Raw genomic sequence first — 57,671 nt, forward strand, 5'->3', positions numbered from 1 at the left:
AAGACCAATGGCTTTTCTTTTTCCACTTCGCGAAGATAAAAACTTCCTAAAGGTGCTTCGAGTAAAATTGTATCCCCAACTTTTGCTCGATCTCGCAGATAGTCACTCATGAGACCTTGCGGGAGTAAGCGAATTAAAAACTGTAATTGATTACCTTCATTGGGTAAATTGGCAAAGGAATAAGAACGCCAATCATTTGCACCAGGAATTTTTAATCGAGCATATTGACCCGGTAAATAATCAATTTTCTGCGTATGTTGACTGGCATCTACATGAATGATTGCCGTAGTTTCAGAGACTAATTCTACGTGAGTCACTTTGGTTTCGAGTTGAAGTGTTTCACCAGCATTACAGAAACTTGAGTCATGATCGAAATAGAATGCAGCATTCGATTGCACTCGTGTTTGACAAGCTAAAATTTTACGCTCTGCCAGATCACGTTCGGTTAATGCTTCTTCATCGACATAATCTTGAGTGTAATTGCCACTTTCACATTGCCCTTGACAGGTTGCGCAAACGCCTTCACGGCAGTCTAAAGGTAGTGTGATACCTTGACGGAACGCAGCATCAAGTAAAAGCTCATCATTATTCACAGAGATAAAGAACGTTTTACCGTCTGCAAAGTTGAGTGCAACAGAATGACTCATTCTTTTACTCCTTAAACGTGATAGAAGTCGAGCACAGAATCAATTTTGTCATTCAACAAAATGGTGTGCTGTTTACGAATGCGGAAAGTGTCTTCATGTTGACGAAGGATATAAGTGACATGCCCGTAAAAATAGCCTTCTAAACCTTGGCGGTTATAGAATGTCGACCAACCCGCTTTAACTTCTAATAATCCGTCTTCAAGTGTTTTTACACGGATGTTGTGAATCGCATGCATGAGACGCGGAAGGGGCGTAGCTGATGCAGCTTTACCAGTTCCAATACGGAATACGCGATCTTCAAGGCCAGCACGGTTTTCATAATAGATATACGAAAGTCCTTGGTTTGGATCAGTGACGTATTCATGGTCACTAATCCATTGTGGAATGTGGTATTCGCTGTCTTCATCATAGAGTTCTAAATATGCGTCCCATTCATAGTTGTCACAAAGCGCAGATTTTTCATATAAAAATTGAGAAACTTGATGTACAAGAGCTTGTGTCATGATTAAGCCTCCTCAGTTGTCGCTTGTGATGCAGGGCATTCGTGTGGTTCAGAAGTATCTTCAGTGAGTTTAAGTGCTTTATTTTTTAAGCCTTTTAACATGAGATCGCGCCAAACTTGGTGTTGATTGACATATAAACCTTCTTGAGTGATTTCAGTACCCGTGATGACTGGTTTGATCCCTAATGTTTGAGCATTCGGGCTGTCGCCATAATTCCACTTGTGATAACCGCGCGAAATGTCACTCCAGCGTTCTAAACGAGCTTGAAAACCACGCTGTTGTTCACGGAATTCGACTAAATCGTCAGGTGTGCCTAAGCCCGATACGTTGAAGAAATCTTCGAATTGACGAATACGGTTACGACGTGCTTCAGCCGACTCACCTTTAACACCAATACACTGGCTAATGACTTCAGTTTTATTCCACGCAACTGGACGAATAATACGAAGTTGCGAACTGATTTGATCCATAAAGAAAAGGCTTGGATATAGGTTTAAGTTTCTGAGACGGTGCATTGCCCATTCAGCACGTTTTTGACCATATTTCTCAACCAGATATGGCATCACAGTTGCGTAACCAGGACGTACAGTTGGGTTAGGCATGTCACTAAACAAAACGTTATGACCATTTTTAAATGAGAACCAACCATCATCAGTTGTGTCATCACCAGCACCTAATTTACTGTAATCAAGTGTGTCTTTTGGTCCTGTCCCTTTTTGAGCATTCAGTTGCTGACGATATTGAACTGTAGATACATAGTTATAGTGAACAGTACTTACGTGGTAGCCATCTACACCATTTTCATTTTGTAGCTTCCAGTTTCCTGCAAAGGTATATGCTGATTTACCTGGTAAAACTTCTAATTCACCTGTAGGTGATTGTTCAACCATAAGATCAAGGAAAACACGTGTATCACCTAAATAATCTTCTAAAGTGTCTGTAGCTGTTGTATCTAAGCTAACGAAGACAAATCCTTTATAACTTGCAATACGTGCTTTTTTTAGACCTCGTGATGATTTATCAAAGTCATCACAATACTCACCAGGAGCTTTAACTTTTACGAGGCGACCATCAGATTTGTAACACCAAGCGTGGAACGGGCAGGTAAATGTGGATTGATTACCTTTAGCAACTCGGGTCAATGTAGCACCACGGTGCTCGCAGGCATTGACCATTGCATTTAAATTACCTTGACTATCACGGTTAATGATGAGCGGTTGGCGACCAATTTGAACAGTGACAAAGTCATTTGGTTTTGGAATTTCACTTTCATGACACGCGTAGATCCATACCTTTTCAAAGATCATTTCCATTTCTAGATCAAAAAGTTCTGGTTCAGTAAACATGTCACGTGCGATACGATAGACGCCATCCTCTGGTCGAAAATCGATACATCCTTCAATAAAATCATGCCATTCGATGCTGCTACGAGATCCCATGGTCTAACTCCTTATATCACTTGATTTCATTTATCTTTGAATCTATTGAACAGTGATTAAGGGAGTCAGGCTATCCAGTTTGTTCTAATCGTTATCCATTTTTTCTCAAATATTTTATGGAGAAGGTAATTAAAAATATGAGTGGGATTCAAAAGTCGTCATTTGGGACTATAAAAACAAAAAGCCGATGCATCTTTGATACATCGGCCGATAAAAGCTAAAGGAAATCGTTATTTGGCAATTCCAAGCTCTGTCAAATGAAGTCTGAGGATTCGTCTTAATTCCAACACAGCTTCAGGCGTTTCCTGAATTGAGTGACCACCTTTGATAATAATCTCAGATTGTGCCCCTTTAAGATGCGCACTCTGATAAGGCACGATCCCATCTGACATAACAGTAGGATCTTTACTCTCAGTCACATTCCCCATGATGGAGTGAAATTTAAATCCTTTAATTGGCGTCACAGGTGAGGTTAATTTGGTGAAAGGAGAGTTGTGACTCAGATCACTCGGACCATTTTGAATCAATCCATGACCTAAGTCTTTGACAAAATGTTTAATATTAATATCTTTATCTGAGAGCGATTCAGCAAATGCACCCAAAAATGCACCTGGCAACTTGATCACTTTACGCGCAGCTCGTGTAAACCAACGATCAGCATAATCTGTACCTCTATGCGGTGCTGCTAAGAAAATAGCACGATTAAACTGTGGCACAGGTTTGATTTGTAAACGAGCTTTAAATAAAGGTTCATTCTTAAAGCGGCTAATTTGAGAATTTTTTAATTGAGACAATGCAGGTTGTGTTAAATCAGCTTGGCTCACCAATAATCTTGAAATAATACCACCCATACTATGTCCAATCAGAACTGCATCTTTAGCTGACGCCGTAGATTGATCAAGTGAATTAAATGCTTGTTGAATGATCGCATTCACCTGAAAGCGACTTTCTAAAATTGGCATATTGGTTGAGTAAAATACTTGCCAAACTTGATAATGCTCTCTTAGAACATTATCTCCCATAATGTCATTGGTTAATGCAATCCAAGCTTCTGGACTGCTTGCAAGTCCATGCACCAAAACAATAATTTTTTTGTTTGGATTATAGGGTTCGAGCATAAAGAGATGGGGCATTGTGATTGTATTGTCACGATCAATCAAACTCAAATATGCAGCAGCACCTAAGTTATTTTCGGCAAGCCACAAACCATAAGGTGCAGAGTAATTCGCAGCTAAGGGATAAACTTTTCCACTTACTTTTAATTGATCTAATCCATAAGGATCATAAATATTCAGGGTGAAATGCGGGTCATTCAGAATATCCTCTACATTACTTTGACGCGCAGGCTCAGCGGTCATCGTGACTGAAAGATAACGTGGTGGATGAATGTTAGGATTACGACCATTTTTATAAGCGTGATTTAATGGATCTACAATATATTTACCTGAATCGCTATTTCGCTCTGGCGCTGGAAGCGTTGCGACAAATTCCGCACCGAAACCATCCCGACGGTTAATCGAACGCAAGCCACTAAAATTGAGATTGTAGCTTGAAAGCAGGCTATCTAATTTTTGATTAGCAATCTGAGGGTAATGGTCATAGTTGATGGTATAAATGCTTTCACCAATTTTTATTTGTTTGGGTACTTTTTCACCCGTATAGCGCATACCATAGGTCATCACCATTTTCGCCAAGGCTTGATTGTAGAAATCTCGTATTTGAACTTGTCTATTATCGAAAATACGGTCGCTTGGTTGGCGTTTTGTCTTGAATAGATAGGCATAACTATAACGAATACTTTTATCAAGCATTGCTAACTGTTGGTCAAGACATTGACTATAGTTTTCTTGATGAATTTTTTTCTTTTCTTCTGACTGATATTTATTAATTAAACTGGTATTACAAGCAGAAGAATTACTGAGGGCTAATGCCCGTGTCAAATATGCTTCACTTGCAGTTGAATAAAGTTGTTCATCTTGAATTTGTTTTATTTTTTTTAGATCAGATACACATTTATCGGGATCATTAGAACAACTTTCAGCCTCACTGCCTGTCATTGAGAGGACATTCAGACTCGCTTCACTCATTTTTTTACGCGTTAATATGCTATCTCGTTCATTCGCGATCGAGACATTAAGCGCTTGATTTTTTACACTGACGACTTGGCAACCTGTCATAAATAGTGGTGTTGCGATCAGTAGGGCGCCAATGTATTTATTGTTCATCATAAACATATTTTCAACTGTCAGCATGAATCATTAACGCTGAGCATACGTTATTTTTAGGGAGATAAAAATAAGTGCTAAAAAAAATAGACTGAATAATCAGTCTATTTTTTGTGAAATAAGATTATGATTTCGCTGGATTGTTTAAAATTTGCCAAACATTGTAACGACCTTGTTTCTCAATTTCTTGAATCAAGCGGTCAGCAACTTCAGTTTCTTCAGGATATTTCACTTTGTAATTTTTTAAAGTTGTGATTGCATTTTTCTTTTGGCTCAATGCGAGGTAGTTATTAACAGCTACGAGATAAGCTTCTTGAACACCCGCTTTGATGGCCTTATCGATATATGGAATAGCTTCTTTTTGACCACCACCTTCAGACAAAGAGAAACCAAACCAGAAGTTCGCTTCAGCGTCTTCTTTGTTGATCTTCAGGATTTGTTGTGCATATTTTAATGATTTAGTGGTGTAAGCAGAACCAAGATCAAGGTTACGACCCAATATACTTGCTTTAAATGCACGAATTAAGATATCGAATGACGCGTTATCTTTCGCTGCTAAAGTATCTAGTTGAGCTGAAACTTCACGTAATTTAGCTTCAAAACCGCGACGTTCTTGACGATCTGTAAAGCGAGGAGGATAGTGACGTGCTTTACCTTCAACCATCTGGAGGAAGTCATCAATTTCTGTAATGTCGATTTCATTTTGACCCGCTAAAACCGTGTATTTCATCGCACGTTGTGAACTATTCACAGTCGGTACGATTAATTTGTTTTGTTCGAGGATCATCTTTCTGTTTGGATTATTTGGATCAGTCACCTCAAGTTTTTGAAGTGGTGCAGCAGCAGCTTTTTTTAGTTCAAGCTCGAATACTGGTGGTTGGCTATAATTAAAAGGATTTAATGCATAAAATGGTGCACTTAAATCAGGCTCAGAAAAGACGATCGGATCGTTTGTTTTAGATTGTTTTTTTACTGCTGGAGAGCTACAAGCACTCAATAATGAAACAGCGATCATGGTGGCAATGAGGGGCTTAATCGTCATATTTTCTTCCAATATTATGTTTTTAAATTCTAGTTCAGGTTGTATCTGAGTCTATGAAAAGTCGAAACAACATGCAACTCAGATTCACCTAACTTAGTCAAACTTATACATTAAGCTTTTGATTGTGCAGTTTGAGCTTCGCACTCACGACGAACTTCGTCAATGATTTTTAACTCTTCAGCACTAAATGGTTGTCCATTACTTTGAGCGTTATTAAATGTTGGATCAAGTAATGAAAGTCGCTGACATAGAGTGTTCATGCGCTTTTCATTGTGCTGTATACGATCCAATAATACTCGCATACCTTCTAACATAGGATCTGATTGATCTTGGGTTGTCGCATAAGGCTGAAAACCGATGCTTTCTGCATAATTGCGTCGTTCAGATTCTTTGTCCAAATCTTTTTGCTGATTTTTGATAATAAATCGCGCTGGGTTGCCTACGGCAGTAGCACCTTCAGGGACTTCTTTAGTGACCACAGCATTTGAACCTACTTTCGCATTCTTATGCACGGTAAATGGTCCCAAAATTTTCGCACCTGCGCCAACGACTACACCATCTTCTAAAGTTGGGTGACGTTTGCCTTTATTCCAAGTGGTGCCACCTAATGTCACGCCATGATAGAGCGTCACATCATCACCAATTTCAGCTGTTTCCCCAATGACCACACCCATACCGTGATCTATAAAAAAACGTTTGCCAATTTTGGCACCTGGGTGAATTTCGATACCAGTTGCGAAACGACTAAAAGAAGACAGCATGCGGGCAGAAGTTTTACACTCTTTTTTCCAAAGCTCATGCGCAACACGATGCATAATCAGTGCGTGAATTCCAGGATAAGTGGTTAAAACTTCAAATGTGTTGCGCGCCGCAGGATCGCGGGCAAACACAGCTTGAATATCTTCTTTAAGCTGTTTAAGCATCTTTTGATTTCTCTTTAGAATCTGACTTTTTCCATGTGCCATTGTTCAATGCCTGAACACGACTGAAAATACCTCTAAGAAGATGGTACTCCATACGATCTAATTGTATACGTCCGAATAAGCGACGCAAGCGTAAAGGCAATAATCGTGGGTTTTCTGGGTCTAAAAACTCGATTTCGTGCAACATTTTTTCGAAATGAGGATAAAATTGTTCCATCTGTTGATGTGTTACCAACGGCTCATCCCAATGCATAGAATCTTCATCAGTCACTCTCATAACAGCTTGAGGATCTTCAACTTGTTCCATGAGAGCCGTGGTCGCCATTCGCATTTCATAGCAAATAATTTGAATGGCTTGAGCGACATTGAGTACGCCATAGTCTGTATTCACAGGGATGGTCACATGGTAATTCGCCATAGCCAATTCTTCATTGGTTAATCCGCGATCTTCACGCCCAAATATTACGGCAATTTCTTGTTGTTCTTTGATCACCGCTTGCATAGATTTATCAGCAGCAGGTCGAGCATCTAATAAAGGCCATGGAATAGTTCGGCTACGAGCACTTGTACCAAAGACTAAATGACAATCTGCGATGGCTTCTTCAAGCGTTTCTACAATCTGAATCTGATCAATTAAATCGGTTGCACCCGCTGCAAGTGCATCAATATCAGGATGAGGATAAGTTTTAGGTGCAACTAAAACCAATTTTGAAAGCCCCATGGTTTTCATTGCTCTAAGTGCGCTACCGATATTCGCAGGCAGGGTAGTATTCACCATGACAATACGCACATGAGACAAATGCGCTGAGACAGCAGCATTATCAATTAAATTCATAAATCTTCCAAAATTAAGAGTATTGACTGACTTCCGTCATGTATTGATCCATTGCTTCATCCATACTGATCTGGTCAGGTGGAGAGGCATGTGATGTGATGACTGGTTCTGATTTTGGTTCTGCGGCGTGGGAACGTGCAGCTTTTGACTTGACATGATACTCCACATGTAAGGCCTCTTTACCAAAATAGTCGCGCAGTTTGAACAATAAGTCATCGAGTGGTGCAACATTCCATTGTGGTGGTAAATGAAAATCAGCCGTTGCATATGGAAAGTCGAGTTGTACTTGTAATGGCACATGCTGACACATATCTACATCACAAAATGGTTGAATGATCTGTGAAAGCTCTTGACCAAGATTTGGCTGAATATGCTCAGGTTGTAATTTGATGAGGATGTGATTCGCACGTTTTTGACGAATTTCGTTTAATGTAAACGCCTTAGTAAGGCGTCCCATCGGACGATCGAAGCCTTCACGTTCATAAATTTCACCTTCAATCACGATCACTCTTTCATTCACAATAATATCTTTAAAACGTTGGAAGCGTTCATGATTTGCTGAGACTTCAATTCGAGCAGTACCATCATCGAGTGTGATCATCATGCGGTTAGGGAAATTTGCGACATCCACAACCAAGCCGGCAAATACTGTAGTCACACCACGACGTGTTGGAGTCAGCTCATTAATTTTGTTAGAAATAAATGCTTTTAACTCGGGGCGATACACATCAATCGGGTGTCCCGTTAAGTATAAACCTAAGGTGTCTTTTTCACCTTTTAAACGGACTTCATCAGACCAAGGTTTTACAGGTTTAGTAGGTTTACGTTGAACTTCTTCAACTTCACCAAATAAATCCATAATGCCAGTTTCGCGATTTGAACGAGCTTGTTCGGCAGCTTGTACAGCTTCAGGCAATTGAGCCATTAAAGTCGCGCGTTCAAGTCCGAGACAATCTAATGCACCTGAGCGAATCAAAGCTTCAAGTGTACGTTTATTGATTTTCTTCAGATCAATGCGATGGCAGAAATCAAATAAATCTTTATAAGGTCCAAGTTGCTTACGTGAATCAATGACGGATTGCATAGCTGCTTCACCAACACCCTTGATTGCACCTAGACCATATACAATGGTTTTTTCATCAATTGCATGGAATTGATAAATCGACATATTGACGGAAGGTGGTAACACGTCGAGACCATTGTTACGACAGTCATCAATCAAGAATACGATACTATCCGTGTTTTGCATTTCCGAAGTCAGTACAGCGGACATAAACTCAGAAGGATAGTGTGCTTTTAACCAAGCCGTCTGATACGCCACTAATGCATAGGCTGCAGCATGTGATTTGTTGAAACCATAGCCTGCAAATTTTTCCATATAGTCGAAGATATGGTTCGCCGTTTGCTCATCGATATCTTTTTTTGCAGCACCTTCAATAAAGATTTGGCGTTGTTTAACCATCTCTTCAGGTTTCTTTTTACCCATCGCACGACGAAGTAAGTCCGCACCACCTAGACTATATCCAGCACAATACTGAGCTGCTTGCATAACCTGTTCTTGATATACCATAATCCCATAGGTAGGTTCTAAGACACCTTCTAATAGGGGATGTAAGTATTCGAACTCTCCACCATGCATACGATGAATAAAGTCTGGAATTAGATCCATTGGGCCCGGGCGGTACAATGACACGAAGGCAATAATTTCTTCAAATTTACTTGGGCGTGCTTCCTTGAGCATTTTTTTCATGCCCACGGATTCAAATTGGAATACCGCAGTGGTATTTGCTTCGGCAAATATCGAATATGCAGCTTTGTCATTTAGCGGAATATTCTCAATCTTTAGAGGTATATCAAACTTTAATCGTTGGTTAATGTGCTGAATAGCATCTTCAATTACAGTAAGATTTCGCAACCCCAAGAAGTCAAATTTAACAAGTCCTGCCGCCTCAACATCGTCTTTATCAAATTGAGCGACACGACCGGTACCATCTTCGTCACACAGTACAGCTGAGAAGTCCGTAATCTTGGTCGGTGCGATTACAACACCACCTGCGTGCTTACCAGTGTTACGCGTTATTCCTTCAAGTTTAAGCGCCATTTCCCAGATTTCTGATGCATCTTCATAATCTGGGTTGGATGGGTTGGTTACAATATCTTTAAGTTGTGGTTCTGCTTCTAAAGATTCTTCTAAACTTAAACCCAAAGGTTTAGTCGGGATCATTTTAGAAATACGATCTGCTAAGCCGTAAGACTTACCTAAAACTCGTGCAACATCTCGAATTGCACCTTTCGCTGCCATCGTACCAAATGTTGCAATTTGAGATACAGCGTCACGCCCATAAGTTCGTGCTACATAATCAATTACACGATCACGACCTGCGATACAAAAATCCACGTCAAAGTCTGGCATCGAAACACGTTCAGGGTTTAAGAAACGTTCGAAAAGAAGTCCGTATGGTAGTGGATCTAAATCTGTAATTTTTAAACTGTATGCAACTAATGAGCCTGCACCTGAACCACGGCCCGGGCCTACAGGTACGCCATTGTTCTTGGACCACTGAATGAAGTCCATGACAATCAAGAAGTAACCTGGGAATCCCATCGAGTTAATGATCTTGATTTCGAAATCTAATCGATCGTCATATTCTTTGCGAATTTCAGGCCAGTCTTCTCCACGTTTCTCCACAGGATAGAGGTGATTAAGACGTTCTTCTAATCCTTCTTTAGACAAATGGGCAAAGAAGGTATCAATCGTATGACCTTCAGGAATTGGATAGTCAGGTAAAAAGTATTTACCTAAGCGAAGTGTCACATTACAGCGTTTAGCAATTTCAACTGTATTTTGAATAGCACTGGGGATATCAGCAAATAACTCCACCATTTGCGCTGTTGTTTTGAAATATTGCTCAGGGCTGTAAGTACGTGGACGACGATTATCACCTAAAACATAGCCATCTGCGATGCAGACGCGCGCTTCATGGGCTTCAAAGTCTTCTTCTCTAATAAAATGAACATCATTATGAGCGACAACACCGATTTGATATTTTGCGGCTAATTTAACAGCTTCAATAATAAAATCTTCTTCTTGTGGGCGATTGGTGCGCGTGAGTGCTAAATAGACACGATTGCCAAATTTTTCGATCCAAGCTTCAAGTAAGGGTTCAGCTTTTTCTGGGCTACTTGAACACAGCATTTCTCCAACATCACTTTTAATCCCTAAAAGTGCAATCATGCCCGGCGCTTGTTCTAACACCCATTCTTTTTTTACACACGGGATACTGAGTTGTTGTCCTTCAATAAAGCCGCGTGATACTACTTCAGTTAAACTACGCCAACCCTCATTATTCATCGCCAGTAAAGTCATACGATGTGATTCATCATTCAAACGAATCACACTTCCTAAAATAGGTTTAATCCCTTTTTTAAGACACGAGGTATAAAACTTCACTGCTGCATGTAAGTTCGATAAATCTGTCATCGCGAGTGCAGGCATAGAATCCTGTACAGCAGACTTCATTAGATCAGGTATACGTACGATTGATTCAGTAATAGAAAATTCTGTATGAACACCGAGATGAACAAACTGCATAGATGAGTCCTTTACAAGAGCAGAGCGTATTTTATCATGCAAAGTGATTTAGAGCTGAGAATCCACGATATTTTATATGATTCGCACAAATTATCTTCGATTTGAATAAAGGCGATTTTATATCAATCAAAAAAAGTGCCATTCGGCACTTTTTTATAACATGAAAATTGGGCTTAATATTCCCAGAACATGCGTTGTATTTCTTTTGCATCTTTGGTTTTGGTTAAAGCAAGTGCGGTTAATATTTTAGCTTTTTGAGGGTTGAAGTCATGTGCAACCACCCAACCATATTTGTCATCTGGCTGTTCGGCATTGCGGAGAACAAATCCTTGTGGCACTCGTGAAGAACGTACGATTTGCACACCACTTTGCTGAAGTTGATTCAGCGTGGGAACAATATTTTTCGCGACTGAGCCGTTTCCTGTACCTGCGTGGACAATGGCTTTAACCCCAGCCTTGGCATACGCTTGATAAGCATCAGGAATCATGTTGCCAGAACCATATACAATTTGAACTAATGGGAGTGCATCACCCTTAATATTCTCAATATTGAATTCTGACCGTTGATTAAATCGCTTAACAGAACTTCGGAACCAATAAGGTTTAGATTCTACCAACGTCCCTAAAGCTCCCCATTGGCTTACAAATGCATTGGTATGAATATTAATGCCTTTAGTCACATCTCGAGCTGCAAAAATACTATCGTTCATAAGGACGAACACCCCCTTATTTTTTGCACTCGGGTCTGCTGCCAGAGCAACTGCACTATATAAATTTAGTGGGCCATCCGCAGATAAAGCCGTGGATGGGCGCATTGAGCCGACAACAACAATAGGCTTTTCCGTTTGTACGACTAGATTAAGAAAGAAAGCGGTTTCTTCTAAGGTATCTGTGCCATGTGTAATCACAACGCCATTTACATCTGACTTTTTAACCAAATCATTGACTTGGCGGGCAAGGGAAAGTAATTCTTTGTCCGTAATACTTTCAGAAGCAACTTGCATTGCTTGTACGCCGCTCACATTGGCTAAATCTTTAATTTGAGGGACGGCATTCAGTAAGTCATCCACTGGAACTTTTGCGGCAGTGTAAGTGGCGCTGTTGGTTGAACTAGCACCAGCACCAGCAATCGTTCCCCCAGTTGCAACGACGACAACGTTATTTTTAGCAAAGCTCGTTAGGGGTAATAACAAGCCAATCGATAGAGTCAGTGCGGTTAGCGTCTTTTTCATCTTTTTTCCTAAATGTTTTTTATAGTATTGTGCATGGATAATGCTTAATCACGATAAAGGAAAAGAAGGGTGCTTGTATATAATCAAAATAAAATTAATATCATGAAATAATCAAAATATTAAATATAAAACCCCCAGATTGAAATCTGGGGGGGTAAATACATCATTCACATAAAACGACCGAATTAACGCATTTTTGCTAAGAATCTTCCTAAACGATTGATTGCTTCACGTAATTCATTTTCAGCAGGCAAGAACACCACACGGAAATGATCAGGGGTAGGCCAGTTGAATCCTGTACCTTGAACCAATAACACTTTTTCTGCTTTGAGGAAGTCAAGCATAAACTGTTCATCATCCTGAATCGGATAAATTTCAGGATCAAGTTTAGGGAAACAATACATTGCACCTTCAGGTTTAACACAGCTTACACCTGGGATTTCATTCAACATTTGCCAAGCAATATTGCGTTGCTCATACAAACGACCACCTGGACGAATTAAATCGTTGATAGACTGGTAGCCACCCAATGCAGTTTGAATAGCGTATTGAGCTTGATGGTTAGCACACAGGCGCATTGACGCTAGCATGTCTAAACCTTCAATATAATCTGCTGCACGTGTCTTATCACCTGTAATTGCCATCCAGCCTGAACGGTATCCAGCGATTCGGTAAGATTTAGATAATCCGTTAAATGAAATACACAGTTGATTACCCGCAAGGGCTGCGACCGATACATGTTCGATTCCATCGTAAACGATCTTATCGTAGATCTCATCAGCAAATAAAATCAGGTCATATTTTTTTGCAAGAGCGACAATTTTTTCTAAGACATGGCGTGGATAGACAGCACCCGTTGGATTGTTCGGATTGATAATCACGATCCCACGAGTATTAGGCGTAATTTTGTTTTCCATATCCTGAATATCAGGATACCAATTGTCTTCCTCATCACATTTATAATGAATTGCTGTACCACCAGAAAGATTAACGGCGGCAGTCCATAATGGATAATCTGGCATTGGCACCAGCATTTCATCGCCGTCATCTAACAGGCCTTGCATAGCCATTACAATCAGCTCAGAAACACCATTCCCAATATACACATCATTGACATGCATATTGAAAATACCTTTTTGTTGATAATACTGACAAACCGCTTTGCGGGCAGGGAAAATCCCTTTTGAGTCTGTATAGCCGATTGCATTTGGTAAGTTCAACGCAACATCATTGATAATTTCTTGAGGTGCTTCAAAACCGAAGGGCGCTGGGTTGCCGATATTGAGTTTAATTATCTTATGTCCGGCTTCTTCCATTTCGTTGGCGGCGCGTAACACAGGTCCACGAATGTCATAGCATACATGCTCGAGCTTAGACGATTTCTTAATTTCGCGTGGAGTAGTGTTACCTAAAACGGACATATTCCCATCCAATTATTTTTGAGTGAATAAAAATAGATTACTAAATATCACAATCTATGTAGAAATTTAGCTAGAAATTTTTCAAGCTCTAGCGTAAATATGAAGGTACTGAAGCATGACATTGAATGTCAAAGATTTAAAGGAGTTAATCATGGGAAAACTCAATAAAACAGACCGAGAATGGCAAAGAGAGTTATCACCAGAGGAGTATCGCATTACCCGTCAAAAGGGAACTGAGCCTGCTTTCACAGGGCGATATTGGAATACCAAACAAGAAGGAACTTATGTTTGTCGTTGCTGTGGCGAACCTTTATTTACTTCAGAAACCAAATATGACAGTGGTTGTGGATGGCCTAGTTTTTATCGTCCAATCAACCAAACAGTCATTGAAGAACATGACGATCACTCACATGGCATGATTCGTACTGAGATTGTTTGTCATCATTGTGACGCACATCTAGGTCATGTTTTTGAGGATGGACCTGAACCTACAGGTCTTCGTTATTGTGTAAACTCAGCTTCATTAGAATTAAAAACCCAAGAAAAAAATGATGAGGAAACCTATCCATGACCAATATTTATCAATTTGAGGCAGAATTGCTAGAAGGGGAAAATAAGCAATTTTCGGACTATGAAGGTAAAGTGCTATTGATAGTCAACACAGCCAGCAAATGTGGATTTACGCCACAATTTGCAGGGTTGGAAGCGCTGTATGAAAAGTATAAAGATCAAGGTTTTGAGGTGTTAGGATTTCCGTGTAATCAATTTGGTGGGCAAGATCCGGGTACGCATGAAGAAATTGGTAGTTTTTGCCAGAGAAATTACGGTGTATCCTTTCCGATGTTCGCTAAAGTGGATGTAAAAGGTCCTGAAGCCCATGTGATTTTTCGGTATCTCACCAACAACAGCAAAGGCATTTTAGGAAGTGGAATTAAGTGGAACTTTACCAAATTTTTGATTGGAAAAGATGGCAAAGTGCTTAATCGATATGCACCTACAACTAAACCAGAAAGCATTGAAGATGATATTCAAAAAGCGCTGGCTCAGTAAAAAAAATCAGCTCAATTGAGCTGATTTTTTTATTCATTTAATTTAAGAAACGATAATCGGCTAGATTTGCATTTTTGGTTTCTAGCCAATACTTCCATGTATAACTCGGCCAAAGTGAAAAATTCTTTCCGCCTTCTTGCTGATACCAACTCACACAGCCAGATTGCCAAACTGTGCCTGCAAATTTTTCTTGGATTTTACGGTTGAATTCTTCTTGGACTACATCTTTGACCACGATTGCTTTGGTTTTGGATTTTTCTACAGCTTCAATCAGTTGTAGAATGTAATTCACTTGAGATTCGATCATAAAAATTACAGAGTTATGACCTAAAACAGTATTCGGGCCTAAAAGTTGAAAGAGATTTGGAAATCCTTTGGTAGAAATTCCATAGTAGCTTTCAGCACCCTCTTTCCATGCTTCTTTCAACTCAATACCATTTTCACCATAACATTTAAAATCTTTTAAATAAATTCGTGGATCAGTAATAAAACCAGTACCGTAAATTAAGCAATCTATTTCTCGTACTTGACCATCTTTGGTAACAATCGCATTTTCAGTAATTTCTTGAATGCTGTCCGTCACGAGCTCTACATTCTTGCGATTAAATGTTGGAAAATATCGATTTGATACCAAAATTCTTTTACACCCCATGGTGTAATCTGGTGTCAATTTTTTTGCTATTTCTTTATCTTTGATTTGGAAGCGAATAAAAGCTTCTGCAAGTTTTTGACCCAGTCGCATCATTTGAGGTTTTACAATCGGAACTACGCGTGATTCATTTGACCAATACAAGCGCGCTCGATGCAATTTTCTAAACCAGTCGTATTGGGCAAATAGTTTTTTGTCTAAAGCATTATAAGCACGTTCATCGCGTGGTATTACCCATGCAGCAGTTCTTTGAAACACGTATAACTGTTTGGTTTTTGGTGCAATCTCAGGAATATATTGAATTGCACTTCCACCTGTACCGATACTGGCTACACGTTTACCATTCAGGTCATAAGCATGATTCCAAGATGAGGAGTGGAATACTTCGCCTTTAAATTTTTCGATTCCTTTAATCTTTGGAATTTGAGGAATATGCAATGGACCAGAGGCAAAAATAAGGAATTGACAGTGTAGAGCACTTTGATTCTTGATGGAGATTTCCCACCCATGAGCTTGCTCATCGAAGCGTGTCGAAATGACTTCGGTATCAAATTGAATAAATTTTTTTAAATCATATTCTTGAATAAGATCTTGAATATATTGGAAAATTTCAGGTGCTTCAGCATATCGTTTTGTCCAATCAGATTTGGGTGCAAAAGATAATGAATACATATGAGACTGCACATCACATGCAGCACCCGGATATTGATTTTCGCGCCAAGTACCACCTACATCTGTAGCTTTTTCAAGAATAACAAAATCTTTGATACCGCGTTTAAGAAGTTGAATCGCTGTGGCTAATCCTCCAAATCCGGCGCCGATAATCGCAATTTTAGTATTTTTCTTGATGAATTGCGTTTCAGTTAAGTCGACTGAATTTGTATCTAGCTGATTTGATGTAACTTCCATTTTAATACTCGTTTATATTATTTGAAGCTATCATAATCAGTCTGGACTGAAACTGACATGATTTCATTGACATTTAATATTGATATTTTCGGCAATATTCTTTCCCTTTTTTTTAGGGTAAAACATATGCAACTTTAATTTTAAAATTCTGATTTATGAAAAGGTCGATTCTCGGTTTGTTGTATCTCATACAGGGTATGCGACAAGTCGGAATAAATGTGGACGAAAGATTGGAAGCTGTCGGTTTAAAGGCGGATGCCTTAGATCCGAGTTCAACGATTCAACCTGAATTAGAACAAATCATTCAAAGAGTTATTGCTAAAGGGATCAACCCGCTGCTTGGTTTAGATGTTGGTCAACATTATGCGCTCGCAGGCTATGGTCCGCTTCTTATGCTGTTGGTCACAAGCCCGAATGTTGGTGCGGCTCTCACAAATGGAATACGCTATCAAGCGCTTACACATTTGTCGGGTAGACTTACTTTAGAGCAGACGAGTGTCTATGCGGCTTTATGTTATGAACCTCTCAATTTACAAAGTGAAGTTGATGAGTTCAGGGCACAATGTGAAATTTCAGGTACGGTTAAATTCGTGCAAGATATCTACAAAATGATAGGATTGCCTTTTCCTGAAGTGCAGATTGAATTGCCGTTTTCACGACCGAAAGAATCCATTTTTTTGAACAAGTATTTGAATTATTTCGGTGAACAAGTTCGGTTTGAACAAGACAAATTTCGACTGATTTTTGATGCAGAAATTTTAGAATTGAAGTTGCCTTCAGCTGATCAAATCACATTTAATGTCCATCAACAAAGATGTAATGCTGAAATCGAAAGATTAAATGCACAACAATTGAATCAACACCAGTTAATTCAAAGAATTCACGATTATTTGGATTTACAAACGGGTCAGATTCCAACAATGGCAGAAACAGCTCAAGCATTGAATATTCCAGAGCGTACTTTGCGACATCAGCTTAACCAACTGGATACAAGCTATAAGCAAATACGGGAGCAACTCATTCGAGAGAAAGCGCTTCGATTGATTGAGTACAAAGAGTATTCGATCGAAGTAATAGCTGAAATGCTTGGATATTCAGAACCTGCAGCATTTAACCATGCTTTTAAAAGATGGTTTGGACAAAGTCCACGACAGTATGGGAAATAACCTCAGCATGTATGCTCAAATGGTATATGCCAAAGTGTTATTTATCATTTTTTTAAATATTCGTTATACTTCCGACGGCCTAAAAAAGTAATCAATATCTATGTTCCATTCTCATTCTTCGCAAAATAGTTTAAGTCACACTCCGCAATCACCTGCAGAACGTTATGCTCACGCAATTTCGTCAGGACAATTTATGCCTGATGATGCTCAAGCTCAAGCAGTACATGAACTTAATCGTGTTTGGGAAGAACTGATCTTACGATATAAAGCTTCTAAAAAAGCGTTTCGACGTTTTCGCCGTCAAACAGCCCCTAAGGGTGTTTATATGTGGGGTGGTGTTGGGCGTGGAAAAACTTGGTTGATGGACCAGTTTTATGATGCGATACCATTCCGTCGTAAGACGCGTATGCATTTCCATCATTTTATGCAATATGTGCATAAAGAATTAAATAAAAACTCAGGACAACAAAATCCACTCGACATCGTTGCTGATCAAATTTACAAAGATGCGGTTGTGATTTGTTTTGATGAATTCTTTGTATCAAATGTCACTGATGCGATGATTTTAAGTGATTTATTCCAAAAGCTATTTGTTCGTGGAATTACACTTGTTGCGACATCAAACATTGCACCAGATGGTTTATACAAGAACGGCATTCATCGCGACCGCTTTATTCCAACGATTGAAATGGTAAAAAAGAATTGTGTTATTTTGAATGTGGATGCAGGTGTTGACTATCGTTTGCGTGTACTGAAACAAGCGCAATTGTTCAAGTCACCTTTAAGCCATGATAATCAGGTATGGATGGCACAACGTTTTTCAGCATTAACCAGTGCTCAAAATGTCAGTGAAGAACCGATCATCATTAATGGACGTAATGTCGATACGATTGGTCATACTGAAGATGTATTGTGGTGTGAGTTTTCTGAACTCTGTATGAAGCCACGAAGTCCTGCGGACTTTATCGAAATTGCGAATACTTATAACACTGTCCTAGTCAGTAATGTTCCCGATCTGAATGATTATTTATCAGAAGGAACACGCCGATTCATTTATTTAGTCGATGAGTTCTATGATCGTGGTGTTAAATTATTACTAACTTCACATGCCAGTATCATTGATATATATAGTGGCGAAAAATTAGCGTTTGAAATCGAACGCACACGTTCACGCTTACTCGAAATGCAATCAGATGACTATTTACAATCTGCACATCGACAAATTGATATGCCTGCTGAATAAATGTGAGAATTCAAAAATGAACCCAAACAGATGATGTTTGGGTTTTTTTATTTGGAGTGGAATAAATTTGAAATCGTCGCTTAAAAGCGTAGAGAAAATAGACATATTGGTTTAAATTAAATCAGATTTGATGGAAATTGGCACTTAAGTCTAATTTCTACCTTTATAAAACTTTATACACTGTAATTAGATTGTTGAATTAAAACGACTCAATAAGTAATAGATCAAAAGTCTCATCTGATTGGTGTCTATAATAAATGATCACTATTTAGCAATGTGATATTACTATTCAGCAATTTATAAATGGGTATACTAGATTCTCTTGTATAAAAAGTAGCAATATCAGGAAAGACAATGACTGCACGTATTCAGAAAGGCAAGTTAGCGATTGCTAAAGAACTCTACGATTTCATCGAAAATGAAGCACTACCAGGTTCTGGTTTAGACAGTGAAACTTACTGGAAAAACTTTGAACAAGTCGTTGTTGATCTTAGCCCAAAAAATAAAGCACTCTTGGCTAAGCGTGATGACATTCAAGCGAAAATTGATGAATGGCACCGCAATAATAAATTTGAATTAGGAGCTTACAAAGCTTTCCTGACAGAAATTGGCTACTTATTACCAGAAGTAGAAGATTTTCAAATTACAACTGAAAATGTAGATGAAGAAATCGCACTATTGGCGGGTGCACAATTGGTTGTGCCTGTACGTAATGCACGTTACTGCTTGAACGCGGCAAATGCTCGTTGGGGCTCTTTATATGACGCATTGTATGGTTTCGATGTTATCTCGGAAGAAGGCGGTGCGGAAAAAGGTAAGGGGTATAACCCTGTTCGTGGCGAAAAAGTTATCGCTTTTGCTAAAAATTTCTTAAATGAAACTTTCCCTTTAGCAAATGGATCACATGCGGATGCTACGAAATACGCTGTTGAAGCAAAAAAATTAGTGGTAACGCTTAAAGATGGCAGCACAACGAATTTGGCTAAAGAAGCTCAATTTGTAGGTTTTAATGGTGAAGAGTCTGCGCCGACAGAAATCGTTTTATTAAATAATGGTTTGCATGTCATCATTGAAATCGATGCGACAAGCCCAATTGGTCAAACGGATGCTGCTGGCGTAAAAGATCTTGTTTTAGAATCTGCGGTAACAACGATCCAAGATTTGGAAGACTCAATTGCTGCGGTTGATGCTGAAGAAAAAGTTGAAGGCTACCGTAACTGGTTAGGTTTGATGAAGGGTACTTTGGAAGAGAAAATCGAGAAAAATGGTAAAACCATTACTCGTGCTTTAAACAAAGACCGTACTCACAAGAATCTGATCGGTGGCGAAACAACTTTACACGGTCGTTCATTGATGCTTCTTCGTAACGTTGGTCATTTGATGACGAACCCGGCGATCCTAGTGGATGGTCAAGAAATCTATGAAGGTATCATGGATGCATTGATCACACCGTTATTAACGTTTGCTGACATCAAAGGTCAAAATGAAATCAAGAACTCTCGTAAAGGTTCTATGTATATCGTTAAACCTAAGATGCATGGCCCTGAAGAGGTTGCATTTGCAGTTGAACTATTTGAGCGTGCAGAACAAGCTCTAGGTTTGCCAGCAAAAACGCTTAAAATCGGGATCATGGATGAAGAGCGCCGTACTTCTGTAAACTTGAAAAACTGTATTGCTCAAGCGAAAGATCGTACCATCTTCATTAACACAGGATTCATGGACCGTACAGGTGACGAAATCCATACATTTATGGAAGCAGGTCCATTCGTTCGTAAGGGTGAAGTTAAATCTCAAATTTGGTTCCCTGCATATGAAAACCGTAACGTGATGGTTGGTTTACAAGCAGGCTTACGTGGCAAAGCACAAATTGGTAAAGGTATGTGGCCTAAACCAGATATGCTTTTAGATATGTATAAAACTAAAATTGAGCATCCTGAAGCTGGTGCGAGCTGTGCTTGGGTTCCATCACCATCTGGTGCTGTAATTCATGCGATTCACTATCACCAATGTAATGTTTCAGCGCGTCAACAAGAGTTGTTAAAAACTGAAGCATTACCTTTAGATGATTTATTAACTCCACCATTAGCGACTGATACGAATTGGACTGATGAAGAGAAAACCAAAGAGTTAGAAAATAACCTTCAGGGTATTCTTGGTTATGTTGTTCGTTGGGTTGATTTGGGTGTTGGTTGTTCTAAAGTTCCAGACATCAACAACGTTGGTTTGATGGAAGACCGTGCAACTTTACGTATTTCATCTCAACACGTTGCTAACTGGTTACGTCACGGTATCGTGACTAAAGAGCAAGTTGAAGAAGTAATGCAACGTATGGCTAAAATTGTAGATGAGCAAAATGCGAACGATCCAGCGTACACACCAATGGCGCCTGGGTTTGACGGTTATGCTTACCAAGCAGCATATGATTTAGTGTTTAAAGGTGCTGAACAACCATCAGGTTATACAGAACCATTACTTCATGCTTACCGCTTGAAGCTTAAAGGTTACACTGGTGACTAATTAAAATAAAAAAGCCTCTCCGGAGGCTTTTTTTACGATTGTGTAAAATAGTTGACCATTGGGTAAAAAGTGGCATGTAGAGGGACATAAAATGACGCAATATTCAAATTTAAATCAACAGTTTATTAACGGTTCTTGGTTAAAAGGCTCTTCAAAGCGTGTCATACAAAATTTAAATCCATTTGATTTAAAAGAAATACACCAAATTCAAGCGGCGAATCAGTCTGATGTTGATCTCGCTTTTTCTGCAGCACAACAAGCATTTGATCTTGGCTTAATTACCTCTGCTGTAGATCGCAAGAAAATCATTCAGAAGCTGCATGACATCATACAATTACGTAAAGACGAAATTATAGATTGGCTGATTACCGAGTCTGGAAGTACGCGTCTCAAAGCAAATATTGAAGTGGGTGCTGCGCTTGGTATTATCTCAGAATCACTCGCTTTTCCTGATCAAATCCAAACTGTTCAGCTAGAAAGTAAAGATCCTGTGAGAAAAAGTTTTTATCAACGCAAAGCGTTGGGTGTTATTGCTGTTATTAGCCCTTGGAATTTTCCATTTCATTTGTCAATGCGATCGGTTGTTTGCGCAATCGCATGTGGAAATACAGTGGTACTTAAACCTGCGAGTGATACACCTGTTACAGGTGGAACATTATTAGGGAAATTGTTTGAAGAGGCGGGTGTGCCCGCTGGTGTATTGAATGTCATTGTGGGTAGTGGTAGTGAAATAGGGGATTATTTTGTCGAGCATCCTATTCCGAAGATGATTTCATTCACTGGTTCTACAGAAGTAGGACAAAATGTTGGTGCTAAAGCGATGGCGAGCTCTAGAATCAAACGACTTGCTTTAGAGCTTGGGGGGAATGCGCCATTATTAATTCTTAAAGATGCAGATTTAGATTTGGCAGTCGATTTGACGATCAAGGGGCGCTTCCTTCACCAAGGCCAAATCTGTATGAGCACTAATCGTGTCATCGTAGATCAATCGATTCACAATGAATATGTTGAAAAGCTTTTAAACAAAGTAAAAGATATTCCTGTGGGTGATCCTAATCTTGATGAGACGCTCATAGGGCCTATTATCAATAATACACAAGTGAAGCAGCATCAACGAATCATTGATCAGGCTCAAATAGAAGGTGCTAAGTTGGTCTATGCTGGGGGTATTGAAAATAATTTGGTTTCACCTCATGTGTTTATCGATGTGTTGCCGACATATGCAATTGCTCAAGAGGAAAGCTTCGGACCAATTCTGCCGATCATCAGAGCAGATGATGAGGCACATGCAATTCAAATCGCCAATGACACACCGTTTGGTTTATCTGGTGCTGTATGTACATCTGATATTGAGCGCGGAGTAGAAATCGCTTCAAAACTCGATATTGGAATGACACATATTAATGGTATAAGTGTCGCGGACCATGCTAATGCACCATTCGGTGGAGAAAAGAACTCTGGATTAGGGCGCTTTAATGGGCATTGGATTATGGATGAATTCACGCGTACACACTGGATGACAGTACCAATATCATCATAATGAACTGAATTGGATCGGCTATAATAGCCTAAGTTTTTTATAGTATTGAAAATTATGCTATGTGTGCCAACTTTAAGCCAATACAAGCGCATCAAATCCAAGCATTAGAACTTCCACATATTCCATTTGAATATGTGGAAGAGGTTTATCCAAGCTACGAAACCCCGTTGTTATTTAAATCTAATCATGGCTACGAGTGGAGGTTAGTTAATTTTGGTTTTATACCAAAATGGGCAACTGATACAGAAATAGCGAAGAAAACCTATAATGCACGCAATGAAACATTAAGCGAAAAAATAAGTTTTCAAGAAGCATTTGAAAAATGTAAATTTGGTGTAATTCCAGTCACTGAGTTTTATGAAGCAAAATATATTAATGGACGACCGCAACGATGGGGTGTGAGAAGAAAAGATGGTCAGGCATTTTTTATCGCAGCGTTGTATGAAATCACGAAAATTGATCAAAGCATTTATCGCTCAGCAACGATGATTACCATGGATGCTATTCATCACGAAATGATGAGGGAATTTCATGAGCCTGGAGATGTTAAACGGTCAGTAATTGTTATTCCGCACCATAAATTAGATCAGTGGTTGAGTTTAAAATCCCCCGAAATTCAGAACTTTGTAGAAGGCTTTCGAGTAGAGGAATTTGAATGTTTTTACTGTCCAAAACCTCGGCAGAACAATACAGCCCAACTCAATATGTTTGATGATGGGCTTTAATCTAAAGTTTAGTGATATTAGTGCGCTAAATTTTTGAAAATATGCTTTAAGCTTTCCATTAGTTTTTCAATTTGAAGTGGGGTTAATCCCTCAAATGTTTGTTCAAGAACCACACTCATCAGGTCATTAATTTTTTTTGTCATTTCCAAACCTTTTGGTGTTAGTACCACACGCGTAATACGGGCATCGTTTTCACACGAGTAAGTGTCAACCATTCCTTCATCTTTTAAACGGTAAACGATTTTTGTAGTCGTCGACATTTTTGACACAATCATGTCAGAGAGTTCTGAAACACTTGCATCTGGCTTAGTAGACAATGCGACAAGCAAACGTCGACGAGAATTATCAACGCCATACTTTTTGAGCACATGGTCAACATTCAGTACATACTGAGAATGGACTTGAGTGATCCAATAGAATGGAAAATTTTCGAGTTCAAAATTTTCAGATGAAGGTAAAAATTTTGCATATTTTTTTGACATCGCTACGTCCTTGTCAGTGTAACTTAATTGTTTTTATTGATTTAAATATTACATGAAGCATAACCTATATTAAAAGAACTTTGTTCAAATAATCAACTTATGTTCAAGCGCTTACTTTAAATCAGACAAAAGGCATGATACCTATAGGCTTCAGTTTTATAAAACATATTTCAATGATCTTTAAATATCTTTATATATATCAAAACAGAAGATTCTAAAAATACAGCTCTTCTGATCTTCGTGATTATATCTTTATGTCAATTCCACGCTGACCAAATTCTATTGAAAAATAGAGGAACTATAACTTGGCACTGATATTTTTTTTTGTGTCGAAAATGTCAAAGACTATTCAAGGATGGCAATTAGGACCAAAGATATGATCTAAATTTACATAAAAAATTGTTTTGAACATAAAAAAAGTAATTACAAAATAAAATTCTTATGCATAATAGTTTCATCATTTCTGAAAAGGTAACTTTATATATGGACCCGTCGCCGTGTTGGCCTAATTTAGCTTCTTACATTATCTTAAATAATAAGAACCAGGAGATCTAATATGGAATTTTTATTGGATCCTGGCATTTGGATAGGGTTAATTACCCTTATCATTCTTGAAATCGTTTTAGGTATTGATAACTTAGTATTTATTGCGATACTTGCAGAAAAACTTCCTCCAGAACAACGTGATAAAGCCCGTGTAATCGGTTTATCCCTCGCATTATTAATGCGTCTAGGTCTGCTTTTTGCGATCTCGTGGTTAGTGACTTTAACTCAACCATTGATTGAAATTTTTGGAAAAACATTCTCAGGTCGAGATTTGATATTACTGTTTGGTGGTCTATTCCTTGTGTATAAGGCTGTCAATGAACTCCATGAAAAAATGGAGGGTAAACCCGAGATTAAAACGAATAACAATGTCGTATACGCTGGTTTTGCTGCAGTTGTGGCTCAGATCGTCGTGCTTGATGCGGTATTTTCACTCGACTCAGTGATTACTGCGATTGGTATGGTAGATAATATTTACGTGATGATGGCTGCGATGATTGTGGCTATGGTTGTCATGTTAATTGCATCAAAACCGTTAACTACGTTTGTTAACCGCCATCCTACGGTGGTTATCCTTTGTTTAAGTTTCTTGTTATTGATCGGTGTAAGTTTAATCGCTGAAGGTTTTGGATTCCATATCCCTAAAGGTTATATTTATTCAGGTATTGGTGTTGCAATTCTAATTGAAGCATTCAATCAATTTTCGAATCGTAATCTTGAAAAAAATCAAGCGAAGATCCCATTACGTCATCGAACTGCAGATTCAATTTTGAAATTGATGGGCAGTAAATTGGATGCCGATATTGCAACATCCAAAGAAGTTGAAGAAATTCAACAAGCTTTTGGTGATGAAGAACGTTATATGGTTGGTGGTGTGCTATCACTTGCTGAACGTTCAGTTGCTTCAATTATGACACCTCGAAATCAAATTTCTTGGGTAAATATTGAGGACGATGCCGAAGCAATTCGTGAACAGGTATTAGCTGTACCTCATAGTCTTTTCCCAGTTTGTCGTGGACAATTGGATAAAGTCATCACGATTGTACGTGCAAAAGAATTGATTGATGCATTAGATGATCCAGATCAACTGAAAGATTTGATGAAACGTGTCCGTCCTATTTTCATTTATGAAAAAATGAAAGTGATTGATGCAATTAATACATTAAGAACTTCTAAAGGTTCATTGGTACTTGTTACAAATGAATATGGCAATATTCAAGGCTTAATCTCACCATTAGATGTTTTTGAAGCAATTGCTGGTGAATTCCCAGATGCTGATGAACAGCTTGAATTGGTTAAAATCGATGATACCACTTGGAAGGCGTCTGGTATGTTAGATTTATATCAATTAGAGCTGGCGCTCGATATATTAGATTTGGATCTGGTGCAAGAAGACTCGGGTTATTTCAGTGTTGCAGGATTGATTTTAGATAAAACGAGTGGGGCGGTTGACGTTGGTATGGTGATTGAACACCAAGGGGTTAATTTCGAAATTCTAGAAATGGAAGATAATCGAATTAAAACCGTTAAAATCACGCTTTAAAGTTTAATAAAAAAGCTCCTTAATGGAGCTTTTTTTGGCTTAAATTTTTATATATGGTATGGAGGTAGCCAAGTCATAATACGAAATATGAGATAAGATGCTAAACATATTGCAATCTTTTTTATAGCGAAGGAATGTAGGAACATGATTGATCAAATGGAATTATCGGTAAGACTTGCTATTTTTTTTAGTGGTATTTTTTTATTGACCGGTATGCTTACTGGTGTTTGGAAGTATGTGCAAATCAGCTTATCTAAACAAGCTCGAGCACATTATTATGTTGATATTGCGCATAGAAGTAGTTTGCTATATGCACCTGCAACTTTAATTCTAGCTGTAATGGCATATTTTTCAGCGTTGAATGAATCAATTAATTTGCTCTTTATTTTGATTAATATTTTCTTTTTTGCATTTTCAATTATAAGCTATATTTTGCATGGCTTATTGAAAGATACGACAAATCAGTTCAAAGAACCACATCAATTAGGGCGTATTGAATTACCAAAATTGCTCATGAGAGGTGCGATGGTACTATTGGTCGTAGGTGAGGTTGGGGCGACCTTAGGTTTGCTTTATGGTTTGTATATTGGGTTATTCTAAGTAAATAAGTAGAAGAGCTGAATTGAAAAATTTGTTATTTTAATAGTGTGATTTGAATGATGACATTGACTTTAAGATGGATGCTTTGGCATCCATCTCTTAGTCTAAATGTGCTTCTTGATCAGAAAGCTTTTGAGTACGATATTTCGTGTCAATAAAGGCCCACACGTAAAATGCTAGCGTCGCAGCAAGTGCATAAGCAAAATATTCAAGCTTCAACGTGCCTTGAATTGTACCTTGCACAACAAGTGTCAGCATGAGAGCAAACATTGTGCTTAAAAAAACGACAGCATTGTTGTTCGCTTTAAGAGTATTAATGAAGACTTGCTTGTTGAAATGTAATGATAACATCTCCATCCCTCCTGATAATTCATGACAAATCTGAATGATTTAGTCGACTTTGTTTACATACTTGTACAGGGGATTGAAGAATAAAGCAAGTTTTTAACACTCTATTATGTAAATAAATTATGACATTAATATGACAAAAGTCGAAATATTTGAAATTAAGATACTGCGTGAGCTAAGTGCTAGAATTATTTCGATAAATCGTGATGAGATGAATAGAGTTTCTTGTAATTCTTTAATCTATTTACTTTTTAGCATCTTGCAAAACAAATAAATAGTAGCAAAAGTCATTCCAAATCTGACTGATGAGGTCAAAGTTAAGGTGGGTAAGCAATAATAGTCTGTTGGATAAACGAGACAATTATTGATTACAGAACAAATACGGCTTGGGTAAAACAATATTTATTGATAAATCACCTGAATTTACTTCTTCAGTCTATCCAGTGTGTAGACAATGACAAATACAACTAAAGAAGGGATCAACCATGCTAAATTTTGTTCAGCCAATGGTAGATTGTTCATAAATGCTGGCAAGAAATGATCTAATTCTGCAACCTTAAGTCCATCAATAATACCGAATATGAAAGCAACCGCTGTAACAGGCGCAATGACGCGTAGAGCGGAATTAAAGAACTTCCACATAAATCCCATCATGATCACCACAATCGCTGGTGGGTAGATTGCACTTAATACAGGTACAGAGAAGGCGATTAACTTGGTTAAACCTAAGTTGGAAATGACAAATGAGAAACCAACAAGAATGAAAACCCATTTTTTGTAAGTAATCTTCGTGATTTGTGAGAAATATTCTGCACATGCACAAGTCAAACCAATTGCCGTAACCATGCATGCGATAAAAATCATCGCCCCTAGAAAATATGAGCCAAAGTCACCAAAGGCATGCTGAACATAGCCATGGAGAATAATGGCACCATTTGCAGCGTTAGGTGCAGCCTCGTGACTACTCAGTCCAAGTTTAAATAGGCTAATGTAAACCAGTGTAAGGCCAATACCTGAAATTAAACTTGCGATCACTGCATATTTGGTAATTAACTTTTGATCAGTTACACCACGTGAACGTATCGCATTAATAATGACAATACCAAATACTAAAGCTCCTAAAGTGTCCATGGTTAAATAACCATTAACAAAACCTTCTGAAACAGGACTATTGATATAGTTTCCAATAGGTGCAGGGATATAATCTGCAGAAACTAAAAAGGCACTACCACCTAAAATGATCAAAGAGAGAATTTTGAGTGGAGATAAAACATAGCCGACAGTATCCAAAATTTTATTCGGATAAAGTGAGATTAACGTTACAAATGCAAAATAAATTGCACTGTAGATCAACAAGGTCGATGAAGACGTGCCAAAATAACTCGAAAAACCAATTTCAAAAGAAACTGTAGCTGTCCGAGGTGTCGCGAAAAGTGGTCCAACAGCAAGATAGCATGCTACGGTTAAGATTAAACTTGCAATCTTACCCAGTGGAGAGCTTAAAAGTTGAATAGAGCCTTCAACACGCGATAGCGCAATGATCGTGATAACAGGAAGGCCAACAGCAGTAATTAAGAAGCCAAAAGCAGCTAACCAAACATGTTCACCCGCTTGTTGAGCAACAATAGGTGGGAAGATAATATTGCCTGCACCGATAAATAGTGCAAAGGTCATAAAACCTAAGGCAATAATGTCCCGTGTACGCAAATTGGTCATAAGGGAGATCGGTTCAAGAAAAAAGAAAGCGATTTTAGAGCAAATGTCAGTAAATAGGGAGGGTGGTTATCCATCGAATGGAATAGTAAAAAAGCAAGAAGCGAATAATTTTATTGGACGGGAAATTATGAGTTAAATTAAGTCTATGTATTTATAAAACTAATAAAATAAATTTATTTATTGAATTGAAATCAATCAGAGCGTAAACCTAGATTCGCAAAATAAAATAATGTACTGAATGGTTAAATAATAGTCGAAAATGATTAAGTTACAGGCAATCTATAGCGTTTGTGATCGAGAAATGAAAGTCCTATAATGAATCCTGAATTAAAAAGGGGTTCATCATGAAGGCAACAGCTGTCACCATTAAAACTGAACAAGATATTGAAAAACTAAGAATATCGGGTCGGCTTGCGGCACAAGTGCTAGCGATGATTGGTGATTATGTGAAGCCAGGTGTGAGTACTGAGTATCTTGATGATATCTGTAATGATTACATCGTCAATACACTCAAGGTGACGCCAGCAAATGTCGGTTATTACGGATATACAAAAACAACCTGTATTTCGAAAAATGAAGTTGTATGTCATGGTATCCCTGCTTCCAATATTATCTTAGAGGATGGAGACATCATTAATATTGATGTTGCAATCATCAAGGATGGTTATTTTGGTGATACCAGTCGAATGTACTATGTAGGTACAATTAAACCTGAAGCAAAAAAATTAGTCGATACGACTTATGAAGCGATGCTTGCAGGTATTAAAACGGTTAAACCTGGTGCGACACTTGGTGACGTGGGGCATGCTATTCAACAAGTTGCGCAACGCGAAGGTTATACGATTGTACGTGAATATTGTGGTCACGGTATTGGAAAAACCTACCATGAGCAACCGAATGTATTGCATTACGGACAGCCTGGTCAGGGATTAGTATTAAGAAAAGGAATGGTGTTTACCATTGAGCCTATGGTGAATGCAGGCAAAGCCAAAGTTAAAGAATTAAAAGACGGATGGACAGTAGTTACAGCAGATAAATCTTGGTCTGCACAATGGGAACATATGGTTGCTGTTACTGATGAAGGATATGAATTATTGACACCTTGGCCTGAAGGTACGGGTGAATATCCTGTAATTTAATTCCCAAAAGCCTATTTTTTTAAATAGGCTTTTTAATTTGTATACGCATCAAATGATAAATAATAAATCCAATAACCAAACCCCAAAAAGCAGATCCAATGCCCAAAAACTGAACTCCAGATGCAGACATTAAAAAAGTGATTAAAGCAGCATCACGATCTAAATGTTCTTTAAATGCGATACTGATATTATGCCCAATCGTAGCAAAAAGCGCGATCGCCGCTAAAGTGGTAATCATTTCTTTAGGGAATGACAGTAACAATCCCGTTAGTGTTGCTGCGAAAATGCCCATAAAAATATAGAACATACCACAAGCCATACCTGCAATATAGCGTTTAGCAGGGTCTTGATGAGCTTGTTCATCTAGGCTCACAGCTGCACTAATTGCTGCGATATTGGTTGAAAATGCCCCGAACGGTGCGAATATTGCTTGAGCAATTCCTGTCCAACTCACTAATTGGTTCACATGAGGTTGGTAACCATAGGATCTGATCATTGCTAAACCAGGTAAATATTGCGAAGCCATATTGATAATCAAGAGGGGGATAGCTAAACCCAAAATACTCGACCAGTGAAATTCAGGCTGAGTCCATACTGGGTACGTCATTCCGTAATGAATTTTGGTTGCTGTATATTCAAAGAAAAAAGGTGTGACGATAATGCAAGCTAACAATGTAATTACAATGGAGTGACGTGGTAATGTTTTTTTACTTATAAAATATGTACTGATCAAGATTAAAACATAAATTAATTGGTCTTGCATGACCGTAAATAATGTAATGCCAAATTTTAACAACACTCCAGCTAACATGGCGCTTGTAAGTGATTGTGGTAAAAACTCAAGAATTCTTTGAAATATTCCAAAATAGCCCATTACAGCAGTCATAATTCCGCATATTAGAAACGCCCCAATCGCCTCATTCAAACTGTAACCTGATCCTGTAGCGATAATCAGTGCTAATCCTGCTGTCGACCATGATGTCGCAACTGGATATTTAAACTTCCAGCTTAAGATCAGTCCTGATAATCCTATACTCAAACCCAGTGCCCAAAACCATGAGCTAATCTGTGCTTGATTTGCACCTAATACTTGTCCAGCTTGAATAACCAGTACGGATGAGACGCTAATGCCAATTAAAAATGTAATAAAGCCAGCGAAAGCAGCAGGTAGACTAAAATCTTTTTTTATTCTTGTTATCACGTTTATGAGCATTTTTATATTATTTCCCTAATGAGTCTGTGATCTTAAGATTACATTGTTGATGTCGCAAGTTTGATCCCGAACAATCCAAATAAAATACCAATAGCGGCAACAGAAGCAGCAGCTACTTTATAATGCGTGTTGAAGTAATTTGAAATTTTGATACCTGTGAAGATCAACATACTTAAGTAAGCTATACTCATCAATTGTAAAATTACAGCAAGCATTAAAAAGCTTTGGGCTGGATAAGGATAAGCTGGATCTACAAATTGAACAAAAAAAGATAAAAAGAACAGTATTGCCTTTGGGTTAATTAGACTGATGAGTAATGCGGTACGAAAAGGATGAAATTTTTCTTGTTTTTGTTCAATAGAAACATTAGCTTGATCTTTACTTGGACGTTTCCAAGTTAAATAGGCTGCATATATTAAGCGGATACCTAAATAACTAAGATATAAAGCACCAATAATTTTTAGGGCGAAAAAAATCCAGGGAAATTGATGCAATAATGTTGCGGCACCTAAGACAGTTAGCAAAATAAGGATGCTATCTCCACACAAAATACCGAAAGCACCTTGATAGCCCACTTTTATGCCAAAGCGAGTCGCAATAGACATGACATAGAGAGAGTTAGGTCCAGGTAATAAAATAATAAGTAATGTACCTATTAAATAGGTTGGAAGATCAGTTATACCAAACACTCATTTATCTCTTAAAAATAATCGAGCTCCTAAGAGCTCGATTGAAAGAATGATGGATAGGTGCAATTAAGCTTTAATATCAGCATCTATGCCAAATGATTGTTTTAACAGAGAGCTGAGTTGATCTCTTGCCTTAATAAAGCCATCAATACCGCCTTGCAATAATTGCGATGCCATAAGATCTTTCTGAATTTGCGCTTTAAAATCTATTTCAGTGATTGGACTAAGCGATTCGATATTTGAGCTGTGTGCATTTGCATTTAACTGAACTTCAACTTGGCGATGATCTTGAGCCAACTCATCAAGTAAATTTGGTGATACAGTTAAGAGATCGCATCCAGCAAGTCCAAGAACCTGTTCTACGCTACGAAAGCTTGCACCCATAACTTCAGTTTTCACCTGATTTTGTTTGTAGAACTCGTAAATATGTTTAACGGATTGCACACCAGGATCTTGTTCAATTGGATAGTGATCCACATTTTCAGCTTTTTTATACCAATCGAGAATACGTCCTACAAATGGTGAAATTAACGTGACCTGAGCATCCGCACATGCTTTTGCTTGATGTAAACCAAACAACAAAGTTAAGTTGCAATGAATGCCTTCTGCTTCAAGAACCTTAGCAGCTTGAATACCTTCCCATGTTGAGGCGATTTTAATTAAAATTCGGTTTTGATCAACACCATAAGTCGCATAGAGTGCGAGTAATTCTTTAGCTTTAGCAATTGTCGCGGCTGTATCGTATGAAAGTGCTGCATCAACTTCCGTTGATACTCGACCTTTAACTACTTTTAGAATTTCCACACCTAATTTGACAGTCAGGATATCAATTGTTCTATCGATTAACTCATCTGACTGATAACCCTCTGACTTTGCTTGATCAAATGCAGCTTCAATCAGTTCTTTGTTTTCAGGGAATGAAGCTGCTGCCGTGATGAGTGAAGGGTTAGTGGTAGCATCCAATGGCTTAAATTTTTTTATAGCGTTTAAGTCACCTGTGTCTGCAACAATTGTAGTGAAGTTTTTTAATTGAGATAAAGCTGTTTCAGTCATTGCGATCTAATTCTTTGTTTCATTACTTATATCATCTTTATAACACATGATTATTTTGAAACATGCTACAAAAGTTTTAAATCAAGTTATTTTCCTACATTTTTCTTTTATTTCTGATGTGATGAATTAAAAATTGAGCAGCTTTGCCTAATGGTTGCTCTTTACTCCAAACCAGATCGATAAAATAATCAAATTTTGGGGTGAAATCTGAAAATCGTAGAACTTTAAGTTTTTTCTTTAATGTTGGTTGTTCGATAAGCATTTCAGTGGGTAAAACTCCCCATCCAAGTCCTTGTGAAATTAATCTACATGCAGAATGGTGATTGTCTGTACGCCATGCATCTTTGGAGAAGAGTAATTCAGGCTTAATGTTCCGATCGCGACTAGCGACTACAATCTGACGACTTTGAAAAATTTCTTCATAGCTCACTTTTTGATTTTGGCACAGCGGATGATGAACAGATGCAACTGGAATTAAACTTTCTTTCATTAATTCCACAAATTGTTCATTCGCCTCAATATGTTCACGCTCAAACATCAATGCTAAATGTGCTTTACCTGTTAAAATCATTTGTTGTGCATCTTCTTGTGGTGCGCTGAATATATTGATTTGTAGTTGAGGAAATTGTTGTTCTAATAAAACAATATAATCAGTCCATCTACTATGCAGTAACTCAGATACCACCACAATATTTAATTCGGTTTCGATGCCGCTACTCAAACCAAAAGCATGTTGTTTCCATTGATTCATTTCAATCAATAAATGATTAGTACGTTCATACAAAACTTTGGCTTGAAGTGTTGGCTGTGGTTCACGTCCTACTCTTTCAAACAGTTGAAGATTCAGATCAATCTCTAAATTGGAAATCGCCATACTGACAGCAGAGGGGACCTTGCCTAACTGACGTGCGGCTGCGGAAAAAGAACCTGTTTCCATCACCGTTTTAAAAACGACCAATTGTTCTTGATTAATATTCATGTTTATTCTTTCAAAAATTTTGATAGATTCTAACTCGATCATTCAATATTATGAAAATAAAATGCGCTCATGAATAACAATGTTGATGAGTGAACGCATGTTTTTTTCAAAGAGAAGAATTATTCACGCAATAAGCTATGAAATCATTCTATTGGTGATCATCGCAATTTCTTTGAGTTTTATTTTTGAAGTTCCACTGGAAATTGCAGGTTCATTAGGTGTGATTATGGCTGTACTTTCAGTGATCTGGAATATGATTTTCAATCATTATTTCGAAAAAATTGAAGCGCGCAATCAGTGGAAGCGTACTGTAAAAGTTCGTATATTGCATGCGCTAGGATTTGAAGGTGGCTTGATGTTAGTGACCATTCCAATTGTTGCATATATGATGGATATGACGCTCATACAAGCTTTTATCGTCGACTTAGCTTTGACGCTTAGTATTCTGGTGTATACGTTTATATTTCAATGGTTCTATGATGGGATCGAAGCTAAACTGGGTTATGCACCTGAGGCTTTAAATCACTAAAACTCAAAATAAAAAAGCATCTCTATTGAGATGCTTTTTTGTTGTCATAGAAATTATTTTTCAATAATTGCCGTTACACCTTGACCACCTGCAGCACAGATCGACACAAGTACACGACCTGAACCTTTTTCATTTAAAATTTTTGCAGCAGTTGCGATAATACGACCACCCGTTGCGGCAAATGGGTGACCCGCAGCCAACGAAGAGCCTTTAACGTTTAACTTCGCACGATCAATTGAACCTAAAGGCGCATCTAAGCCTAGACGTTCTTTACAGAATTTAGGATCTTCCCAAGCTTTTAATGTAGAAAGAACTTGAGATGCAAATGCTTCATGAATTTCATAGTAGTCAAAATCTTGAAGTTTTAAATTAGCACGCTCGAGCATACGTGGAACTGCGTAAGCAGGAGCCATTAACAAACCTTCTTTTTTACCAATGAAATCTACAGCAGCTGTTTCAGAGAAACTTAAATACGCTAAAATTTCGTGACCATTTGCTTTAGCCCATTCTTCTGATGCTAATAATACACAAGAAGCACCATCGGTAAGTGGAGTAGAGTTACCAGCAGTCATTGTACGAGCATCACCTTTACCAAACGCTGGCTTAAGTTTTGCGAGCTTTTCTACAGTTGAATCAGGACGTAAGTTGTTGTCGCGCTCAAGGCCAAGGAATGGCGTCATTAAATCGTCAAAGAATCCTGCTTCATAAGCTGCAGCCATTTTCTGATGAGACGATGCAGCAAGTTCATCTTGAGCTTCACGAGAAATGCCCCACTCAAGTGTTGTGATCGCTTGGTGATCGCCCATAGATAAGCCAGTACGAGGTTCACCATTTTTAGGAGCATCTAGCAAATCTTTTACGTTAATTTTAGTTAACGCTTTAAGACGATCTTTACCTGTTTTTGCAACGTTGAGTTCTAAGAGGGCTTTACGTAATCCATCACCAAATGCGATAGGAGCATCTGAAGTGGTATCTACACCACCTGCAATACCCACCTCAATTTGACCTAATGCAATTTTATTCGCTACGAGGAAAGCAGCCTGAAGCCCAGTACCACAAGCTTGTTGGATATCGTAAGCTGGAGTCTCAGGTGCAAGCTCTGTGCTTAACACACATTCACGCGTCATATTGAAATCACGGCTGTGTTTTAGTACAGCACCAGCAACGACTTCACCCAGACGTTGACCTTGAAGATTAAAACGCTCAACTAGACCATTCAATGCTGCTGTAAGCATATCCGTATTTGTAGCTGTGAAATAAGCACCATTAGAACGTGCGAAAGGAATACGATTACCACCGATAATTGCAACACGGCGTACAGTATTTTGAGTCATAGTTTTTTCCTGTTCAGCGGAAGATTGAGTCGTAGTTGCTGAAGTTTGATTTTCAGCTTTAGTTTTATTTGTTGCTGCTGTTTTTTTGCGAGTCGTCGACGTACGAGGGCGAGTCGCTTTTGGAGTATTTGCGTTGTTGGCACTGTTTGCATTACCACTGCTCGCATTTGAACGAGCTTTTGATGTATTTGACACAGTCGCTTTCGCAGAATTCTCAGTTGTTGGATTTTCTTGAGTTGTTTTGCTCATAAGGCTTTTCCAAGCATATTTGGGATATTCTTGAGTGCTACATTAGCATAATCGCTAAGAGGTCGTATTGACTAAAATGACATTTAGCAATGCTTTCAGGTCAAGACATACATAGAGTAACTCAAGTATTATTTAACTGAAACGCAGGGATCGATTAATTTACTAAGTATCAGAGTTTGAACTGAACTTCATCTACATCATAGATCCTTCAAAAAATTATTCTATCGAGAGATCATATTCATGACTGACCAATATCAAGCTTTTGCAAAATCTCCAATTGGTAAATTTGTCATCAAAAATTTAGGTTTACCATCTCCAATTCACTTAGATCGCTTTGAATCAGCAACGCCTGTTGTTCAAGGCGCTGTTTTATTCGGTTCTGCGTCTAAAAGTCTTTTTAATGGTGAAATTGCGCAAGTTCTGAGTAATATTCATGCCAACAGCTATGCGGGAAACAATGCTGAGTTACAACAAGCTGCAGCTAAAGTAGGGTTGAACTTAGGTGCGTTTAATGAAGGCGATAAAGAGTCGAAATTCAAAGCAGTTGTGTTTGATGCTTCGGGTATTCAGGACTCTGAACAGTTAATTGAATTGTATAAATTCTTTAATCCAATTGCTCGCCAAATTCAAACTTCAGGTCGTGTAGTCGTCGTTGGCTTGACACCAGAATCAGCACCTACAGTGAAACAAGCGATTGCTCAACGTGCATTAGAAGGTTTCGTGAAATCTGTAGGTAAAGAATTTAAGAAAGGTATTGCTGCACAATTGGTTTATGTAGATCAAGATGCTGCTTTAAATCTTGAATCTACACTTCGTTTTGTACTTTCTCCGCGCTCAGCGTATGTATCAGGTCAAGTCATTCGTGTTTCAAAAGCAAATGTTGTTGATGTTGATTGGACTAAACCACTTGCGGGCAAAACTGCAGTGGTCACAGGTGCAAGTCGTGGTATTGGTGAAGCGATTGCGCATGTTTTGTCGCGTGATGGTGCTCATGTCATTTGCTTAGATGTACCACAACAACAAGCAGATCTTGATCGTGTTGCGAGTGAAATTGGTGGATCGACTTTAGCGATTGATATCACTGCACCAGATGCTGGAGAAAAAATCAAAGCTGCAGCGGCTGCTCAAGGCGGGCTAGATGTGATTGTCCATAATGCCGGTATTACACGTGATAAAACGCTTGCTAATATGAAGCCAGAGCTTTGGGATCTTGTGATTAACATTAACTTATCGGCGATTGAGCGTGTGAATGACTATTTGTTGTCTAATGAAGGCATCAATGAAAATGGTCGCATCGTTTGCGTATCTTCGATTTCAGGTATTGCGGGTAACCTCGGTCAAACGAACTACGCAGCTTCTAAAGCTGGTGTGATTGGTTTAGTGAAATTTACAGCACCAATTTTGAAAAATGGTGTAACGATTAATGCTGTTGCTCCTGGATTTATTGAAACTCAAATGACAGCAGCGATTCCATTCGCAATTCGTGAAGCGGGTCGCCGTATGAATTCGATGAGTCAAGGTGGTCAACCAGTTGATGTGGCTGAAACAATCGCATTATTTGCTTCATCTGCTTCAACGGGGCTGAATGGAAACATTGTACGTGTGTGCGGTCAAAGTTTATTAGGTGCTTAAGCTTTAGTGGTCATAGATTGTTAAATGAAAGAGAGTAATGTTCAGGCATTGCTCTCTTTATTGCTCGTATGATTTGTTATGATCGTTTTGTTGAGCTGCAAACTGTAAATTTTTTATAAAGATAAATGGGAATTTTTAACATGAAAACACGTCACTTTAGTCAATTGCCAAAAGCTTATCTAGCTTATCCTAAAGTCATTAAAGGTTTAATTTTTAAAAAACCGAAAGGCGAGAAGGCACTTCCGCAAGTGGATTACATCGTTGATGAATATCGTGTTGATCATGACCATTTAAAATCTTATAACGAAATTTGTGGTTATAAGAATAATGGATATGTACCATCGACTTACTTGGCAGTCATTTCTCAAAGTTTGCAGATGCAAATGATGACACAAGAACCTTTCCCATTCGCATTGTTGGGTTTGGTTCATATTCGTAATCAAGTTAAGCAGTACCGTAAAATTGGAGTGAATGAAACCATCACGCTATCATGTAAATTTGGCGAGTTAAAACCCCATGATAAAGGTTTGCAATTTGATTTTATTACGACTGCAAAAGTAGGTAATGATGTGGTGATGGAAGGTTTAACGACCTATCTTTCTCGTCAAAAAACAAATATTTCATCCGCTTCAAAGGCTAAAGAAGATCAGTTGCCTGAATTTAAATCACAGGGAAATTGGAAAGTCGCCGAAAATACGGGTCGTCGCTATGCGCTTGTTTCAGGTGATTTTAACCTCATTCATATTCATGCAGTTACAGCGAAAGCATTTGGTTTTAAACAAGCGATTGCTCATGGAATGTGGAGTAAGGCTAAAGCATTAGCAAGTATTAGTTTACCGGATGCTTATGATGCTGATGTTTATTTTAAGTTGCCTATGTTTTTACCATCTGAGGTTGAATTTTTAACGGGTGAGCGCGATCAAGCGACACATTTATTAGTTCGTAATGCAAAATCGCAAAAACCTCATGTTTCTGGTGTTGTGAAACCACTTTAATAAATGCTCAAGGCCTAACATATTCGTTAGGCTTTTTTATAACTATAAATCAAGGATAGAAGATGAAAATTCTAAAAGATTTAATTTACGCTGACACATATAATTATAAGGGTACGGTTCACCATCAGTTTGCAGATTTGGCACATTTGTTTAGTCGTTTACAAGACTCTCGTGCGGAACAAGGTGGTGCATCATTGGCTGTATATTATGGTCAAGAAAAAGTGGTTGATATTTATGTTGGAAAAAAGTCTGCGAGTGAAGAGTGGTCAGAAGACACGATGGCGATGTGCTATTCCACCGGAAAGGGGATCTTAGCGACTTTGGCGCATATTCTAGTGAGTGAAGGGAGATTAGACTATCGTCAACCCATAGCTGATTATTGGCCAGAATTTGCTGAACATGGAAAATCTAAGATTACTTTGGCTGACGTATTGAGTCATCGTAGTGGTTTATATGATGTTAGAAATGTCATTGCTCAAGCATCTGAAATGGCAGACTGGGATCATATGCTCAATGTGATGGCTAGCGCGACACCACGTTTTAAACCCAATTCAAATTATGCATATCAAGCACTTACCTATGGCTGGTTATTAGGAGGGCTGATTGAAAAAGCGACTCAGCAAAATCTTTCTGAGCTGATGAATCAATATTTAGTAGAACCACTTCAATTAGATGGTGCCTATTTTGGTGTCCCTCAGGATCAACTTTCAAGAATAGCCAAACCTCTAGAAAAAACAAATATTGAAAGAAAGTCATCAACTACTCAAGTTGCACAACAAAAGAAGAAAAAACAGAAAGTTTCATTTTCGGATCGTATCATTCAATATTCTGGTCAAAATCCTGATGATTTTATAGATGCAATGATTCCAAAGGGAATGAAGGGTTTTAGCTTTTTTGATGATCGTGTTCTGACTCAACCCATTCCTGCTGCTAATGGTGTATTTACAGCCAGAAGTTTAGCGAAAATCTATGCCATGATGGCGCACTATGGTCAGTTCGAATCAAAACAATTTATCAAGCCACTTGTATTCAAACAACTTTCGCAAATTCAAAGTTATGATCGAGACAAGGTGATGCCAATACCTATGCATTGGCGTTTGGGTTATCACAGAGTTATCACGCTCGGTAAAAGTGCAAAAAATGGTTTTGGTCATATGGGCTACAACGGATCAGGAGCTTGGTGTGATCCTGAAAGAAAATTAAGTTTTGCCTATACCCATAATTATCCTGTTGGGTCAATTACAGGGGATTATCGTTTGTGGAGTTTATCGCAAGAGGCATTGAGATGTGTGGATCACATTAATAATGGTAAAAAGGGATGGTTTTAACATTTAAAAAGGGGAATTTGTATTTATAGTGTACACTAACTTTAACTAAAATAAACAAATAGTGACATGATGAATAAAAAAATTACCTTTTTACTAATGGGTTGTTTGATGAGTGGTGTTGTGGCAAGTACAGTACTTACACCAAACCAAAATCAGCAAAGCGGTCAGATTCCGAGCGGTTATGCTGAATTAGAATTTAAATTAGGTGATGGAAATTGGACGAAGCAAATCTATCTGCCAAACAATCCAAAAAATAATGACAAGATTAGAATTTCTTCATCGGCGGGATATACGGCATATCTAGATACTTCCAATATAGATATTCCACTTGAATCAATTCAAATCAATAGAGGAAACACATTCGACTTTATTTATAGTGAATCTTTAAAAAAATGGCGAATCAACAGTACACCAAGTGCCATTGTCGATAATTCAAGTGTACAAAATATTATATCTAATCAACAAATCATACAGCGAGTTCATCTAAAAGATGGCGCTTGGGCAAAGAAAATAGTATTGCCGAGCGATGTAACTAACAATACGGTAATGTTGATTGAATCTGATGCAGGCTGGGATTCATCAATTGATACAACAAATCTTCTTTTTTCGAGTAATTTTAATTTAAAAAAAGGAGATCGCTATTGGTTTGTATTTAATCAAAAACTAAAAAAATGGGTTCCTGAATATATCAAGCCGAGGCAAATAAATGTTAGTTCAGTGGGTACTCAGTTAAATAAAACCGATAGCCCTTTAACTGAAATTATTTTTGGTGATGGAAACTGGGTGTCACAATTCACGTTACCAAGTTCAGCATATGACCGTGATCGTGTGATCGTGAAGTCGACTGCAACATGGGAAGCTACTATTTCAAATCAGAATATCAATACCTCAGCAACTTTAAAAATAAATAGAGGTGATCGATATGAATTTATGTTTGTAAAAGAATTAGCGAAGTGGATTTTAGTTTCTGCACCAGAACGTGTGATACAAGCGAAAGATTTAAATAATCAAAAAGTTCCTGATCCTAAACAACCAGTGACACGTGTTAAGTTGGCAAATGGAAATTGGCAATCAGTAATTAATTTACCTGATCGTGCTCAAATCAATGACAAGATAATCATAAGTTCTGGAGCGGCGTGGAGCAGCACAATTCAGGCATCCAATAATTCACGACAAACGATTCAAACTGGTGAAACACTACGTTTTGTCTATACATCTCAAGGATGGCAAGCTGATAGTTCAACGATTGATATGCTTTTGGTGAGTAGTCCTGCTGTTGCAGAGAAATTAGGTGCAAATGCAGCGAAAATTAGATTGATTGAAGGCTTTGACCTAACCAATGTGTCTGCAGAGAATTCAAATGCCAAGTTTTATCTACGCAACGTTGGTTATCTGCAATATAAAACACCAGGTTCTAAAACATTAAACAATGTCCTTGATATTGGTCGTGTGGACAAAGTTATTCAGAATGAGCGTAATCGCTTAAAAGCTGATGCTATATATTATGAAGGTGATGAAGAGGGCTGTGGTTTAGCGTACTTACTTGTAAACCCTAACTCCAATTATATGATCGGTAGTGGAAGTATTAACTGTGGAATCACGGTTTTACGACATGAATTCGGTCATAATATGGGGGTGGATCATCATGATACCGCTGGACCAGCACGTGGTTTGGAGCATCCTTTGGGTAGTACGATTATGGGAGGTAATAGTATCTCTTATTTCTCAAGCCCAGATTTATTCCATCCAAAGTATGGATACCAATTAGGGGGTACGAATGATCGTGATGCTGTCACTATGATTAATAAAAATGCTAAAGCAGTGTCGCTATTCAAATAATTTATGAAAGTAATTTATATTTTATTGGGTGTAGCAGTTTTTGTGACTGCTACATTTACGTTATATCTAAAACCCGAAAAAGACAAACCATCTGCAAGCTTACAGCAGCATCAAGTTGAAAATGAACTGGGTCAAAATGTTTATGCTCATGACGAACGCCTTAAAAATAAGAATGAGTCATCGAGTTCTCATCTGATGCCTGGGCTTATGCCTGTACTAGAACAAAATGTTGAACGGCATATGTTTCTTCCAGAAAGTTTTCAGCATCGGGCTGACACGGGTTATTTATTTAAGTTTAGCCCTGATCAAGTGGCGAGCATGAAAGAGGGCAGTAAATTTCCCTTGAAACTTTTGCAATTTGGTATCAATCGTGTGGCCGAAATTACTGAGATTGAACAAGTTGAGGATGGAATTGTGAGATATAAGGGGCAATTTGAGGATTATCCTGCTGATCTAAACTATTTTACGATTACTCAAAGTATTGAAGATCAATATGCAATTATTAAAGTTTATACAGATAAAGGGTCATATTTTGCTGAAGTAATTAAAGGGATTGGACTCGCTTACCCTGATCAAGTTTTACATGATGATGGGGTTCACGTGCACCAACATACGCATTGATTCATATGCAGACTTGAGATATGGTAATTTTCACAAAATTGTTAAAATTGATTTGTGATTATGCGCCGTAGTACTGTCATCCCATTCGTTTTGATATCGTCGATTCATATGGCTTCTTGCGATCAGTCCACGCAATCAAATCAACTCTTGAAACAGAATGATTCAATAAAAAATCAAGTAACACCTCAATATATTGGTTTATATCAAGGTACTACGCCATGTATGGGGTGTTTTTCGCGTTGTGATGATTGTCCTGGTATGGCTGTTGATTTACAACTTAACGCAGACCAAACGTATGTGTTGTCACGATTAAGTCTAAGCGGTCATAACCAAGCAGAAGAAATCAAAGGTCAGTTCAAATTCATTAATACTGAGAAGTCTTTGATTCAATTAAACGGTGTTCCAACCAGAAATATCATTCTTGTCGATTTGGTCAACAAAATGCTAGAAATTCGTATCGATGGGACTGGTGAGGAATACGAAAATTTTGATGATTTTAGTTTGAATTTAACAGGTTAAATTTTCCCAAGAAAAAAGAGTTGGGTTTAAATTGTTTTTTGAATGTATGAATGATCTGTAACGCATTCACTCTTGCCAAAAAAAACAGTATGCTTAGTCCTGTAATTAGGGAGCATTCATGTATCAGGTTCTTGCGCGTAAATATCGTCCACGTAATTTTTTAGAATTGGTTGGTCAAAACCATGTGTCGCGTGCATTAACCAGTGCTTTAGAGCGTGGTCGACTGCATCATGCTTATCTTTTTACGGGGACGCGTGGCGTTGGTAAAACAACGATTGCAAGGATTCTTGCTAAATGTCTGAACTGTGAAACAGGTGTAACATCTACACCGTGTGAAGTATGCCCAACGTGTACCGCAGTCAATGAAGGTCGATTTATAGACTTAATTGAAATTGACGCAGCATCCCGAACCAAAGTTGAGGATACACGAGAATTATTGGATAACGTACCTTATGCACCAACGCAAGGTCGTTTTAAAGTGTATCTCATTGATGAAGTACACATGCTGTCCACACATTCTTTCAATGCTTTACTCAAGACACTTGAAGAACCGCCTGAACATGTCAAATTTTTATTTGCGACGACAGATCCTCAAAAACTTCCAATTACGGTTATTTCACGTTGTTTGCAATTTACTTTACGCCCATTGGCGGTTGATGAAATCACTTCACATCTCACACAAATTTTAACTAAAGAATCAATTAATGCGGAAACTGATGCGATTTGGCAGATCGCTGAGTCAGCACAAGGTTCTTTACGTGATGCACTGTCGCTAACAGATCAAGCAATTGCATATGGGCAAGGTGCGATTCACCACCAAGATGTGAAAGAAATGCTGGGTTTGATTGATCGCACGATTATTTTCGACCTTATTTTGGCGATACATCAAAATCAACGTGCTAAAGTCAGTGCTTTATTACTCCAATTCCGTCAACAAGCACTTGATGTTTCTTTGGTGTTGGATCAACTCATTTCAACTTTACATGAGTTGGCTATACTCCAATACTTACCAGACTTGAGTTTAAAATATAGTGCTGAGATTAATCAGAAAATTATGCAGCTTTCGAGCATGATTTCTGCTCAAGATCTACAATTGTATTATCAAATTGCATGTAAAGGTCGTGCTGAATTACAAATTGCAGTGACTCAAGAGCAAGGCTTTGAAATGTGTGTGCTCAGGTTGTTGGCATTCCGCCCGATGGCGAATAATGAGCAGCTGACCACTCAAGCACCTCCAGAACAATCAAATGTCTTAAAAGAAGCTGAAAATTTCAATCAGATTTCGACAGAGAATTCAGAATCTATACCGGCTGATCATCAAGAAGCAGGATCGAAAATTAGTTCACCTGAGAATAATACGAGTTTGATTCAGCCTAGTCGTGATGTAAATGATGAGGAAAATACGGATTTAATCTTATTTCAGCAGATGATGGCATCTGATGATGAGGTTATTCCAGCTGAGTCAATTCAGCCTGAAAAAACTGAATCTGAAAGCTTACATTCAACAGAATTAAATCATGCGGATGATGTCGGTCAGTCTGTATCTGTTGAGGTGAAACAAGAGAATTTAACCAACTCTGTGGTAGGCAGTGGGGAGATTGAGCTGACTTCATTTGGAGCAAGCTTTAATTCAGAGCCTGTTGAATCTTCTATTGTTGATCAAGACAATATTTTCTTTTTAGAGCCTAAGCCAAGTGAACATTCTGCTGAAAGCGCTGAATTGTCAGTTCAAGAAGAAGGATCATCGAATGGCACTCATTGCCCAAGTCTAGATCTACTTGATGAGAATAAAAATGTTGTCGCAGATGCTGGCTTAAAAGGTTTAATGCCTCAAGATATTTTAAGGCTTGAGCCTGTCGAATTGGTAGGTGAATGGGATACTCAAAAGTGGGAATATTGGTTCAGAAATAGTCCATTAACACCTGCGGTACAAGAATTAGCACAACAAGGTCTTATGCAAGGTCAAATTGATGGAACATGTGAATTCTATATCCCTGCAAAATACGAAGCTTTATTGCACTCACTCATTCCGAGTTTAGAAGCAGCACTCAAGCAATCATTTTCAAAATCTCAATTAATCGTAAAATACAACGAACCAAACGGTGAGACGCCTTTCGATCTGCAGGAAAAGCGTAAGCAAAAGGCATATCGACGTGCTGAAGAATTGATTCATCAAGAACCCGTCGTGGAAGACTTGTTAAAAACTTTCGGCGGTGAGCTACATAATATTCAGCTTAAGTCTTAAGTTGATTTCGTCATAAACGTAGTTAAGGCTTCGCGTATTGAGTTTGGTAATTCAATACTTTTACGAGAGTGACGATCGACAAATACATGCACAAAATAACCTTGAGCAGCAGGTTCTGATTGATTTTGCTTAAATATTGAAATGCTATACGTCACTGAAGATCGTCCAATCTTCTCGATAGCGACAGCAATATCAATCACTTCGGGGTAGGATAGTTCAGAAAAATATGTACATTTTGATTCAACGACGAGTCCAATGATAGGCGAAGTTTTAAAGTCAAATTGTGCGTGTTGAATAAGTAGTGCATTCGCGGCGGTGTCAAAGTAGCTGTAATAAGTGACGTTATTGACATGCCCATACACGTCATTATCAGCCCAACGGGTTTGGATTGGAAAAAAGAATTGATAGTCAGCTCTGTTTTTTTTTGAAATAGTTGTCATATTTTATTCAGAAAGTTGATTAAAGATTTCGAGTCATTTAATGATAAATTGCTTGGTAGATGCTTAAAGCATCAGCATAGCTTAGAGCTCTAGGATTGTTTTGTAAGAGGCGCGTTTGTTGCATTGCATCATTAGCTAACATCTCTAAATCTGATTCTTGTACACCTAGCTCATTGAGTTTTAAGCTCAACCCACTCTGGCTAACATGCCTTTCCATATGATCGATAAATAAATCACATAAGCCATCAGTATTGCCTTTGCTATATGGGTCAATCCATTGCATCAGTTCAGCATAGTATTTCTTCGCTTGAGGTGCATTGAATTTCAGTGTTTCAACAAGCACGATTGCATTGGTATGACCATGCGATAAGTGATAATGCCCGCCCAAAGGATAGGCAAGCGCATGAACCGCTCCAACAGGTGCATTTGCAAATGCCTGTCCAGCCAACATAGAACCTAAGAGCATTTTTTGACGCGCTTCTAGGTTTTGGGGTTGCTCTAGAACAAGTTTTAAATTTTGATTCAATAAATCCAATGCTTGTTTAGCGAGCAAATCAGAATAGAAATTTTTCTTTAGTTTTGAGGTGTAGGCTTCAATTGCATGCACCATTGCATCAATTCCTGTTGCTGCAGTGATGTGAGCCGGAAGACCTTGAGTAAAAGTGGCATCTAAAATGGCAGTATCCGCATACAGAACGGGTGAAACAATTCCTGTTTTTGTTGTTTTGCCTGTAGTGACAATAGAGATTGGTGTAACTTCAGAACCCGTACCTGCAGTTGTAGGCACTAAGATGAGTGGTAATCGTGGCGATTGAGCTTGATTGACGCCATATAACTCAGAAATCGTTTGGGTTTGATTGGGGTGTGAAAGTACGGCAATAATTTTTGCCACGTCTAAAGAGCTACCACCGCCAAAACCAATGACTGCATCAATGTGTAAACGTATTGCTTCATCTACTGCATTTAAGATGACTTCCTCAGGAGGGTCTGCAACGACATCGGAAAAAATACTGAACTCAGTCCCAGTAGCGTTAAAAATGTGAAGAATAGGTTGGTGGAGGTGATGATCAATCATTCCTTGATCTGTGACGAGAAGAACTTTATTAAATCGATTTTGTTTTAAAATTGAGCCAAGCTGTTGAATACTCTCTAAACCAGAAATAATATTCCCGACAGTTTGAAATTGAAATTGGCTCATCACACATCCTTTTTGCGCTTTAAATAAGATTATTGTTTTACAGTTCTATAGGATTCACTCCTTAAATAACTTAACATATGCACTGCGAAAGTATATGTATTTTTGAGGCGAAGATGACGACGAAAATGCCATACAAAATTTTATGTGTATGTTTAGGAAATATTTGTCGTTCCCCAACAGCAGAAGTGGTAATGAAACACTTTGCTGATTTAGAAAAATTAAATATTCAAGTTGATTCAGCTGGAACCAGTAATTACCACCCAAACAAAGCGCCTGATCATCGAAGTCAAAAGCACGCATTGAAACGAGGATATGATTTATCTTCATTACGTGCGAGACAGATTCGTATTGAAGACTTTCAGGAATTTGATTTAATCTTGGCGATGGATCATGAAAACCTAGTCAATATTCAGAAACTGCAAGCTGAAGCAGCGCAAATATTTCAAAACCATGAACTGCGAGCAAAAATAGAGCTCATGAGTGCCAAGGATCCTTCATATTTAAATCAACCCGTACCAGATCCTTACTATGGTGGAGATGATGGCTTTGAGTTGGTCTTAGATCAATGTGAGTCGAACAGTAAAGCATGGATTAGTTACTTAAAACCAATGTTGCAGCAGTCAAACGTTGAGTAAGATGAAAATATGATTGATATTCAAACCAATATACAACTCCAGTCTTTCAATACGTTGAATTTAAATGCTGTTGCATCCCATTATTGTATTGTTCGATCTCTTCAAGATTTGCGAGAAGCAATTCAATTTGGTGAGCAAGCTCAATTAAACATGATGATACTTTCTGGGGGGAGTAATATGCTGCTTCCCGAGTATTTAGATGCTTTAGTTGTTCAATTACATTTAGATGATCTTGTCCTGCTTGCTGAAGATGATACCAATGTCACAATTCGAGTAGGTGCTGGACGTCACTGGCATGAGTTCGTGCTATGGACAACAGAGCAAGGTTTCTATGGATTGCAAAATCTCGCATTGATTCCAGGGTGGGTGGGTGCTGCACCTGTTCAGAACATCGGTGCCTATGGTGTTGAAGTCGGTGAATTTATTGAATTTGTAGAGGCTTTTGATCGTACTAAAAATGTAATCGTTCAAATCCAAGCGAGTGATTGTCATTTTTCATATCGACACAGCATTTTTAAAGATCACCCTGAGCGGTTTGTTATTACTGCGGTCATCTTTAAATTACTTAAACAGCCACAACTCAAAATGAATTATGGAGATTTAAAAGCTGCGATGGGCGATGACATTACGCCATATAATTTACAGCAACAAGTGATCAAAATTCGTCAAAGTAAACTCCCAGATCCTGCAGAATATCCAAATGCAGGGAGCTTTTTTAAAAATCCGATTTTAATTAAAACGAAATTTGAGGAAGTTTTACGGCTTCATCCCACGATTCCACACTATCCTCAAGCGGATGGTTCTGTAAAAGTTGCAGCTGGTTGGTTGATTGACCAATCAGGCTGGAAAGGAAAAAAATTAGGAAAAGTGGGAATGTTTGATCGACAGGCTTTAGTTTTAGTCAATTACGCCGATGCATCTCTCACAGATGTGCAAGCAACCTATCGCTCTGTGCAGCAAGATGTGTTAAATAAGTTTGGTATTTTATTAGAACCTGAGCCTGTTTTGTTCGATCAAAAAGGTTCTATTCAATCTCATTTGGTTTAAAAAGGACAATATGTCTAGAAAACATTGGATGGTGACAACGGTGCGTATGATGGCGATCATATTCGCACTTTTGGGCTGTCTCATGGTTTTCTGGTATACACCATTTTATTCAGCACTTGTTGTGAAATCACTTCACGCATTTGTACCTATCAAAGTTGACGAAATTGCGGCCAAGAGCCAGCAAATGGCAGCGTTAACTGATAAGGAGGATTTGGAGCCTGGTTCAAGGCTGTGGATTGCAAGACAAGCTTATCTCAAACTTATTGAAGAACAATTGAATGATCAAGGGGCTGAACAGCTTGCTGAAATTCAAACTCGCTATGTTTTATTAAAACAAAAAATTAAAGATGAATTGCTTATAGATGCAAATACAAAGAATGAAACTAAAGAGGATGTTGTCTTCGCAATTGATCAGCCTGATTTAGCCAGTGATGTTGCCATAAGCCAAACTGATTCAACAAACTCATCCATCAATGAAGAAAAAAATCAGCGCTTGGCTTTAATGGAAAAATATGAATTTTTCCTTAGAAATCATCCCTTAGAAGAAGACGAGGTTCAAACATTAGATCCGCAAATCTACAAAGATATCGCGTTGATTCAAAATGAAAATAAAACTTTATCAAATCAACAGGATAAACCTTATGCGATAGTAGTGTTGGGTGGTGGGTTGACGCTAGGGGATAATAAAATTGATATCGTAGTTAATGATTATACACGCTCTAGACTAGAAAAAACACTTGAGATTGAGAAGCAAACGGATTTACCTATTGTGTTGAGTGGTGTTGAAGCACCGTACATGCAAGCTTGGCTAGCATCGCGTGGCGTAGAAGCGAATCTATTAGAGCAACGCAGCATGAATACCTGTGAGAATACACGCTTTAGTTCATTATTATTACAAAAAAAAGGAGGAGCGCCGACAGTGATTCTGATTACCGATCGTTATCATATGACACGTACACGACGTCTTTTTGCTTTGAACGGTATCAAGACAATTCCTGTTGAAGCGCCCATGCCTACAATGCTGACAACATGGCGTCCTAGCCAATTAAATTACGATCACAGTCGTCGTGCAAATTATGAATTACTTGCCACGATCAGAGATGTAATGTTTGGCTCTAGCGGTTGTCGGGAGGTGCCATAATGTCTGATATTCCATTTCTGAATCCAAATGTGTTGAAACAACTCGATTTACCCATTCCGAATCGAGAACAAACACCTTTAAGATTGGAACCATTAAATTTAAATCGACCTTATTCTCCTTCGAAAGAGATTCAAGCTTATCGTCATCTTTACGCACTTGATCGTCTTGAAGCGAATTATTGGCAGGGTTATATCAAAATGCCTTTGTTCAAACTTCATGTGCAGGTGTATCAACCTCGCATAGAGCAGGTGAAAGGTACTGTATTCTTATTGCATGGCTATTTGGAACACAGTGGGATTTACCAACCAATTATTGGTGAATTGCTGGATCAAGGGTTTAGTGTTTTAACTTATGACTTGCCTGGACATGGGTTAAGTGATGGCAATGCTGCCAGCATTCAGAACTTTGATCATTATCAGCAAGTACTCCATGCGGTTCACCAATATGTAAAACAAGCGGATCAATTGCCTAAACCATGGCTAGGTATCGGACAGAGTACTGGTGGTGCAATTTGGATGCATCATTTGTTGGAGTTTGCTGAACAACGTAAAAATCCAATTGTAGAACGCGTATTGCTCTTGTCGCCGTTAGTCAGACCTGCAAAAACAGCATGGTGGCATAATCCAGTAGGCTTAGGCATCATTCGCCGTATCAAACGTGAAGTTCCAAGACATTTTAAGCGCAATAATCACAACCCTGAATTTTTAAGATTTGTACGTCTAAAAGATCCATTACAACCGCGTATGATGGGGATGGATTGGATATTAGCAATGTCAAAGTGGATGTTGGAAATGGAAAATCGACCTGCATGCCGAATTCCAGTATGGCTCGCTCAAGGTGCCCAAGATCAAACCGTAGACTGGCGTTATAATATCGAATTTATTCGCAGAAAGTTTCGCCTCCAGACCTTGCTTATGCTAGAGGAGGGATCCCATCAGTTGATCAATGAGCGTGCTGATATACGGGCAGCATTAACGGGTCTAATCCCAGCGTTCTTGCATGCTCAAAGTCATAAAGGATACTTTTAAAATAAAGGTGCTGATTTCAGCACCTTTTTGATGAAACTAGAATTTGCTGGCATCTGCCAAATTCCACATTCTGAAATAGAAATTTTCTTCGTCTTTATCTTTACAGTTCAATAGTTGACCCGATTCTAACCAAAAATGTAATTGAGCATAATTTTTGATTTCACGATCATTTATACGTTGCGCGAGATGATGAGCTTTAATTTCACTCGGATGATTTAAACCTGCAGCTGCTATCATTTCTGCTAGTGCATGTAATGTATTTTTGTGGAAATTATAAACACGTTCTGCTTTCGTTGGTACATGGACTGCTTTTTGGCGCTCAGCATCTTGTGTTGCTACCCCAACTGGACACTGATTGGTATGGCAACTTTGAGCTTGGATACAACCGACAGCAAACATAAATCCACGAGCTGAATTCACCCAATCTGCACCTAAGGCAAAGGTACTTGCAATATCAAAAGCACTAATGATTTTACCACTTGCACCAATTTTTACTTTATCTCTTAATCCAGCACCTACTAAGGTATTGTGTGCAAACAATAGAGCTTCACGCAGAGGTGTACCGATATTATCGCTAAATTCAATCGGTGCAGCACCGGTTCCACCTTCTGATCCATCTACGACGATAAAATCAGGAACAATATTGGTTTCAAGCATCGCTTTGACAATACTCATAAATTGCCAAGGCTGTCCGATACATAATTTGAATCCAACAGGTTTACCACCTGATAGTTCACGTAACTTTTGAATAAAATACATCATTTCAATCGGTGTATTAAAGCTAGGGTGGCTTGGCGGGGAAATACAATCGCGATCACGAGGAACACCACGAATTTTCGAAATTTCTTCTGTAATCTTATGTTTGGGTAAAATACCGCCGTGACCTGGTTTTGCACCTTGAGACAGTTTTAGCTCAATCATTTTGATATTGGGATGTTTAGCTTGAGCTTTAAATTTTTCAGGATCAAATAGACCTTCTTCAGTTCGACAACCAAAATATCCACTGGCGATTTGCCAAACAATATCTCCATTATTTTCAAGATGGTAGGGGCTTAGGCTTCCTTCGCCAGTATCATGATAGAACTGACCCATGTGGGCACCGAGATTAAGTGCGCGTATTGCATTAGCACTTAAACTCCCAAAACTCATTGCTGAGATATTCATGATTGATGCACTATAAGGTTGAGCGCACTGATCATTACCCACTTTAATACGGAAGGTGCTGGTATCAGCTGGGAGTTTCGGTGCAAGAGAGTGGGTAATGAAACGATAGTCCTCTTGATATACATCAATAATTGAACCAAAAGGCTTATCAGCATTTTCATTCTTTGCACGCTGATAAACTAAGCTACGTTGCATTCTTGAAAAGGGTAAAGCGTCTTGGTCTGATTCAATAAAATATTGACGAATTTCGGGTCTGAAATCTTCAAATAAGAAGCGAAAATGCCCCATGATTGGGTAGTTCTTCAAAATTGAATGTTTATTTTGAAGTACATCATATAGGCCTAAGACACTGAGTAAACTGGTCAGTAGCCAAATAATATTAATGACACTGTCGGATAGAAAATAATAAATATAATGGGGACTGTAAAATAGCCTAAGCCACGTAATACTCAGGGCGATGATAATACATGCGAACCATACAGAATGTCTTGAAAAAAAAGTGTTCAGTAATTTATGTCTTATTGCTTGAGCAGGACTTGCCATTTTTATTTTCCATCGTTCTTTACTGTAATTACCTTACGAACTTCTATGGAATCAGACAAGTAGTGAATTGTTAGCTTACAGCTGTAAGCTAACAATTTATATTTATGGGTTTAGTTTTCTTCCGAAGGTAGCAACATAATGATCGAACTGTTCAAAAGTTCTGCGAGATCTTCAAGAATATGTTGATCATATAAACTTTCATCTAAAGCGATCATTTCACCATCAGCGATACGTTTTAAATGAGGTTTAAATTCTTCGGAGATACATAAGCGCTCTCCATTCGCCCAAAAGTTAAGTTCATCATTGAAGTTGCTATAAAGCAAACGTGAAGCAGGTTCGATTTTTAATAAATAACCTTCTTCAAGTGCTTCTTCTAAATCACCTGTTCCAATTTCGTCATTTTCTGGAATATTGTTAGGATAACCAGGTTGCGAAGCGAGACACATGATGGCTTCATTTAGCATATGAGGATTTTGCAGTTGAGCTAAAAGTTGTTCGCGCAAATAGCTAAGCTCATGATCTGAAATTTCGCCGACAGCAGTGCTGGCAGAGCGAGTGACATCTAATAATGGTTTTTTCAGTTGCTCTTGTTCTGAGAAAGAATCACCAAGACTATCCATCATGTCTGAGATATTTGGCATGCGGAACCCGAAAGAATAGGTTAAACACTCATCTTCAGCTACGCCATAATGAGAAAGACCTGGTGGGACGTATAGTAAATCGCCCGGCGCCAAAATTTCATCAAAATGAACTTCCATTTCTTGCAAAAGTTTTAAAGGCTGACCTGCAACGAGTGCCGTCTGTTCATCACACATTTGCCCTAATTGCCAACGGCGATGTCCGTAACCTTGAACTAAAAATACATCATAAAAATCGAAGTGCTTACCGACAGAACCACCTTGTGGTGCGTAAGATACCATAATATCTTCACGACGCCATTGAGGAATAAAAGGAAATTTTTTCCATAACTCAGCAAGATCAAACGAATAGTGATCGACCGCTTGAACGAGTAATGTCCATAATTTTGGCATTTTTTGGAAGTCTGCTTTGAGCAGTGGCGATGACTTCACATTCCATTGATTAGGGTCACGATCTTTTTGTTTGATCAAACGTGCAGTCACGTTTTCATCGAGTGCAAGCTCCATAACATCATTGGGTTCAAGTAAACCCACAATTTCAGGAACTGCATTACGAACGAGGAGCGGTTTTTTTTGCCAATATTCCGTAAGGAATTGTTCAGCGCTAATACCGCCGAGAACGTCTAAAGTTTGGGACATAATAAGGACTACAATTTAGTTTGGCTTATTGTCCCTTGAACGATGCAAGTTCTGCAAGTGACACGGCTTTAAAAGCGCATGTTTTCTTGCTTATGGATGATACAAATGAATATAAAAAAATGAATATAGCAGTTTTAAAGAAATAATTAATTTACACTTTGAGGGAATTTCATATCGTATAAAAGCCATTATGTTAAATGAGGCAGATTTATTGAATCAAATATTAACTAAACTAATCATCATCAAAAGGGCTTTCAGCACCAAAACTATTTATACAAGCTTTGGATGTATATAGAAGCCCACCTCCTGAAGAATGAATGCTGACCAAGAAGTCTTTTGTTTCGAAAATTTCAGGAGGGGGTATAAGGTATATTTTTTCTTGAACTACAAATCTGTAGACTAAGTTAAGTAAAAAAAGTGCGCTAGCTGAGTATAATAGATTTTTTAAGTTCGCGAGATTTCTATTAATTTCACGATCATGCTTAATTTTATTATGGTGATTCCACCATAAAATTGTTTCATCGCTATCTATCTTATCAAATGGAGTGAATTTTAAAGATGCATATTTAATTTGTACGTCAGACGTTAAGAGAGATAGACTTTGTAGTTGTGTTTCATCTTTATAGTATTCACGAAAATCTCTAAAGTTGAATGAATTACCAATATTAGATGTACAAGCTTTAAAAATAGCTTCAATTTCTGAACAAATTGTAAGATACAAATTCATTATTTCTATAGAAAAATTTTCATTGTTTCTAATGTCAAAATCTACGTGAGTACTAAATTCTTTTAGTTTTTTTCTATATGTAGAAATCTATTCCAGTAGTTATCATGCATATGTATCCCCCTAAAGATAGTATCCAAAATTAAAAAAAAATTTAAGAATGATAACTTAAACTAAGATAATGGATGTTATACAAAGTTTCTTAACTTGGTTCATGTAATTCATATTCTTAACTTGAAATGAACAACCCAAATATGATCATTTGAACTTTTTTACAATTTCTATGTTTTGAGATCGCTTATCGATCAATTTTCCACAGCTTTGTGTAGATAAATTAATTTAGCTCAATTGTAATTATTTGAGTTAAAAATAGGGTTTTCATTTCATTCATCTGTTGTTAGTAACAAATAATTCCAAAAAACCGAGTCATTTAACTCGGTCTTATTTATTAATAAGCAACTTATCAAGGCACTAGAATTTTTAATTCACGTAAAATCTTACATAATTGAATCATCGGCATGCCCATTAAAGTTGTTTGATCCTGCCCAATCATTTCTTCAAATAAGCTAATGCCTAAACTTTCACATTTGAAACTTCCAGCACATTGTAAAGGTTGTTCAAGTGCGACATAACGCTGAATTTCTTCCAAATTTAAATGCCTAAATTTGACCTTGTAATGTTCAACAATGGTTTCTTCAAACCCAGATGAAGCGTGTTGAACACTCAATGCCGAACTGAAATAAACAATTTTTCCTGAATTTGCTTGAAGCTGTTTGATTGCTTTTTCAGTAGATAAAGGTTTTCCAATAAATATATCAGGTGCGCCTTCACGCCAAGCTACCTGATCAGAACCAATAACGATCGCATCTGGATATTTCTCAGCAAAATATTTTGCTTTTTCATATGCAAGTCGATAAGCAAGATCATCGGCATGGCTTTCCCCACGCGGAGTCTCATCGATATCGGGTGATATTTGTTCAAAATCGATATGTAATCGATTAAGTAATTCCTTACGTGTCTGACTGCCAGAAGCTAAAATAATTCTTGCTGACGTTGAAGCAACATGATGATTCATTACACTGAGAATTCCATTAAAATGTCGATCGGGACATAAGCAAGAACCGACTGATGACAAGCCTGAAGTTTTAAATTCGGTGCCATATCATTCTGATAAGCTTCAACCCAGCGCGTCACACAAATACACCAGAAATCACCAGGTTTTAAACCAGGAAAACCAACTTCGGGTAGTGGTGTTGTCAAATCATTCCCAATTCGTTGCGAGAAACTTAAGAATTCTGACGTCATTTCGGCACAGACTGTATGTTGACCTAAATCAGAGGGTGCAGTGTGGCAAAAACCATTTCTGAAATATCCTGTGATAGGATCAAAACAACAACTGGCGAGCGGTTCGCCGAAAACATTTAAACGATTAATACTTGGATCTGGATGGATAGACATAGCAACACTTTGTGGTTCGACTCCATCTATCATAATCAAATCTAAAGATTTCTACAGCTTTTCTGAAATTTTACTCACCTTTTTTAGCATAATCATTTAGAATCTATGCGGTTTTGATATCTATAAAGTGAGCTATACATGAACTTTCAGCGTATGACTGACCTCGATTTAGCAGGTAAACGTGTTCTGATCCGTGAAGACTTAAACGTTCCTGTTAAAAATGGTGTGATTACGAGTGATGCACGTTTACGCGCTGCATTACCAACAATTAAAGCCGCTCTTGAAAAAGGCGCAGCAGTAATGGTTTATTCTCACCTTGGTCGTCCAGTTGAAGGTGAGCCTAAAGCTGAACAATCACTTGCACCTGTTGCTGCCTACTTAACTGAAGCATTGGGTCAAGAAGTTAAATTACTCACTGAATATTTGGATGGTGTTGAAGTTGCACCAGGCCAAGTTGTGTTACTTGAAAACTGTCGCTTTAACACAGGCGAAAAGAAAAATAATCCAGAGTTGGCAGCAAAATATGCAGCACTTTGTGATGTGTTTGTGATGGATGCATTTGGTACTGCACATCGTGCAGAAGCATCAACAGAAGGTGTGGCTCGTCTTGCTAAAGTTGCTGCAGCAGGTCCATTACTTGCAGCTGAATTAGATGCACTTGGTCGTGCACTTCAGACGCCTGAAAAACCAATGGTTGCTATTGTAGCGGGTTCAAAAGTATCGACTAAACTGGATGTTTTAACATCGTTATCAGATATTTGTGATCAGCTCATTGTCGGTGGTGGTATAGCGAATACATTCTTAGCAGCTGCGGGCTATAACGTTGGTAAATCACTTTGTGAAAATGACTTAATCGATACAGCTAAAGCAATTGCTGCAAAAGTATCGGTTCCATTGCCAACAGATGTTGTTGTTGCTGACGCATCAGAAATTAACTTTGATGACTTCCTTGGCTCATTAGCGGCAGCAAAAGCCGTAGTGAAAAAAGTTGAAGATGTTGCTGACAATGACATGATTCTTGATGTTGGTCCAGAAACAGCTCAAGCATTTGCTGAAATTTTAAAAACTTCAAAAACAATTCTTTGGAATGGTCCAGTAGGCGTATTTGAGGTTGATCAATTTGGTGAAGGCACGAAAGCGCTATCTTTAGCGATTGCAGAATCTGAAGGTTTCTCTATCGCAGGTGGTGGTGATACTTTAGCTGCGATTGATAAGTATGAAGTGGCTGACAAAATTGGTTATATCTCAACAGGTGGTGGTGCTTTCCTTGAATTTGTAGAAGGCAAGACATTACCAGCAGTTGCTGTTCTACTAGAACGCGCTTAATTGGATTTGAGAAAAAAGACCTTCTAAGAAGGTCTTTTTTTATGACTAATTTTCGTCATGAAAATGAAATAATTTTGAAATATTATGATCATAATCTGATTTATCATGCGGAATAACATCATGAAATTACAATTAGGCGTATTTGCGCTATTGGCTGCTACTCTTGCAATGACGGCTTGTTCTAAACAAGAAAGTGCACCAGCTGCAGATCAAACATCAACATCAGAAGTTGCTGTTGAAGCATCAGATATTAGTGCTGAACAACAAGCGGCTATCGATGCTATTGATCAGCCATTACAAGATGAAAATAATACTGATGTTCCTGAAGAAGTTGCAAATGCACCTGCTGATCAAGCAACGGCGGAGTGATTTTCTACTTCAATAAGTATTAAATTGAAAATCTCCCTGCAATTGCAGGGATTTTTTATGAAAT

Annotated in this window: 50 protein-coding genes (1 of these 50 only partly in view); 24 read left to right on the forward strand and 26 right to left on the reverse strand. The window is 38.2% G+C overall.

The window, feature by feature from the left end:
* The 10 genes from antC to AC1M84_RS09105 form a co-directional block, all read right to left on the reverse strand.
* On the reverse strand, positions 1 to 647 hold the 5' portion of the coding sequence (gene antC / locus AC1M84_RS09060; RefSeq protein ID WP_481593674.1) for an anthranilate 1,2-dioxygenase electron transfer component AntC. The gene continues 388 nt to the left of window position 1, outside the view; 647 of the gene's 1,035 nt are visible here — the first part of the coding sequence; its start codon is at positions 645 to 647; its stop codon lies off the left edge, out of view.
* Between the two features lie 11 nt (positions 648 to 658).
* On the reverse strand, positions 659 to 1,150 hold the full coding sequence (gene antB / locus AC1M84_RS09065) for an anthranilate 1,2-dioxygenase small subunit (protein ID WP_035266119.1): 492 nt from the start codon (positions 1,148 to 1,150) through the stop codon (positions 659 to 661).
* A 2-nt stretch (positions 1,151 to 1,152) separates the two neighbouring features.
* On the reverse strand, positions 1,153 to 2,589 hold the full coding sequence (antA, locus tag AC1M84_RS09070; RefSeq protein ID WP_481593676.1) for an anthranilate 1,2-dioxygenase large subunit: 1,437 nt from the start codon (positions 2,587 to 2,589) through the stop codon (positions 1,153 to 1,155).
* A gap of 230 nt (positions 2,590 to 2,819) precedes the next feature.
* Complete coding sequence (locus AC1M84_RS09075) at positions 2,820 to 4,823, reverse strand: esterase/lipase family protein (protein WP_481594882.1); 2,004 nt, start codon at positions 4,821 to 4,823, stop codon at positions 2,820 to 2,822.
* Positions 4,824 to 4,938: 115 nt separating this feature from the next.
* Complete coding sequence (locus tag AC1M84_RS09080) at positions 4,939 to 5,856, reverse strand: ABUW_2363 family tetratricopeptide repeat lipoprotein (RefSeq protein ID WP_035266116.1); 918 nt, start codon at positions 5,854 to 5,856, stop codon at positions 4,939 to 4,941.
* Positions 5,857 to 5,966: 110 nt separating this feature from the next.
* Positions 5,967 to 6,779 carry a serine O-acetyltransferase gene (gene cysE / locus AC1M84_RS09085; RefSeq protein WP_035266113.1) on the reverse strand — a complete coding sequence of 271 codons (813 nt, stop codon included), beginning with the start codon at positions 6,777 to 6,779 and terminating at the stop codon, positions 5,967 to 5,969.
* Complete coding sequence (locus AC1M84_RS09090) at positions 6,772 to 7,614, reverse strand: RNA methyltransferase (RefSeq protein ID WP_481590734.1); 843 nt, start codon at positions 7,612 to 7,614, stop codon at positions 6,772 to 6,774. The genes cysE and AC1M84_RS09090 overlap by 8 nt, the downstream gene beginning before the upstream one ends.
* Before the next feature lie 13 nt (positions 7,615 to 7,627).
* A complete protein-coding gene (dnaE, locus tag AC1M84_RS09095) occupies positions 7,628 to 11,206 on the reverse strand; it encodes a DNA polymerase III subunit alpha (RefSeq protein ID WP_481592097.1) in 3,579 nt (1,192 codons plus the stop codon).
* Between the two features lie 173 nt (positions 11,207 to 11,379).
* Positions 11,380 to 12,438, reverse strand: a complete 1,059-nt coding sequence (locus AC1M84_RS09100) for a type II asparaginase (RefSeq protein ID WP_481593678.1) — start codon at positions 12,436 to 12,438, stop codon at positions 11,380 to 11,382.
* Between the two features lie 185 nt (positions 12,439 to 12,623).
* Positions 12,624 to 13,859 (reverse strand): pyridoxal phosphate-dependent aminotransferase, encoded by a 1,236-nt coding sequence (locus AC1M84_RS09105; RefSeq protein ID WP_035266106.1) that lies wholly within the window; start codon positions 13,857 to 13,859, stop codon positions 12,624 to 12,626.
* Positions 13,860 to 14,010: 151 nt separating this feature from the next.
* Between AC1M84_RS09105 and msrB the strand changes: the two genes are divergently transcribed.
* Positions 14,011 to 14,430: a peptide-methionine (R)-S-oxide reductase MsrB gene (msrB, locus tag AC1M84_RS09110; RefSeq protein ID WP_035266138.1), complete on the forward strand. Its 420-nt coding sequence runs from the start codon at positions 14,011 to 14,013 to the stop codon at positions 14,428 to 14,430.
* The gene (locus AC1M84_RS09115) at positions 14,427 to 14,909 is read left to right on the forward strand and encodes a glutathione peroxidase (protein WP_035266096.1); all 483 of its coding nucleotides are present in this window, start codon (positions 14,427 to 14,429) and stop codon (positions 14,907 to 14,909) included. The genes msrB and AC1M84_RS09115 overlap by 4 nt, the downstream gene beginning before the upstream one ends.
* Positions 14,910 to 14,946: 37 nt before the next feature.
* On the opposite strand, the gene AC1M84_RS09120 is transcribed toward AC1M84_RS09115, so the two are convergent.
* A complete protein-coding gene (locus AC1M84_RS09120; RefSeq protein ID WP_481594863.1) occupies positions 14,947 to 16,467 on the reverse strand; it encodes a flavin-containing monooxygenase in 1,521 nt (506 codons plus the stop codon).
* A gap of 155 nt (positions 16,468 to 16,622) precedes the next feature.
* Here AC1M84_RS09120 and AC1M84_RS09125 point away from each other — a divergent pair, with 155 nt between their 5' ends.
* The 5 genes from AC1M84_RS09125 (at position 16,623) to AC1M84_RS09145 (ending at position 23,658) form a co-directional block, all read left to right on the forward strand.
* Positions 16,623 to 17,633, forward strand: coding sequence for an AraC family transcriptional regulator (locus tag AC1M84_RS09125; RefSeq protein ID WP_481594864.1), 1,011 nt, complete (start codon positions 16,623 to 16,625; stop codon positions 17,631 to 17,633).
* Positions 17,634 to 17,733: 100 nt separating this feature from the next.
* Positions 17,734 to 18,876 carry a cell division protein ZapE gene (zapE, locus tag AC1M84_RS09130; RefSeq protein WP_481587652.1) on the forward strand — a complete coding sequence of 381 codons (1,143 nt, stop codon included), beginning with the start codon at positions 17,734 to 17,736 and terminating at the stop codon, positions 18,874 to 18,876.
* A 354-nt stretch (positions 18,877 to 19,230) separates the two neighbouring features.
* Positions 19,231 to 21,393 (forward strand): malate synthase G, encoded by a 2,163-nt coding sequence (locus AC1M84_RS09135; protein ID WP_092767767.1) that lies wholly within the window; start codon positions 19,231 to 19,233, stop codon positions 21,391 to 21,393.
* Positions 21,394 to 21,484: 91 nt separating this feature from the next.
* On the forward strand, positions 21,485 to 22,933 hold the full coding sequence (locus AC1M84_RS09140; protein ID WP_481594865.1) for an aldehyde dehydrogenase family protein: 1,449 nt from the start codon (positions 21,485 to 21,487) through the stop codon (positions 22,931 to 22,933).
* Positions 22,934 to 22,992: 59 nt separating this feature from the next.
* Positions 22,993 to 23,658 carry an SOS response-associated peptidase gene (locus AC1M84_RS09145; RefSeq protein ID WP_481594866.1) on the forward strand — a complete coding sequence of 222 codons (666 nt, stop codon included), beginning with the start codon at positions 22,993 to 22,995 and terminating at the stop codon, positions 23,656 to 23,658.
* A gap of 17 nt (positions 23,659 to 23,675) precedes the next feature.
* Here the strand turns inward: AC1M84_RS09145 and AC1M84_RS09150 are convergent, their stop codons facing one another.
* Entirely contained in the window at positions 23,676 to 24,140 is a 465-nt protein-coding gene (locus AC1M84_RS09150; protein WP_035266085.1) for a MarR family winged helix-turn-helix transcriptional regulator, read from the reverse strand.
* Positions 24,141 to 24,696: 556 nt separating this feature from the next.
* On the opposite strand from AC1M84_RS09150, the gene AC1M84_RS09155 reads away from it, so the two are divergent.
* Together AC1M84_RS09155 and AC1M84_RS09160 are read left to right on the forward strand one after the other, a co-directional pair.
* Positions 24,697 to 26,229, forward strand: coding sequence for a TerC family protein (locus tag AC1M84_RS09155; protein WP_481594867.1), 1,533 nt, complete (start codon positions 24,697 to 24,699; stop codon positions 26,227 to 26,229).
* Positions 26,230 to 26,373: 144 nt separating this feature from the next.
* Positions 26,374 to 26,829 (forward strand): hypothetical protein, encoded by a 456-nt coding sequence (locus tag AC1M84_RS09160; protein ID WP_481594868.1) that lies wholly within the window; start codon positions 26,374 to 26,376, stop codon positions 26,827 to 26,829.
* Positions 26,830 to 26,928: 99 nt separating this feature from the next.
* Here AC1M84_RS09160 and AC1M84_RS09165 read toward each other — a convergent pair whose 3' ends face one another.
* Together AC1M84_RS09165 and brnQ are read right to left on the reverse strand one after the other, a co-directional pair.
* Entirely contained in the window at positions 26,929 to 27,180 is a 252-nt protein-coding gene (locus AC1M84_RS09165; protein WP_035266079.1) for a hypothetical protein, read from the reverse strand.
* A gap of 420 nt (positions 27,181 to 27,600) precedes the next feature.
* The gene (gene brnQ, locus AC1M84_RS09170; RefSeq protein ID WP_481594869.1) at positions 27,601 to 28,893 is read right to left on the reverse strand and encodes a branched-chain amino acid transport system II carrier protein; all 1,293 of its coding nucleotides are present in this window, start codon (positions 28,891 to 28,893) and stop codon (positions 27,601 to 27,603) included.
* Positions 28,894 to 29,237: 344 nt separating this feature from the next.
* On the opposite strand from brnQ, the gene map reads away from it, so the two are divergent.
* Entirely contained in the window at positions 29,238 to 30,032 is a 795-nt protein-coding gene (map, locus tag AC1M84_RS09175) for a type I methionyl aminopeptidase (protein WP_035266073.1), read from the forward strand.
* A 19-nt stretch (positions 30,033 to 30,051) separates the two neighbouring features.
* Here map and AC1M84_RS09180 read toward each other — a convergent pair whose 3' ends face one another.
* The 4 genes from AC1M84_RS09180 to aceR form a co-directional block, all read right to left on the reverse strand.
* The gene (locus AC1M84_RS09180) at positions 30,052 to 31,230 is read right to left on the reverse strand and encodes a benzoate/H(+) symporter BenE family transporter (RefSeq protein WP_481594883.1); all 1,179 of its coding nucleotides are present in this window, start codon (positions 31,228 to 31,230) and stop codon (positions 30,052 to 30,054) included.
* Positions 31,231 to 31,283: 53 nt separating this feature from the next.
* A complete protein-coding gene (gene leuE, locus AC1M84_RS09185; RefSeq protein WP_180028198.1) occupies positions 31,284 to 31,934 on the reverse strand; it encodes a leucine efflux protein LeuE in 651 nt (216 codons plus the stop codon).
* A 66-nt stretch (positions 31,935 to 32,000) separates the two neighbouring features.
* A complete protein-coding gene (gene tal / locus AC1M84_RS09190; RefSeq protein WP_481594870.1) occupies positions 32,001 to 32,987 on the reverse strand; it encodes a transaldolase in 987 nt (328 codons plus the stop codon).
* Between the two features lie 94 nt (positions 32,988 to 33,081).
* Positions 33,082 to 33,966: an HTH-type transcriptional regulator AceR gene (gene aceR / locus AC1M84_RS09195; RefSeq protein WP_092767852.1), complete on the reverse strand. Its 885-nt coding sequence runs from the start codon at positions 33,964 to 33,966 to the stop codon at positions 33,082 to 33,084.
* Positions 33,967 to 34,063: 97 nt separating this feature from the next.
* Between aceR and aceI the strand changes: the two genes are divergently transcribed.
* Positions 34,064 to 34,495, forward strand: coding sequence for a chlorhexidine efflux PACE transporter AceI (aceI, locus tag AC1M84_RS09200; protein ID WP_092767850.1), 432 nt, complete (start codon positions 34,064 to 34,066; stop codon positions 34,493 to 34,495).
* A gap of 53 nt (positions 34,496 to 34,548) precedes the next feature.
* On the opposite strand, the gene AC1M84_RS09205 is transcribed toward aceI, so the two are convergent.
* On the reverse strand, positions 34,549 to 36,078 hold the full coding sequence (locus AC1M84_RS09205) for an acetyl-CoA C-acetyltransferase (RefSeq protein ID WP_180028195.1): 1,530 nt from the start codon (positions 36,076 to 36,078) through the stop codon (positions 34,549 to 34,551).
* 240 nt (positions 36,079 to 36,318) lie between these two features.
* On the opposite strand from AC1M84_RS09205, the gene AC1M84_RS09210 reads away from it, so the two are divergent.
* From AC1M84_RS09210 to dnaX, 7 genes are all read left to right on the forward strand, one after another.
* Positions 36,319 to 37,710 carry a 3-oxoacyl-ACP reductase gene (locus AC1M84_RS09210; RefSeq protein WP_035266061.1) on the forward strand — a complete coding sequence of 464 codons (1,392 nt, stop codon included), beginning with the start codon at positions 36,319 to 36,321 and terminating at the stop codon, positions 37,708 to 37,710.
* A gap of 140 nt (positions 37,711 to 37,850) precedes the next feature.
* Positions 37,851 to 38,705, forward strand: a complete 855-nt coding sequence (locus tag AC1M84_RS09215) for a MaoC family dehydratase (RefSeq protein ID WP_481594871.1) — start codon at positions 37,851 to 37,853, stop codon at positions 38,703 to 38,705.
* A 68-nt stretch (positions 38,706 to 38,773) separates the two neighbouring features.
* Positions 38,774 to 40,033: a serine hydrolase domain-containing protein gene (locus tag AC1M84_RS09220; RefSeq protein ID WP_481594884.1), complete on the forward strand. Its 1,260-nt coding sequence runs from the start codon at positions 38,774 to 38,776 to the stop codon at positions 40,031 to 40,033.
* 69 nt (positions 40,034 to 40,102) lie between these two features.
* Positions 40,103 to 41,872: a metalloendopeptidase CpaA gene (gene cpaA, locus AC1M84_RS09225; RefSeq protein WP_481594872.1), complete on the forward strand. Its 1,770-nt coding sequence runs from the start codon at positions 40,103 to 40,105 to the stop codon at positions 41,870 to 41,872.
* Positions 41,873 to 41,875: 3 nt separating this feature from the next.
* Positions 41,876 to 42,493, forward strand: a complete 618-nt coding sequence (gene cpaB, locus AC1M84_RS09230) for a metalloprotease secretion chaperone CpaB (RefSeq protein WP_481594873.1) — start codon at positions 41,876 to 41,878, stop codon at positions 42,491 to 42,493.
* Between the two features lie 60 nt (positions 42,494 to 42,553).
* Positions 42,554 to 43,012 carry a copper resistance protein NlpE N-terminal domain-containing protein gene (locus tag AC1M84_RS09235; protein WP_092767797.1) on the forward strand — a complete coding sequence of 153 codons (459 nt, stop codon included), beginning with the start codon at positions 42,554 to 42,556 and terminating at the stop codon, positions 43,010 to 43,012.
* Positions 43,013 to 43,130: 118 nt separating this feature from the next.
* On the forward strand, positions 43,131 to 45,257 hold the full coding sequence (dnaX, locus tag AC1M84_RS09240; protein ID WP_481594874.1) for a DNA polymerase III subunit gamma/tau: 2,127 nt from the start codon (positions 43,131 to 43,133) through the stop codon (positions 45,255 to 45,257).
* On the opposite strand, the gene AC1M84_RS09245 is transcribed toward dnaX, so the two are convergent.
* Positions 45,254 to 45,697, reverse strand: a complete 444-nt coding sequence (locus AC1M84_RS09245; RefSeq protein ID WP_481594875.1) for an acyl-CoA thioesterase — start codon at positions 45,695 to 45,697, stop codon at positions 45,254 to 45,256. The genes dnaX and AC1M84_RS09245 overlap by 4 nt on opposite strands.
* A gap of 37 nt (positions 45,698 to 45,734) precedes the next feature.
* Entirely contained in the window at positions 45,735 to 46,895 is a 1,161-nt protein-coding gene (locus AC1M84_RS09250; protein ID WP_481594876.1) for an iron-containing alcohol dehydrogenase, read from the reverse strand.
* A 113-nt stretch (positions 46,896 to 47,008) separates the two neighbouring features.
* Between AC1M84_RS09250 and AC1M84_RS09255 the strand changes: the two genes are divergently transcribed.
* Genes AC1M84_RS09255 through AC1M84_RS09270 form a run of 4 tightly spaced genes read left to right on the forward strand, consistent with a single transcriptional unit; the run spans position 47,009 to position 50,746 of the window.
* Positions 47,009 to 47,530: a low molecular weight protein-tyrosine-phosphatase gene (locus AC1M84_RS09255; protein WP_035266050.1), complete on the forward strand. Its 522-nt coding sequence runs from the start codon at positions 47,009 to 47,011 to the stop codon at positions 47,528 to 47,530.
* 12 nt (positions 47,531 to 47,542) lie between these two features.
* Positions 47,543 to 48,577, forward strand: coding sequence for a UDP-N-acetylmuramate dehydrogenase (murB, locus tag AC1M84_RS09260; RefSeq protein WP_035266127.1), 1,035 nt, complete (start codon positions 47,543 to 47,545; stop codon positions 48,575 to 48,577).
* Between the two features lie 10 nt (positions 48,578 to 48,587).
* On the forward strand, positions 48,588 to 49,718 hold the full coding sequence (locus AC1M84_RS09265; RefSeq protein WP_035266048.1) for a YdcF family protein: 1,131 nt from the start codon (positions 48,588 to 48,590) through the stop codon (positions 49,716 to 49,718).
* On the forward strand, positions 49,718 to 50,746 hold the full coding sequence (locus AC1M84_RS09270; RefSeq protein ID WP_035266046.1) for an alpha/beta hydrolase: 1,029 nt from the start codon (positions 49,718 to 49,720) through the stop codon (positions 50,744 to 50,746). The genes AC1M84_RS09265 and AC1M84_RS09270 overlap by 1 nt, the downstream gene beginning before the upstream one ends.
* A gap of 36 nt (positions 50,747 to 50,782) precedes the next feature.
* Here the strand turns inward: AC1M84_RS09270 and AC1M84_RS09275 are convergent, their stop codons facing one another.
* The 5 genes from AC1M84_RS09275 to AC1M84_RS09295 form a co-directional block, all read right to left on the reverse strand.
* Positions 50,783 to 52,453 (reverse strand): FMN-binding glutamate synthase family protein, encoded by a 1,671-nt coding sequence (locus tag AC1M84_RS09275; RefSeq protein ID WP_481587637.1) that lies wholly within the window; start codon positions 52,451 to 52,453, stop codon positions 50,783 to 50,785.
* 110 nt (positions 52,454 to 52,563) lie between these two features.
* Positions 52,564 to 53,730, reverse strand: a complete 1,167-nt coding sequence (locus AC1M84_RS09280) for a ribosomal protein uL16 3-hydroxylase (RefSeq protein WP_035266042.1) — start codon at positions 53,728 to 53,730, stop codon at positions 52,564 to 52,566.
* Between the two features lie 232 nt (positions 53,731 to 53,962).
* On the reverse strand, positions 53,963 to 54,457 hold the full coding sequence (locus AC1M84_RS09285; RefSeq protein WP_481587636.1) for a hypothetical protein: 495 nt from the start codon (positions 54,455 to 54,457) through the stop codon (positions 53,963 to 53,965).
* 460 nt (positions 54,458 to 54,917) lie between these two features.
* Positions 54,918 to 55,529 (reverse strand): Maf family protein, encoded by a 612-nt coding sequence (locus AC1M84_RS09290; protein ID WP_481593694.1) that lies wholly within the window; start codon positions 55,527 to 55,529, stop codon positions 54,918 to 54,920.
* On the reverse strand, positions 55,529 to 55,912 hold the full coding sequence (locus tag AC1M84_RS09295; protein ID WP_035269188.1) for a DUF2237 family protein: 384 nt from the start codon (positions 55,910 to 55,912) through the stop codon (positions 55,529 to 55,531). The genes AC1M84_RS09290 and AC1M84_RS09295 overlap by 1 nt, the downstream gene beginning before the upstream one ends.
* Before the next feature lie 138 nt (positions 55,913 to 56,050).
* Between AC1M84_RS09295 and AC1M84_RS09300 the strand changes: the two genes are divergently transcribed.
* Both AC1M84_RS09300 and AC1M84_RS09305 read left to right on the forward strand, forming a co-directional pair.
* Positions 56,051 to 57,238: a phosphoglycerate kinase gene (locus AC1M84_RS09300; protein WP_035269172.1), complete on the forward strand. Its 1,188-nt coding sequence runs from the start codon at positions 56,051 to 56,053 to the stop codon at positions 57,236 to 57,238.
* A gap of 120 nt (positions 57,239 to 57,358) precedes the next feature.
* On the forward strand, positions 57,359 to 57,607 hold the full coding sequence (locus AC1M84_RS09305) for a hypothetical protein (protein WP_481587635.1): 249 nt from the start codon (positions 57,359 to 57,361) through the stop codon (positions 57,605 to 57,607).
* Positions 57,608 to 57,671 lie beyond the last annotated feature (64 nt).

It is taken from the genome of Acinetobacter sp. 24-47-66, from assembly GCF_056779755.1.

Coding starts and splice junctions, on each gene's coding strand:
- AC1M84_RS09210 (WP_035266061.1), top strand. CDS start 36,319: ATGACTGACCAATATCAAGCTTTTGCAAAATCTCCAATTGGTAAATTT.
- AC1M84_RS09105 (WP_035266106.1), bottom strand. CDS start 13,859: ATGTCCGTTTTAGGTAACACTACTCCACGCGAAATTAAGAAATCGTCT.
- AC1M84_RS09255 (WP_035266050.1), top strand. CDS start 47,009: ATGACGACGAAAATGCCATACAAAATTTTATGTGTATGTTTAGGAAAT.
- aceR (WP_092767852.1), bottom strand. CDS start 33,966: ATGAATATTAATCAAGAACAATTGGTCGTTTTTAAAACGGTGATGGAA.
- AC1M84_RS09160 (WP_481594868.1), top strand. CDS start 26,374: ATGATTGATCAAATGGAATTATCGGTAAGACTTGCTATTTTTTTTAGT.
- AC1M84_RS09140 (WP_481594865.1), top strand. CDS start 21,485: ATGACGCAATATTCAAATTTAAATCAACAGTTTATTAACGGTTCTTGG.
- antB (WP_035266119.1), bottom strand. CDS start 1,150: ATGACACAAGCTCTTGTACATCAAGTTTCTCAATTTTTATATGAAAAA.
- AC1M84_RS09090 (WP_481590734.1), bottom strand. CDS start 7,614: ATGAATTTAATTGATAATGCTGCTGTCTCAGCGCATTTGTCTCATGTG.
- AC1M84_RS09235 (WP_092767797.1), top strand. CDS start 42,554: ATGCGCCGTAGTACTGTCATCCCATTCGTTTTGATATCGTCGATTCAT.
- AC1M84_RS09275 (WP_481587637.1), bottom strand. CDS start 52,453: ATGGCAAGTCCTGCTCAAGCAATAAGACATAAATTACTGAACACTTTT.
- AC1M84_RS09150 (WP_035266085.1), bottom strand. CDS start 24,140: ATGTCAAAAAAATATGCAAAATTTTTACCTTCATCTGAAAATTTTGAA.
- AC1M84_RS09135 (WP_092767767.1), top strand. CDS start 19,231: ATGACTGCACGTATTCAGAAAGGCAAGTTAGCGATTGCTAAAGAACTC.
- AC1M84_RS09245 (WP_481594875.1), bottom strand. CDS start 45,697: ATGACAACTATTTCAAAAAAAAACAGAGCTGACTATCAATTCTTTTTT.
- AC1M84_RS09250 (WP_481594876.1), bottom strand. CDS start 46,895: ATGAGCCAATTTCAATTTCAAACTGTCGGGAATATTATTTCTGGTTTA.
- AC1M84_RS09270 (WP_035266046.1), top strand. CDS start 49,718: ATGTCTGATATTCCATTTCTGAATCCAAATGTGTTGAAACAACTCGAT.
- AC1M84_RS09145 (WP_481594866.1), top strand. CDS start 22,993: ATGTGTGCCAACTTTAAGCCAATACAAGCGCATCAAATCCAAGCATTA.
- AC1M84_RS09280 (WP_035266042.1), bottom strand. CDS start 53,730: ATGTCCCAAACTTTAGACGTTCTCGGCGGTATTAGCGCTGAACAATTC.
- AC1M84_RS09285 (WP_481587636.1), bottom strand. CDS start 54,457: ATGAATTTGTATCTTACAATTTGTTCAGAAATTGAAGCTATTTTTAAA.
- antA (WP_481593676.1), bottom strand. CDS start 2,589: ATGGGATCTCGTAGCAGCATCGAATGGCATGATTTTATTGAAGGATGT.
- AC1M84_RS09290 (WP_481593694.1), bottom strand. CDS start 55,529: ATGAATCATCATGTTGCTTCAACGTCAGCAAGAATTATTTTAGCTTCT.
- dnaE (WP_481592097.1), bottom strand. CDS start 11,206: ATGCAGTTTGTTCATCTCGGTGTTCATACAGAATTTTCTATTACTGAA.
- cpaB (WP_481594873.1), top strand. CDS start 41,876: ATGAAAGTAATTTATATTTTATTGGGTGTAGCAGTTTTTGTGACTGCT.
- AC1M84_RS09125 (WP_481594864.1), top strand. CDS start 16,623: ATGAAAAGGTCGATTCTCGGTTTGTTGTATCTCATACAGGGTATGCGA.
- msrB (WP_035266138.1), top strand. CDS start 14,011: ATGGGAAAACTCAATAAAACAGACCGAGAATGGCAAAGAGAGTTATCA.
- map (WP_035266073.1), top strand. CDS start 29,238: ATGAAGGCAACAGCTGTCACCATTAAAACTGAACAAGATATTGAAAAA.
- AC1M84_RS09100 (WP_481593678.1), bottom strand. CDS start 12,438: ATGAAAAAGACGCTAACCGCACTGACTCTATCGATTGGCTTGTTATTA.
- AC1M84_RS09265 (WP_035266048.1), top strand. CDS start 48,588: ATGTCTAGAAAACATTGGATGGTGACAACGGTGCGTATGATGGCGATC.
- AC1M84_RS09080 (WP_035266116.1), bottom strand. CDS start 5,856: ATGACGATTAAGCCCCTCATTGCCACCATGATCGCTGTTTCATTATTG.
- AC1M84_RS09300 (WP_035269172.1), top strand. CDS start 56,051: ATGAACTTTCAGCGTATGACTGACCTCGATTTAGCAGGTAAACGTGTT.
- AC1M84_RS09305 (WP_481587635.1), top strand. CDS start 57,359: ATGAAATTACAATTAGGCGTATTTGCGCTATTGGCTGCTACTCTTGCA.
- AC1M84_RS09115 (WP_035266096.1), top strand. CDS start 14,427: ATGACCAATATTTATCAATTTGAGGCAGAATTGCTAGAAGGGGAAAAT.
- AC1M84_RS09075 (WP_481594882.1), bottom strand. CDS start 4,823: ATGTTTATGATGAACAATAAATACATTGGCGCCCTACTGATCGCAACA.
- AC1M84_RS09155 (WP_481594867.1), top strand. CDS start 24,697: ATGGAATTTTTATTGGATCCTGGCATTTGGATAGGGTTAATTACCCTT.
- AC1M84_RS09215 (WP_481594871.1), top strand. CDS start 37,851: ATGAAAACACGTCACTTTAGTCAATTGCCAAAAGCTTATCTAGCTTAT.
- dnaX (WP_481594874.1), top strand. CDS start 43,131: ATGTATCAGGTTCTTGCGCGTAAATATCGTCCACGTAATTTTTTAGAA.
- AC1M84_RS09205 (WP_180028195.1), bottom strand. CDS start 36,078: ATGAGCAAAACAACTCAAGAAAATCCAACAACTGAGAATTCTGCGAAA.
- AC1M84_RS09165 (WP_035266079.1), bottom strand. CDS start 27,180: ATGTTATCATTACATTTCAACAAGCAAGTCTTCATTAATACTCTTAAA.
- AC1M84_RS09295 (WP_035269188.1), bottom strand. CDS start 55,912: ATGTCTATCCATCCAGATCCAAGTATTAATCGTTTAAATGTTTTCGGC.
- cpaA (WP_481594872.1), top strand. CDS start 40,103: ATGAATAAAAAAATTACCTTTTTACTAATGGGTTGTTTGATGAGTGGT.
- cysE (WP_035266113.1), bottom strand. CDS start 6,779: ATGCTTAAACAGCTTAAAGAAGATATTCAAGCTGTGTTTGCCCGCGAT.
- brnQ (WP_481594869.1), bottom strand. CDS start 28,893: ATGACCAATTTGCGTACACGGGACATTATTGCCTTAGGTTTTATGACC.
- zapE (WP_481587652.1), top strand. CDS start 17,734: ATGTTCCATTCTCATTCTTCGCAAAATAGTTTAAGTCACACTCCGCAA.
- tal (WP_481594870.1), bottom strand. CDS start 32,987: ATGACTGAAACAGCTTTATCTCAATTAAAAAACTTCACTACAATTGTT.
- aceI (WP_092767850.1), top strand. CDS start 34,064: ATGTTTTTTTCAAAGAGAAGAATTATTCACGCAATAAGCTATGAAATC.
- AC1M84_RS09120 (WP_481594863.1), bottom strand. CDS start 16,467: ATGGAAGTTACATCAAATCAGCTAGATACAAATTCAGTCGACTTAACT.